The sequence below is a fragment of the Prosthecobacter sp. genome (assembly GCF_049294395.1).
Taxonomy (GTDB): Bacteria; Verrucomicrobiota; Verrucomicrobiia; order Verrucomicrobiales; family Verrucomicrobiaceae; genus Prosthecobacter.
Map to the genome: position 1 here is coordinate 1 of NZ_JBAQCR010000211.1, position 51141 is coordinate 51141.

At 59.1% G+C, this 51141-nt stretch carries 53 protein-coding genes and 2 pseudogenes; 28 read left to right on the forward strand and 27 right to left on the reverse strand.

From position 1 onward, the window contains the following. A pseudogene (locus tag WAW39_RS13885) lies at positions 1–203 on the forward strand (hypothetical protein); the annotation flags it as partial. 55 nt (positions 204–258) lie between these two features. Here the strand turns inward: WAW39_RS13885 and WAW39_RS13890 are convergent. The 5 genes from WAW39_RS13890 to WAW39_RS13910 form a co-directional block, all read right to left on the reverse strand. Then, the gene (locus WAW39_RS13890) at positions 259–606 is read right to left on the reverse strand and encodes a hypothetical protein (RefSeq protein ID WP_422319799.1); all 348 of its coding nucleotides are present in this window, start codon (positions 604–606) and stop codon (positions 259–261) included. An 89-nt stretch (positions 607–695) separates the two neighbouring features. Next, positions 696–1283 (reverse strand): RES family NAD+ phosphorylase, encoded by a 588-nt coding sequence (locus tag WAW39_RS13895; RefSeq protein WP_422319800.1) that lies wholly within the window; start codon positions 1281–1283, stop codon positions 696–698. Between the two features lie 370 nt (positions 1284–1653). Next, on the reverse strand, positions 1654–2988 hold the full coding sequence (locus WAW39_RS13900; protein ID WP_422319801.1) for a DUF1501 domain-containing protein: 1335 nt from the start codon (positions 2986–2988) through the stop codon (positions 1654–1656). A gap of 105 nt (positions 2989–3093) precedes the next feature. Then, positions 3094–4311, reverse strand: coding sequence for a hypothetical protein (locus tag WAW39_RS13905; protein WP_422319802.1), 1218 nt, complete (start codon positions 4309–4311; stop codon positions 3094–3096). Between the two features lie 69 nt (positions 4312–4380). After that, positions 4381–5337, reverse strand: coding sequence for a D-alanyl-D-alanine carboxypeptidase family protein (locus tag WAW39_RS13910; protein ID WP_422319803.1), 957 nt, complete (start codon positions 5335–5337; stop codon positions 4381–4383). Positions 5338–5470: 133 nt separating this feature from the next. On the opposite strand from WAW39_RS13910, the gene WAW39_RS13915 reads away from it, so the two are divergent. After that, positions 5471–6358, forward strand: coding sequence for a peptidylprolyl isomerase (locus WAW39_RS13915; RefSeq protein WP_422319804.1), 888 nt, complete (start codon positions 5471–5473; stop codon positions 6356–6358). A gap of 33 nt (positions 6359–6391) precedes the next feature. Here WAW39_RS13915 and WAW39_RS13920 read toward each other — a convergent pair whose 3' ends face one another. Then, positions 6392–6940, reverse strand: a complete 549-nt coding sequence (locus WAW39_RS13920) for a hypothetical protein (RefSeq protein ID WP_422319805.1) — start codon at positions 6938–6940, stop codon at positions 6392–6394. Positions 6941–6991: 51 nt separating this feature from the next. Here WAW39_RS13920 and WAW39_RS13925 point away from each other — a divergent pair, with 51 nt between their 5' ends. Next, positions 6992–8125: a PQQ-binding-like beta-propeller repeat protein gene (locus tag WAW39_RS13925; protein WP_422319806.1), complete on the forward strand. Its 1134-nt coding sequence runs from the start codon at positions 6992–6994 to the stop codon at positions 8123–8125. Between the two features lie 298 nt (positions 8126–8423). Here the strand turns inward: WAW39_RS13925 and WAW39_RS13930 are convergent. The 3 genes and pseudogenes from WAW39_RS13930 to WAW39_RS13940 form a co-directional block, all read right to left on the reverse strand. Then, a pseudogene (locus tag WAW39_RS13930) lies at positions 8424–8759 on the reverse strand (HEPN domain-containing protein); the annotation flags it as partial. 25 nt (positions 8760–8784) lie between these two features. Next, positions 8785–9105 carry a nucleotidyltransferase domain-containing protein gene (locus WAW39_RS13935; protein ID WP_422319807.1) on the reverse strand — a complete coding sequence of 107 codons (321 nt, stop codon included), beginning with the start codon at positions 9103–9105 and terminating at the stop codon, positions 8785–8787. 192 nt (positions 9106–9297) lie between these two features. Continuing rightward, on the reverse strand, positions 9298–9861 hold the full coding sequence (locus tag WAW39_RS13940; protein WP_422319808.1) for a cupin domain-containing protein: 564 nt from the start codon (positions 9859–9861) through the stop codon (positions 9298–9300). A gap of 230 nt (positions 9862–10091) precedes the next feature. Here WAW39_RS13940 and rsmD point away from each other — a divergent pair, with 230 nt between their 5' ends. Further along, on the forward strand, positions 10092–10673 hold the full coding sequence (rsmD, locus tag WAW39_RS13945; protein WP_422319809.1) for a 16S rRNA (guanine(966)-N(2))-methyltransferase RsmD: 582 nt from the start codon (positions 10092–10094) through the stop codon (positions 10671–10673). Further along, entirely contained in the window at positions 10654–11979 is a 1326-nt protein-coding gene (locus WAW39_RS13950) for a 3-deoxy-D-manno-octulosonic acid transferase (RefSeq protein ID WP_422319810.1), read from the forward strand. The genes rsmD and WAW39_RS13950 overlap by 20 nt, the downstream gene beginning before the upstream one ends. Before the next feature lie 9 nt (positions 11980–11988). Here the strand turns inward: WAW39_RS13950 and WAW39_RS13955 are convergent, their stop codons facing one another. Next, positions 11989–12900, reverse strand: a complete 912-nt coding sequence (locus WAW39_RS13955) for a nucleotidyltransferase family protein (RefSeq protein ID WP_422319811.1) — start codon at positions 12898–12900, stop codon at positions 11989–11991. Positions 12901–13082: 182 nt separating this feature from the next. Here WAW39_RS13955 and WAW39_RS13960 point away from each other — a divergent pair, with 182 nt between their 5' ends. From WAW39_RS13960 to WAW39_RS13975, 4 genes are all read left to right on the forward strand, one after another. Further along, positions 13083–13787, forward strand: a complete 705-nt coding sequence (locus tag WAW39_RS13960) for a zinc ribbon domain-containing protein (RefSeq protein ID WP_422319812.1) — start codon at positions 13083–13085, stop codon at positions 13785–13787. Positions 13788–13975: 188 nt separating this feature from the next. After that, a complete protein-coding gene (locus tag WAW39_RS13965; protein ID WP_422319813.1) occupies positions 13976–15421 on the forward strand; it encodes a hypothetical protein in 1446 nt (481 codons plus the stop codon). A 4-nt stretch (positions 15422–15425) separates the two neighbouring features. Beyond that, positions 15426–15734: an AbrB/MazE/SpoVT family DNA-binding domain-containing protein gene (locus tag WAW39_RS13970; protein WP_422319814.1), complete on the forward strand. Its 309-nt coding sequence runs from the start codon at positions 15426–15428 to the stop codon at positions 15732–15734. After that, entirely contained in the window at positions 15731–16123 is a 393-nt protein-coding gene (locus WAW39_RS13975; protein ID WP_422319815.1) for a PIN domain-containing protein, read from the forward strand. Before WAW39_RS13970 ends, WAW39_RS13975 begins: the two co-directional genes overlap by 4 nt. Positions 16124–16176: 53 nt before the next feature. On the opposite strand, the gene WAW39_RS13980 is transcribed toward WAW39_RS13975, so the two are convergent. From WAW39_RS13980 to WAW39_RS14005, 6 genes are all read right to left on the reverse strand, one after another. Then, complete coding sequence (locus tag WAW39_RS13980) at positions 16177–16695, reverse strand: hypothetical protein (RefSeq protein WP_422319816.1); 519 nt, start codon at positions 16693–16695, stop codon at positions 16177–16179. A gap of 97 nt (positions 16696–16792) precedes the next feature. Beyond that, positions 16793–17653 (reverse strand): peptide chain release factor N(5)-glutamine methyltransferase, encoded by an 861-nt coding sequence (prmC, locus tag WAW39_RS13985; protein ID WP_422319817.1) that lies wholly within the window; start codon positions 17651–17653, stop codon positions 16793–16795. Between the two features lie 60 nt (positions 17654–17713). Further along, complete coding sequence (locus WAW39_RS13990; RefSeq protein WP_422319818.1) at positions 17714–18292, reverse strand: 5-formyltetrahydrofolate cyclo-ligase; 579 nt, start codon at positions 18290–18292, stop codon at positions 17714–17716. An 80-nt stretch (positions 18293–18372) separates the two neighbouring features. Next, positions 18373–19611, reverse strand: a complete 1239-nt coding sequence (locus WAW39_RS13995) for a dihydrolipoamide acetyltransferase family protein (protein WP_422319819.1) — start codon at positions 19609–19611, stop codon at positions 18373–18375. 29 nt (positions 19612–19640) lie between these two features. Beyond that, on the reverse strand, positions 19641–20606 hold the full coding sequence (locus tag WAW39_RS14000; RefSeq protein WP_422319820.1) for an alpha-ketoacid dehydrogenase subunit beta: 966 nt from the start codon (positions 20604–20606) through the stop codon (positions 19641–19643). Next, complete coding sequence (locus WAW39_RS14005; RefSeq protein WP_422319821.1) at positions 20603–21649, reverse strand: thiamine pyrophosphate-dependent dehydrogenase E1 component subunit alpha; 1047 nt, start codon at positions 21647–21649, stop codon at positions 20603–20605. The genes WAW39_RS14000 and WAW39_RS14005 overlap by 4 nt, the downstream gene beginning before the upstream one ends. A 225-nt stretch (positions 21650–21874) precedes the next feature. Here WAW39_RS14005 and WAW39_RS14010 point away from each other — a divergent pair, with 225 nt between their 5' ends. Both WAW39_RS14010 and rfaD read left to right on the forward strand, forming a co-directional pair. Then, positions 21875–22438 (forward strand): hypothetical protein, encoded by a 564-nt coding sequence (locus WAW39_RS14010; RefSeq protein ID WP_422319822.1) that lies wholly within the window; start codon positions 21875–21877, stop codon positions 22436–22438. A gap of 91 nt (positions 22439–22529) precedes the next feature. Continuing rightward, entirely contained in the window at positions 22530–23540 is a 1011-nt protein-coding gene (gene rfaD, locus WAW39_RS14015; RefSeq protein WP_422319823.1) for an ADP-glyceromanno-heptose 6-epimerase, read from the forward strand. A gap of 80 nt (positions 23541–23620) precedes the next feature. Here the strand turns inward: rfaD and WAW39_RS14020 are convergent, their stop codons facing one another. Further along, the gene (locus WAW39_RS14020; protein ID WP_422319824.1) at positions 23621–24121 is read right to left on the reverse strand and encodes a DUF3592 domain-containing protein; all 501 of its coding nucleotides are present in this window, start codon (positions 24119–24121) and stop codon (positions 23621–23623) included. 190 nt (positions 24122–24311) lie between these two features. On the opposite strand from WAW39_RS14020, the gene WAW39_RS14025 reads away from it, so the two are divergent. Beyond that, complete coding sequence (locus WAW39_RS14025; protein ID WP_422319825.1) at positions 24312–24689, forward strand: hypothetical protein; 378 nt, start codon at positions 24312–24314, stop codon at positions 24687–24689. Between the two features lie 43 nt (positions 24690–24732). Here WAW39_RS14025 and WAW39_RS14030 read toward each other — a convergent pair whose 3' ends face one another. Both WAW39_RS14030 and WAW39_RS14035 read right to left on the reverse strand, forming a co-directional pair. Next, entirely contained in the window at positions 24733–25548 is an 816-nt protein-coding gene (locus WAW39_RS14030) for a hypothetical protein (protein WP_422319826.1), read from the reverse strand. A 33-nt stretch (positions 25549–25581) separates the two neighbouring features. Then, positions 25582–26787 (reverse strand): S1C family serine protease, encoded by a 1206-nt coding sequence (locus WAW39_RS14035; protein WP_422319827.1) that lies wholly within the window; start codon positions 26785–26787, stop codon positions 25582–25584. 222 nt (positions 26788–27009) lie between these two features. Between WAW39_RS14035 and trpA the strand changes: the two genes are divergently transcribed. The 10 genes from trpA (at position 27010) to cimA (ending at position 35733) form a co-directional block, all read left to right on the forward strand. Beyond that, the gene (gene trpA / locus WAW39_RS14040; RefSeq protein ID WP_422319828.1) at positions 27010–27822 is read left to right on the forward strand and encodes a tryptophan synthase subunit alpha; all 813 of its coding nucleotides are present in this window, start codon (positions 27010–27012) and stop codon (positions 27820–27822) included. 10 nt (positions 27823–27832) lie between these two features. Continuing rightward, on the forward strand, positions 27833–28645 hold the full coding sequence (dapF, locus tag WAW39_RS14045) for a diaminopimelate epimerase (protein ID WP_422319829.1): 813 nt from the start codon (positions 27833–27835) through the stop codon (positions 28643–28645). A 138-nt stretch (positions 28646–28783) separates the two neighbouring features. Beyond that, the gene (dapA, locus tag WAW39_RS14050; protein WP_422319830.1) at positions 28784–29662 is read left to right on the forward strand and encodes a 4-hydroxy-tetrahydrodipicolinate synthase; all 879 of its coding nucleotides are present in this window, start codon (positions 28784–28786) and stop codon (positions 29660–29662) included. 11 nt (positions 29663–29673) lie between these two features. Further along, a complete protein-coding gene (locus WAW39_RS14055) occupies positions 29674–30087 on the forward strand; it encodes a hypothetical protein (RefSeq protein ID WP_422319831.1) in 414 nt (137 codons plus the stop codon). Positions 30088–30152: 65 nt separating this feature from the next. Then, on the forward strand, positions 30153–30758 hold the full coding sequence (locus WAW39_RS14060; RefSeq protein WP_422319832.1) for a hypothetical protein: 606 nt from the start codon (positions 30153–30155) through the stop codon (positions 30756–30758). Then, entirely contained in the window at positions 30755–31942 is a 1188-nt protein-coding gene (gene glp, locus WAW39_RS14065; protein WP_422319833.1) for a gephyrin-like molybdotransferase Glp, read from the forward strand. Before WAW39_RS14060 ends, glp begins: the two co-directional genes overlap by 4 nt. A gap of 44 nt (positions 31943–31986) precedes the next feature. Further along, positions 31987–32589, forward strand: a complete 603-nt coding sequence (locus tag WAW39_RS14070) for a hypothetical protein (RefSeq protein WP_422319834.1) — start codon at positions 31987–31989, stop codon at positions 32587–32589. A gap of 64 nt (positions 32590–32653) precedes the next feature. After that, positions 32654–33298 carry a sigma-70 family RNA polymerase sigma factor gene (locus tag WAW39_RS14075; protein WP_422319835.1) on the forward strand — a complete coding sequence of 215 codons (645 nt, stop codon included), beginning with the start codon at positions 32654–32656 and terminating at the stop codon, positions 33296–33298. 45 nt (positions 33299–33343) lie between these two features. Then, a complete protein-coding gene (locus WAW39_RS14080; protein ID WP_422319836.1) occupies positions 33344–33862 on the forward strand; it encodes a hypothetical protein in 519 nt (172 codons plus the stop codon). A gap of 308 nt (positions 33863–34170) precedes the next feature. Beyond that, positions 34171–35733 (forward strand): citramalate synthase, encoded by a 1563-nt coding sequence (gene cimA, locus WAW39_RS14085; protein WP_422319837.1) that lies wholly within the window; start codon positions 34171–34173, stop codon positions 35731–35733. On the opposite strand, the gene WAW39_RS14090 is transcribed toward cimA, so the two are convergent. Both WAW39_RS14090 and rfbD read right to left on the reverse strand, forming a co-directional pair. After that, a complete protein-coding gene (locus WAW39_RS14090; RefSeq protein ID WP_422319838.1) occupies positions 35730–36470 on the reverse strand; it encodes an RluA family pseudouridine synthase in 741 nt (246 codons plus the stop codon). The two genes, cimA and WAW39_RS14090, sit on opposite strands and share 4 nt — an antisense overlap. Continuing rightward, positions 36467–37351: a dTDP-4-dehydrorhamnose reductase gene (rfbD, locus tag WAW39_RS14095; protein WP_422319839.1), complete on the reverse strand. Its 885-nt coding sequence runs from the start codon at positions 37349–37351 to the stop codon at positions 36467–36469. The genes WAW39_RS14090 and rfbD overlap by 4 nt, the downstream gene beginning before the upstream one ends. A 79-nt stretch (positions 37352–37430) precedes the next feature. Between rfbD and WAW39_RS14100 the strand changes: the two genes are divergently transcribed. Continuing rightward, a complete protein-coding gene (locus WAW39_RS14100; protein WP_422319840.1) occupies positions 37431–38702 on the forward strand; it encodes a protoporphyrinogen/coproporphyrinogen oxidase in 1272 nt (423 codons plus the stop codon). Here WAW39_RS14100 and WAW39_RS14105 read toward each other — a convergent pair. Genes WAW39_RS14105 through WAW39_RS14115 form a run of 3 tightly spaced genes read right to left on the reverse strand, consistent with a single transcriptional unit; the run spans position 38641 to position 40830 of the window. Further along, a complete protein-coding gene (locus WAW39_RS14105; protein ID WP_422319841.1) occupies positions 38641–39114 on the reverse strand; it encodes a hypothetical protein in 474 nt (157 codons plus the stop codon). The two genes, WAW39_RS14100 and WAW39_RS14105, sit on opposite strands and share 62 nt — an antisense overlap. Then, positions 39111–40325 (reverse strand): acyltransferase family protein, encoded by a 1215-nt coding sequence (locus tag WAW39_RS14110; RefSeq protein ID WP_422319842.1) that lies wholly within the window; start codon positions 40323–40325, stop codon positions 39111–39113. Before WAW39_RS14110 ends, WAW39_RS14105 begins: the two co-directional genes overlap by 4 nt. Before the next feature lie 58 nt (positions 40326–40383). After that, entirely contained in the window at positions 40384–40830 is a 447-nt protein-coding gene (locus WAW39_RS14115; protein ID WP_422319843.1) for a hypothetical protein, read from the reverse strand. A 120-nt stretch (positions 40831–40950) separates the two neighbouring features. On the opposite strand from WAW39_RS14115, the gene WAW39_RS14120 reads away from it, so the two are divergent. The 4 genes from WAW39_RS14120 (at position 40951) to WAW39_RS14135 (ending at position 44277) form a co-directional block, all read left to right on the forward strand. Continuing rightward, positions 40951–41448: an FHA domain-containing protein gene (locus WAW39_RS14120; RefSeq protein ID WP_422319844.1), complete on the forward strand. Its 498-nt coding sequence runs from the start codon at positions 40951–40953 to the stop codon at positions 41446–41448. A 145-nt stretch (positions 41449–41593) separates the two neighbouring features. Next, positions 41594–42865, forward strand: coding sequence for an adenylosuccinate synthase (locus tag WAW39_RS14125; RefSeq protein ID WP_422319845.1), 1272 nt, complete (start codon positions 41594–41596; stop codon positions 42863–42865). A gap of 75 nt (positions 42866–42940) precedes the next feature. Next, positions 42941–43177, forward strand: coding sequence for a 30S ribosomal protein S21 (rpsU, locus tag WAW39_RS14130; RefSeq protein WP_422319846.1), 237 nt, complete (start codon positions 42941–42943; stop codon positions 43175–43177). Positions 43178–43392: 215 nt separating this feature from the next. After that, positions 43393–44277: a polyphosphate kinase 2 family protein gene (locus WAW39_RS14135; protein ID WP_422319847.1), complete on the forward strand. Its 885-nt coding sequence runs from the start codon at positions 43393–43395 to the stop codon at positions 44275–44277. Positions 44278–44282: 5 nt separating this feature from the next. Here WAW39_RS14135 and WAW39_RS14140 read toward each other — a convergent pair whose 3' ends face one another. The 3 genes from WAW39_RS14140 to WAW39_RS14150 all read right to left on the reverse strand — a co-directional run bounded on the left by WAW39_RS14140 (position 44283) and on the right by WAW39_RS14150 (position 50099). Beyond that, positions 44283–47126, reverse strand: coding sequence for a PVC-type heme-binding CxxCH protein (locus tag WAW39_RS14140; protein WP_422319848.1), 2844 nt, complete (start codon positions 47124–47126; stop codon positions 44283–44285). A gap of 69 nt (positions 47127–47195) precedes the next feature. Beyond that, positions 47196–48650 carry a hypothetical protein gene (locus tag WAW39_RS14145; RefSeq protein WP_422319849.1) on the reverse strand — a complete coding sequence of 485 codons (1455 nt, stop codon included), beginning with the start codon at positions 48648–48650 and terminating at the stop codon, positions 47196–47198. Positions 48651–48674: 24 nt separating this feature from the next. Further along, a complete protein-coding gene (locus WAW39_RS14150) occupies positions 48675–50099 on the reverse strand; it encodes a Gfo/Idh/MocA family protein (RefSeq protein WP_422319850.1) in 1425 nt (474 codons plus the stop codon). Between the two features lie 103 nt (positions 50100–50202). Here WAW39_RS14150 and WAW39_RS14155 point away from each other — a divergent pair. After that, positions 50203–51141 (forward strand): ABC transporter substrate-binding protein (locus WAW39_RS14155; RefSeq protein ID WP_422319851.1); only part of this gene is annotated, 939 nt, incomplete at its 3' end.

Below are 51141 nucleotides of genomic sequence, written 5' to 3' on the forward strand. Positions count from 1 at the left end.
TGCCCGACCTGCTCTCCACCGCCGTGGCCCTGCATGCTCTGGATGCCGTGCAGGCGGATTACTCCCGCCTCAAGGAACCCTGCCTCGACTTTGTCGATTCACTCTGGAATGCCACCGGCGGCTTCCACGGCAACTGGACCGATGACATGCTGGACTGCGAGTACACCTACTACGGCATGCTGGCGCTGGGGCATCTGGCGTGAATACTCATCTGCTCCAGCTACCGCCTTTTTCCGCTGAAGTTCTTCAGAGACGGGTTCACGCAAAGGCTCCGTGGCGGGTCTGATGGATCATCTCCCATATCACATCTCTTTCACCGTTCTCGATCAGCGTCCACGGGCTGCGGTCTTTGAAGCCTGGATTGGGTTTTTGCAACCATGCAGACAGATCCTCCGCCGGGATCAATTCCAGCAATGCCTTCACAAGGCGCACGGCTTCTGTGACCTGCGCCTGCACTGGAGCGGAAAGCTTTTTTTGCTTTTCATAGGTGGCAAGGGTCCGCTCCGAAAAATTGGATAGCCGCGCAAAGACACACCGATTTAAACCGATGTTTCTGCGCCATACGAACAACGCGGTCCCGCTCTCCCTGGCCTGCTGCCAAGTCACGGGCTTCTGGGTCGCAGCGCTTCTCATGAGACAACCATGCCTCTGACGCCCGGGACGCGCAACAACAATCCTGCAAAATTGCAGGATTGTTAAGGCGATATCACTTCTTGATCCACTTCAAACTGGCTGCCCGGTAGCAAATTTTCAGGGAAAACGAGTGCGTTCGCGCCAGAGGAATCTGCGGCGCTCGGGACGATGACCGCTTCGAAACCGGCGTCAGCGAAGGCTTTCCCCCAAGCCTGTGTGATGGACTCCTGGCCCGACTGGTTCTCTACCCGCCAGTCCAGATGGCGAATGGTGTCTTCGGAGAGTTGCAGTATCCGGCGCACCTTTCCGTCCCGCAGATCAAGCACGCACCTGGCTTTGAACTTGAGGGCCACCAGTGTGCGAGGAAGAGCCTTGCTGGGCGGCAGCGCGTAATAACGCACATGAGCCTGCGCTTCTGCCAGTGCGGTCTCCGGCGTAAGCGCGGTATAGCTCAATCTGGCAGCTCCCTTGGTGTGCCATCTGCCCGAGGAGTGCAGGGCACCGGCACCGCTCGTAATGTCAGCGGCTTTTGAGTAGGTGGGATTGACGAAGCGGTACAGCATCTCATTGCAGCTCACATCACAAGTGTTGCCGATGGTTTTCAGCCGATGCTCCAGTTTTGAGCTGTCTGGGTGAACGGTAGTCTTCACGGGTGGGTACTGTCGTCTGACTGGCGTTCTTTTATAAGATAGCTATGCCCACGCTGAACAAATTAAGCGCAAAATGCGCTGGCAGACTTCGGGCAGAAGTCATCCCAGGCTGTCGGCGCGTGCCTGAAACTCCCTCTTCTCGAAGAAAGATAAGGGCATGATCCCTCGTCATGGACGGAGAGAGGGAAAACCGCTAGGGGTACGCTGGATAGATCGAACTCCGCATTGCCTGAAACAATCTGAGATCAAGGACGAGTTCGAGCAGGAGGACTAGGACGATTACAGAGGAGAGGAGGCCTGGCGCGGTACCCAGGCACAAAAAACCCGGACATCGCTGTCCGGGTTCTCTGAATCAGTTGGCGACCTCGAATTACGCGAGGGCTTCCGTGAGGATGCGACCACCGTTGACGATGTCGATCGGGCGACCGCCGTCAGCCATGATGCGCTTCTCGCTGTTGATGCCGAGGAGGCGATACATGGTCTTGGCAAGATCTTCAGGACCCACGGCATCGCGGTCGGGCTCACCACCGAGGGCGTCAGACGCACCGTGGATGTAGCCTTCCTTCATGCCGCCACCAGCCATGGCGACGGAGAACACGCGTGGCCAGTGGTCACGGCCGTTGGTGCCATTGACCTTGGGTGTGCGGCCGAATTCGGAGCTGACCATGACGAGCGTGCGCTTGAGCATGCCGCGATCTGCGAGGTCGGTGATGAGGCGGGCGAAGGCCTGATCGAAGTTCGGAGCCTGACCGGTGAAGGCGTCCTTGATGTTGGAGTGGTGATCCCAGCCACCGTAGTTGACGGAGACCATGCGGACACCGGCTTCAACCAGACGGCGGGCCAGCAGGAAGCGCTGACCGGCGGTGTTGCGGCCGTATTCGTCACGCAGCTTGTCGGATTCCTTGGTGAGGTCAAAGGCTTCACGGGCCTGCTTGCTGCTGATCAGGCCATAGGCGGCCTGGTAGAAGCTGTCCATGGCGCTGATGGAGTCGGCTTTTTCCACGGCTTTGAAGTGCTCGTCCACGGTGCCCAGAAGATTGCGGCGGCGGTCAAAGCGCTTCTCATCCACGTCTTTCGGGGTGAGGAGATCACGCACGGTGAAGCCTTTGTCAGCAGGATCGCTGCCGAGGGCGAAGGGACCGAAGGCGCTGCTCATGTAGCCGGTGCCCTGATCAGGAGCGACCATGTTTGGCACCACCACATAAGGAGGCAGATTGTTGCGGCTGCCCTGCTCGTGGGAAATGACGGAGCCAAAGCTTGGGAACTTGATCGCCGGGCTTGGACGGTAGCCGGTGAACATGTTGTGCGTGCCACGCTCATGGGCGGCTTCACCGTGGGTCATCGAACGGATGACGGTGAGCTTGTTCATGATCTTGGCGATGTTCGCGAACTTCTCACCGACGTATTCGCCGGGGATGGAAGTCTTGATCGGGGTGAACGGACCACGATAGTCAGGCGAGGCAAAGGGCTTCGGATCCCAGGACTCATGCTGTGCCATGCCACCTGGAAGGTAGATGTGAATGATGGAATCAGCGACGGGCTTGAAGGTTTCCACTTCAGGCATGACCTGCGCGGCCTGCAGGCGGAGCATCTCAGGCAATGTCAGGCCGAGGCCGCCGAGCATGCCGACGTAGAGGAAGTCACGACGGCTGGCACCGGAGCGCAAATCAAGGTGATTGCCTTGGCAGAGTGAGTGCATTTTCATAAAGTGAAGGAGGGGTGTTGTTGCTGGATTCGAGAGGAAATACGGGTCCCCCCTGAGGTTCTTGCATATCTTGCGAAAAATGATGCCAATCTTGGTTGCCAGCTCTCAGGGGGTCACCCAGCCAGCCTGCACCAGATCACTGATCCAGACCTGAAAATCCACCGGGGAATCCGGGGGAAATTTGAGCCGCAGAATCATCGGCACGGTGGCGTCCTCACTCAGTTGCAGCTGGTAGTCCAGCGCCTTGGCGATCGGGCCGCCCTTCTCAGCATAGCCATAGACCACCTTGGCCCCGGGTTCGGAAATGTTGCGCAGGCTGTAGCACTGGAGCTTGGAGGGACTCCCAAACTGATTTTCGAAGTGCCCCGCAGGAGAAACGAACACCCGAAAGAGCGTGGGGGCGGCCTGCTTCAATTCAAGGAAATCCGACCAGCCCATCTCACCTGCACCCACGAAGGACTCCCAGTCCACACGCGGCCCCGCCGCAGAGTGCTCCACCGTGGCAACGCGCCGGCCACCGCCTTCGAAAACCACCACATGCTGGCTGAACTTGGGGGAGAGTTCCTTCGCTTCAACGATGGAATCAAACGCCTGCGGGCCATCCGCATTCTTCGAATAGTAGAAGCTCATCAGCGGCGCCACGCGCAGGCGGTCACGCACCAGCATGACACGCTCTTTCCAAGTGGGAGTTTCCAGAAACTTGCCGATCACTTCCTCCGCAGCAGCCAGCTTCGCCAGGTCTCCGCCCGTTACTTGGGGCAGGGCGCTGGCGGTTTTGAGGCTCTCACTGCCGGGTGGGCGAAACACCAGATTGCCAGAATTCACCTGGGGCATCGGCTCTTCAGGCTGCATCAGCGCCACATCAGGCGGCAGTACCATCTTTCCACCGTTTTCATTCTGCGCTTTCGCCCCCCCCGCTTTGGCCAGTTTGGATGCAAGCGATTCAGTTTTCTTGGCCGGTGAAGGCATCAAGCTCCAGACCACAAGCAGAATCACGATGACGCCCACCACACCCGCGCCGATCATCAACTTACGCCGAAACTGCCGGATCTCAGGATCCATGCGCATGCGGTCAAAGGCATCCCCGGGCAGCGGCTGAGGTTCTTGAAAAGCAGCCGGACCTGGACTCGGAGCTGGTGGTGCGTTTGTCGGCTCATTCTGCGTCATCAGCAGCGCACGGCGCTTCGTCTTGGTGGTCTTCTCCGCCATCTGCAGCATCACCATCTGCCCGCACTCAGGACAGGGGCGCGAGCGCGTCACTGAAGAAACCTGGATTTCGACAGTTTTTTCGCAGTGAGGACAAACGAGGGTGGTGGCCGGCATTCTTGGCTGGACGTTGATGAAGGGTGGGCACTCTGGCGGCAGGAAGGAACCGCCGCAACTTGTGGTTGGTCAATTTCCCGTCCACACATCCGCTGTGAAGGCGCCACCGGAGCGCAGCCGCTGCAATCCCCATCTCATCATGATGCGGGCGTCCTCCCAGATGTACTTCGTCTTGGTGCCGAGCTGCACCAGGATCACCTCCCGCCCGCCGCTGGCGGCACTGGAGATCAGACAACGCCCGCTGGCCACGGTGTAGCCAGTTTTCATGCCGTTGCACTCAGGCATGGCGCCCAGCAGTTCATTGGTATTCGTGAGCGCGACCACACGCCCGTCCGCACGCCGGAAGCTAAAGTGCTTCCGCCGCACCACATCACGGATCACCGCATTGCGATACGCCGCCATCGCCACCCGGGCCATGTCACGTGCGGTGGAGTACTGCCCGCCCACCGTGAGGCCGTGGGGGTTTTTGAAATTGGAGTTCGCGCAGCCCAGCGCGCGCGCCTTGGCATTCATTTTGGCCGTGAAGGCGCTGATGCTGCCTGCGTTGTCACGCGCCAGAACATTCGCCACATCATTCGCGCTCTTCACCAGAAAGGCATAGAGCAGTTCACGGCGCGAGTAGACCTCACCCGGTCGGATGCCCAGCCGCGTCGGCTCCACGGCCACGTCGGAGGATTGCACGCGCACCATCTTGTCCAGATTTCCCGCATCCAGCACCACCAGGGCGGTCACCAGCTTTTGCGTGCTGGCCACCCCACGTGCGGTTTCAAAACTACGCCCTGCCAGATGCTGCCCGGTGCGTGCATCCAGCAGCAGGTAGGAGGCGGCACGGATCGCGGGGCCGGAGGTGGCCACGAGCATGGTCCGCTCTGGCAGCATCACCGGCATGATCTGCGCACTGTCGCCCTCGGCATACATATGCTGGGAATTAGGTGCGACCGGGATGGCACGCACCACTCCCTGCGCTGCACAGCTTGCCAGCAGCCCTGCGGCCGCCCCTGTCATCAAAAGGTGGATCAATCTCATCATCGTGAAGGAACGCCAGACCAGCCCGCAGTTTTCATGCCGGGCCAAGCAACCATGGCGCGCTGCATCTAGGCCACCCCGGGTTTGTTGTCAAACCTTGCGCCCTCCGCGCCGCGCTCCATGTTCGGCCCATATGGCACTAATCATCAACGGCGAACACATCGACGACGAAATCATTGAAGCGGAATTCCGCCACATCAAAAGTCACTACGAGCGCACCCTCCAGGTGGCCTGCTGTGAGCGTGACCCAGAATTCCGCGGCATCGCCAAGGACAACCTCACCTCCCGCGCCCTCCTGGGTCAGGAAAGCCGCCGCCGTCACCCTGAGGTTTCTGAGGAAGACATCACGGCACGCCTGACCAAGCTCATGGACGAAGCCGGTGGCGAAACGCAGTTCTACATGAACATCGGCATGCAGGTCAAAGACGAGGCGCTCGTCCGCGAGAACGTGGCAGGCGGTGTCCGGCTGGACAAAACGCTGCAGGAAATCTACGCCCCTGAGCCGGAGCCGACCGAGGCCGAGCTGAGAGCCTGCTATGAGGCCAATCTCAAGCACTACATGACCGAGGAAGAGATCCAGGCCTCCCACATCACCAAAGGTCTCTCAGGTGCGACCAGCCGTCAGGAGATTTATCAAGCCATGCGCGATGTCCGCTCCGAGCTTCTTGCCGGAGCTGACTTCGCCAAGCTCGCGGAAGAGCATCGCTCCGGCGAGCAGCAGCAGATTGACCTTGGCTGGTTCAAGCGTGGCGAGTTCATGGAGGAGTTTGAAACCATCGCCTTCTCCATGGGCGAGGGAGAGATAAGCCCAGTCTTCAATACCCAGCTCGGCTTCCATGTCTGCACCGTCACCGGCCGCCGCCCGTCCGTGGCGCGTCCGTTCGATGAAGTGAAGGCCGATGTGAGAAACCGCTTCCTCGAAGAATACCGCGACAAAAAGTTCAACGCCCTGCTCGAAGAACTCAAAGCCACCGCCAAGGTCGAGGACACCAATCCAGAAGGAGAGAGCTGCGGGCATTGAGCGCGGACTGGATGAACTCCAGTTCCGTCCCGATCACGCCTTGGAGATCACCGACACCGGTGGGCGATAAACCGCCACCGGTTCCGGCAGCGAGTCCATGGGCGGCGGCCCGGGGAAATTGTCATCCACAAAGCGCCGCCAGGTGTCGCGTGTTTTCACCGAGATGAAGCCCTGCACGGTGTCGCCGCACTTGCCACAGATCATCACGCTGTGCAGCAGGGAGATTCCTTCGCACACGCCGGTGATCACAAAATCCTCCATGCCCGGTGCATCGCGCCGCGCACTGCACACCGCGCACGATTCCAAGCCGCGCTCCATCGTCACCTGCTCATCCTGAAACTGCGCCAGCCGCTTCTTCGACTCCTGGGAAAACTCCTCCATCATCTGCGAGCGGCAGTGATCGCACAGCGCATACTCCATCACGCATTCACCGCGCTTGTAGGCCTTGGAGATTTGAAAGCCACCGGGGAAGTCCGGCAGGGATTCGCCGCAGCGCGTGCAATTCTGAAACGGACGCTCCTCATACTCACACCGCAAGTCAGGTGGGATCGGCGGCGGCTGTTGGAGATCGTGATCAGACATCGGCTTGTTTGCAACAAAGCGCACACCATGGCAGTTTCACAGTCCAAACTCATGCGTGCCTCGCTTTTCCTCAGCCTCCTCCTCCCCGCCCTTCTGCATGCCCAAACGGCAGACTGGCCGGACTCCCGTGGCAACGCGGCCATGACGGGCACCTCCCCCGTCGAACTCAAGTTCCCGCTGGAGCTCGCCTGGCAGTTCAAGCTCATGGACAAGCCGAAGGGGCAGGCCGAAATGCTCGTCTCCAGCGCCGTCGTGCGCAACGGCAAGGTCTATCTGGGCAGCAAGGACGGCAAATTCTTCTGCCTCGACCTCGTCACCGGCAAAGAGATTTGGAAGGCCGAGGCCAAGGGGGCCTTTGACGGAGCCGCCGCCTTTGCGGGCGAACTCGTCGTCGTCGGCTGTCAGGATGGCTTCGTCTATGCCAGGAACGCCGACACCGGCAAGGAAGTCTGGAAGTTTGAAACGCAGGCCGAGATCCACGCTGCCGCCAATGCCTGGACGAATCCCGAAACCAAGGCGCAGAAAATCATCATCGGCAGCTACGACTATTCCATCTACTGCCTCGATGCCAAAACGGGCGTGAAGGAGTGGGCCGCTGAAACCGGTTACTACATCAACGGCGGCTCCGCTGTCGGAGACGGCAAAGTCGTCTTCGGCGGCTGCGACAGCGTGCTGCACGTGCATGACGTGAAGACCGGCAAGGAAGAGCGGCAGATTGAAGTGGGGGCCTACATCGGCAACAACGTCGCCATCGCCGACGGCGTCATCTACGTCAGCCATTACGGCAACCGCGTGGGAGCCTACCGCATCGCCGACGGCACCAAGGTCTGGGAATACGGCGAGCGCGACTTCGAGTACTACGCCGCACCCGCCATCTGGGAAAAGGGAGTCTTTGTCGGCGGCAGAGACAAACGCTTCCATGCCATCGACCGCGTCACCGGCGCACAGCTCTGGGAATTCCGCGCTCGTGACCGCATCGACAGCAGCGCCGTCATCTGCGCGGGCAAGGTAGCCCTCTTCGGCTGCGACGACGGCTACATCTACGCCCTCGACCTCAAGACCGGCAAAGAAGTCTGGCACAACGAAATCGGTGCCCCAGTGAAGACGTCAGCGGCAGTGGCCGGAAACTACGTGCTGTTTGGAGCGGATGACGGGGTGCTGTATGTGTTTAAGAATGGGAAGTGAGGGCGCGAAATCATTCAAATATTCATTTGCCTTTATCATGGATGTCGAGCCTATCGTTCTGATGAAGCGACCTCGCATCTCCGCAAAGAAAACGGAACTTCGCCCTTGGACACCTGAGCAGCACCGGCGCTACATCGAAACGCTGGGACCACACCTGCCAGCAATTCTCCGTTCACTGACTCGCCCACTTCTCGCAATAGGATGTGCCATTCACGGTCCAGATGCACTAATCTGGGTAACAAAACTCCTCCCTCTATGGCGATAGTTTCTCGCCTTTCGTCCCCATCTCGCTGCGCCATTACAGCCCCAACGCAAGCCGTGCTTCTTGTCGGATTGCTTTGGCATCCTTCTGGGCTGTTTTCATTTCCTGGGCGGTAGCTTCATATCCCGGATACCGAAACCTCACTGCATAACGCGTGAGCTGCTGCGCAGAGGAAACAAGGGAGGTCCACAGCGGTTCGACAGGGCTCAACAACTGGATCAGCATCTCCAAATCATGCGTCTTGGGAACATTCGCTCCCGCCTCCTCCAGCCTTGCTTTGAGGTATTTTTCAGACGCCTGCTGAAAGAGGAAGCAGGCTTGATCCCTTACGGGCGGCTTGCGCCGACGCATCAGTGACACGGCCAGTTGATAGTCCGACTCGGCCTATTTTATCCATTCACTCGTGGCTGCCTTCATACATGATCTTGCCTCGTTGAGTAACATCCAAAATGAAACTTTCCCGGTCAGCGACACGGCGCGCCAGTTTGTCATCCGGCTCCACCAGCACATCGACGGGAAAGCCCGCATGCACCTTGCGACGCACACGGGTGTCAAGGTCACGGCGGTAGCGCTGCTTTGGCATCACCACCATCACGTCCACATCCGACTCCTCTGTGGGTTTGCCATAGGCATAGGAACCGAAGAGGATGATGCGCTGCGGTTTGAATGCAGCAGCAATGCCGTCGCAGTAGCGCTGGATGTCGCCCATCGGAATCATGTGGGGAGAATAGACGGTTTGGCAGCCGGGTCAAATCGCTGTGTCCACCCGGCGGAAACCGCACACGGAGTGTGCGGACCGCTTCTCGCTGGAGACATCCATTCATTGCCCTGACAACGAAAGCCCTCACAGCCAAGGGATGCCGAAGGATCGGATGCGGCAGGAGAGGTTCTCCGCGCGCGCTCTCCGAAATCACGCCATGCTCAGTGTCTCCACGGCAGTCTCAAAATGGACCATGGCCCCGTAGCAGCCCAGTCCAGCTTTCGTCACGAGGCCTAAAAGATGACGCATTTTGCGCTTGAGGCGCCAGACGAAGGAACGGGGAATGGTGCGGTGAATGGCGAACTTCTTCACGTATTTGGGCACCGTCCACAGGGTGGTCATTCCATCCTGAAAAAGGGCGGTGTCACCGGCACGCAGGGTGTGGACCTTGCGGCCCGGGTTTTGTTCTTCGATCACCACCTCGCCTTCCAGAATCTGCACAATCTCATCCAGGCCAAACACCCACTTAAATTTGCCCGCCTGGCACTCCCAGACCGCACAGGAAAGTGTATTGTCCGCCGCGATCGCCAGGGTGGTGGCCCGTGCAATCGGGTTGCCTTCCAGAATCCAGTCGGGATTGATGGGTGCCAGCTGGAGGTCTTGCTGATGGATGGATCCCGTCTGAATCAGGGGGAAGGTGCTGGGCTTTCGGTTAGCGGGGTGAGCAGCGGTGCTGTCGTTGAACCCGAATGGTGAATGAAGAGCTTTTTCCATATTTTCCATCTTTAAAGATAATAGCCAAAATGCCTATTGTCGAGAAAACTCGTGTAGCGGAAGCCTGACACGGCTGACCAGCCATTCCTTTACTTAGGCTAAAGACGAGCCTGCAAGCAGCCAGACACACGACGATTCGACTGGCCGTGCCCTCAGGTGTTTTTCCATTGTCCATTCCTCCCGCTGCAGCCCTTTCTTGCATCCCTTCAGCCCACCGCTAAAGGAACTGGGTGCGTATCATTTCTGGCAGTGCAGGAGGGCTTGCTCTCGAAGTCCCCAAAACCGTCACCCGGCCCACGCAGGATCGGGTGCGACAGGCTGTGTTCTCGATGCTCGGGGAACTCGTCCCGGGGGCGCATGTGCTGGATCTGTTTGCCGGCACAGGAGCCATCGGCCTGGAGTGCCTGAGCCGGGGCGCGGCTTCCGCGATGTTTGTGGATGAGAACAAAGGAGCCTGCGAGGTGATCCGCCGGAACATCGCCAAGACCCGCCTCACGGGGGCCACGGTGCGCCACGGGGATGTGTTCACCATGTTGCCGCTGCTGCAACGCGACGGCAAACAGTTCGATCTCATCTTTGCCGATCCGCCGTACACGCACTGCGATGCGGACACGGATTTCGTCGCGCAACTGCTCGCTGAAGAATCTCTGCCTGCGCTGCTGCACGCGGAGAGCCACCTCATTCTGGAAAGTCACCACTTCAACCGCGAAACGAAAAGCTGGCCCGGCTGGGAGGTGCTGACTGATCGCAATTACGGCTCCACCCGCATCGTCTGGCTGCGCAAACTTCCGCATGGCATCGAAAGCGCTTAGCCTCACTCTCTACAATCTGGCGCTGCCTTTGGGGCTCGTGCTGATGCTGCCGGGAGCCATCCGCAAGATGCGCCGCCGCAATGGCCGCTGGCAGGATCTCGCCCAGCGCTTCGGCTTCTTTCCCCGTGAGACGCAGGCCGCCATCAATGCCCTGCCACAACGCGAACGCTTCTGGGTGCATGCCGTGAGCGTGGGTGAAGTGGGAGTGGCTAAAAAACTCATCAGCCGACTGCTCAAAACGAACGCCGATCTTGGCATCGTGCTCAGCACGACGACGCCCACGGGTCATGCGCTCGCTGAGGAACTGGCGGCGCAGCATGCAGGCCGCGTTGTTGCGATCTACAGTCCCATTGATCTGCCGGGTGTGGGCCGTCTCATGCTGGAGCGCATTCAGCCCACGCAGTTGGTGCTCGTCGAGGCGGAAGTGTGGCCCAACCTCACGGCCTCCGCCTCACGCCTCGGTATTCCCATTTCACTGGTCAATGCACGGCTCTCTCCGCGCAGCGAGCGCCGCTACCGCAAGTTCAGCTGGTTCATCGGGCCGATCTTTCGCATGCTGAAGCAGGTGCTGGTGCAGGAACCCGACGACGTCGCGCGCTGGCAAGGCTTTGGAGTCGATGCGGAGCGCATCCACCTCACCGGCAGCATCAAGTACGACCCTGAAGGCGCAGTGGTGCCTGCCATCAAGATCGAGGAACTGCATGCGGTGCGCGCTCTCGCCGGCATTGCCGAGGCGCAGCCCACGCTGCTGGCGGCCAGCACGCATGCGGGCGAAGAGATCGAACTCGCGCGCGTCTTCCTGCGTCTGCGAGAACAGGTGAGCAATCTCGCGCTGCTCATTGTGCCGCGCCATGTGGAGCGCCGTGCGGAAATCAGCGCTGAGTTGCAAAGCATCGGCATCTCCCCTGCCCTGCGCAGCGTGCCCAACTCAAGGGTGAATGCCAGTGCGCCCGTCTTGCTGATCGACACCACGGGCGAACTCGCCGCGTGGCAGCATCTCGCCACGCTGGTGGTGGTCGGGAAGAGCTTCCTCGCTGAAGGCGGCCAAAACCCCGCCGAGGCTGCGCTGGCGCAAAAGCCGGTGCTCTTTGGCCCGCACATGGAAAACTTCACGCCGCTGGTGGATCTGCTGCTGAAGCACCGAGGCGCGCAACAGGTCGCGGATTTTGCAGAGCTGGAATCCGCCTGCCGCACGCTGCTGCAGGATCAGGCCAAAGCAAAGCGCATGGCGCAGGCAGGCCATGATGCGCTCAAGATTCACGAAGGAGCGACGATGCGGAGCGTGGAGCGGTTGCTGCCAAACTAGGCGAGAGCTTCAGCCCCAGAGCGACTGCGGGTACTCACCCGCATCAATCAGCGCGCGGATGCTCGCGACGACTTCCGCCTTGTCTTCAGGATAGGTGACGCCGAACCACTTGCCGGTGGTTTCGAGGACACGCACATCGGCTTTGCCGGCGGCAATGAGGGCATCGACCTGAGCGGGTACGTAGCACTCGGATTTGAGCTCGGTGCCTCGCTCGGCAAGGAAGGCGGCGAAGGCGGCGCGCAGGTGCGCGAAGATGTCGGGGGTGAAGCCGAAGAAGTTCATGGACACAACTTCATTGCCGGTGAGCGGGACGTAAGCACCCTCCACCTCGCGGTTTTCCGCGCCGGTGTCGCATTTGAAAATCTTGGTCATTTCCAAGACGGTGCTCAGCATTCCATTGGCATCGCAGGTGCAGACGCCACGGGACACGCTGCCGTGATCGGAGAGGGTGTTCTTCAGGTAGAAGCCCACCATGGACCAGTGGCTTTTGCCATCCTGCGGACGAGGCTGGATGAGATCTGCGGCGATCTTTTTGAAGGCGTCCTGGCCGTAGAAGTCATCGGCATTGATCATGAGGAAGGGCTCATTCACCACCTTCTCGGCAGCGAGCAGCGCGTGCGCGGTGCCCCATGGCTTGGTGCGGCCTTCCGGCACGGTGAACCCGGCAGGAAGATCGTGCAGATCCTGAAACGCGTAATCCACGGCGATGCGGCCTGCATACTTGGAGCCGATCTGGGTGCGGAAGAGCTCCTCAAAGTCACGGCGGATGACGAAGACCACCTTGCCGAAGCCGGCGCGGATCGCATCAAAGACGGAGTAATCCAGCACCACCTCGCCCGCAGGTCCCATCGCATCGAGTTGTTTGAGGCCGCCGTAACGGCTGCCCATGCCGGCAGCGAGGATGAGGAGAGTGGGTTTCACGAGGGAATGGATTGAGGGAGTGAAGGAAATGGAAGGGGTGTACCTTTTCGCCGGGTAAGGGTCTGGTCAAGCAGTTCGAAGTTCGAGGTGGCCCTCTTCGCGGGGCAAGCGGCCAAAACCCGCACCGAACCCGACAATAGAGAGCTTGTGCTCCTTCGCCGTTTCGGCTTACATCCATGCACATGCTTCAAGACATCACGAAACTCATTCAGCTTCAGGAACGTGACCAGCGCATTCGTGCCCTGCAGAAAGACCTCAAGGACATCCCCACGATGCAAACCCGGGCCAAAATGCAGCTCGCGGGAGATCAGGCCGCCGTGGATGCCGCGAATCTGGCCATGAAGGAAGTCGAGGTGAAGATCAAAAACATTCAGCTCGATGTCCAGACGCGCCAGACCTCCATCAAGCGCCTGCAGGACCAGCAGTTCGAGACGCGCAAGAACGACGAATTCGCCGCCCTCGGTCATGAAATCAAACGCTACGAGGCCGATGTGACCAAGCTGGAAGACGGCGAACTGGAGCAAATGGAGGCCCTCGAAGCCGCCAAGGAGAAGCTGAAGGAGGCGCAAGCCAAGCTGGCTGCCACCCAGGTCCGCGTGAACGAGGAACTGAAAAATCTGGAAGAGCGGGGTGTGGGCGTGAAAAAGCGCCTCGACGATCTCAACGCCGAACGCGCCAAACTGGCCGAACCGATCGATCCTGATGCCCTGGATCTTTACACCCGCATCTTCACCAAAAAAGGCGATGCCGCCATCGTGCCGATGGAAAACGCCATGTGCGGCGGCTGCCACATGAAGGTGGTCGTCGGGGTCATCCAGTCCCTGAAGCAGTCGGAAAAGCTCACGCAGTGTGAAGCTTGTGGACGTATTTTGTATCTGGTGGAGTAAGCCGGAACGAGCAGTCTTTTTCACTCTCGCGGCGCTGGCCCTCAGCGCCGGATTCACTGCGCAACGGTGTCAGTCGATGGTAGCGGAGCGGCATGATCGCGGACAAACAGGAATGCGAAAACGATTCATCGATTTCGCCACCTCTTGACTCCTTGACCGCATGACCATTGAAAGGTCTTTTCCTTTCCATGACCTTCACCCTCGAGTCCTTCCACTTCCACGTGCTGCCCATGCACACGCGGTTCCCGTTCAAGTACGGCATCGCCAGCATGAACGCGCTGCCGCACCTCTTCGTGACGGCGAATCTGGTCGTGGATGGCAAAGCCGTGAGCGGACTCGCCAGCGAAGGCCTGCCGCCGAAGTGGTTCACCAAGAATCCGGACACGCCCTTCGAGCTCGATCTCGCGGAGATGATCGCCGTCATTCAGAATGCCTCACGCATCGCCCGGCTCGCCGCAGAAAAACCCACGGGCTTCTTCGCCTGGTGGCAGAACCTCTACGCCGAACAAAGCAACTGGGCCAAGGTCAAAGAGGTGCCCTCCCTGCTCGCCAATCTGGGCGTGAGCCTGATCGAACGCGCCGTGCTCGACAGCCTGTGCAAAGCCCTGGGCCAGCCCCTGCACGCCGTGCTGCGCTCCGATGTGCTCGGCATTGATCTCGGTGCCGTGCGCGAAGAACTGCGCGGCATGCGCGTGGAGGATGTCATCGCACCTGCACCTCTGACGCATCTGAATGCACGCCACACCGTCGGCCTCGGCGATCCTCTCAGCGCCGCCGATGGCACACTCGACGACGGCCTGCCTTACACGCTGGAGGAAAACATCCGCGCCTACGGCCTGCGCTATTTCAAAATCAAAGTCTGCGGCAAACCCGAGACCGACCTGCCACGCCTGCGCGAGATCACCCGCATCATCACCGCGAACTGCAGCTCCGGCTTCCACGCCACTCTCGATGGCAACGAGCAGTTCTACGACCTCGCCGCCTTCCGCGAATTCTACGCGACGCTCAGCGCCGATGCCGCACTGGCGCCGCTGTTCCAAAACTTGCTCCTCATCGAGCAGCCGCTGCATCGTTCACAAGCTCTGAACGATGATGTGGCTGCGACCCTGCAATCATGGACCGAAGGCCCCGGCATGATCATTGACGAAAGCGACGGCTCCCTCGCCGATCTCCCGCGCGCCCTTGATCTCGGCTATCGCGGCACCAGCCACAAGAACTGCAAAGGCATCGTCAAAGGTCTCGCCAATGCCGCGCTGCTCAAGAAGCGCACCCCGCACATTCTCGGCGGCCCCATCCTCAGCGGCGAAGACCTCGCCAACGTCGGCCCCGTGGCCCTGCTGCAGGACCTCAGCGTCATGGCCCTGCTGGGTGTCACCCATGTGGAGCGCAACGGCCACCACTACTTCCGCGGCCTCAGCATGCACTCCGCCGCCACGCAGGACGCCGCGCTCACCACCCATGCCGGATTGTACCACCGCCACGCCCAGGGCTTCGCGACTTTGATCATCGAAAATGGCAGGCTGGATCTTCAGAGCGTGAACACTGCTCCCTTCGGCTGCGGCATCACTCTCGACGTCTCCCAGTTCGAACCGCTCAACGCCTGGATCAAGCGTGGCGGGATGGGGGAGCTGTGAGGGAATGCAAATTGACGAAATCACGGAAATCAGCGAGATTCCTTGCATGACTTATTCTTCCACTCTGACTTCCAAAAATCAGACGACGCTGCCCAAGGCTATCGCAACTCTGCTGGGAGCCAAGCCCTCGTCGATTCTAGCTTATGAAGTCCTGGAGGACGGCAAGGTTCTCCTCACGACAAAGTCGGCAACCTTCAAAGATATCGCCGATACTTTTCCGAAGAAAAAACCGACCAATCCTGTCAGCATATCGGACATGAAAAATGCGGTGCTCCAAGGTGCGGCCAAAAGCTTCAAGAAATCGTCAAAATGACAGGGTTAGACACCAATGTGCTGGTGCGCTATCTCGCACAAGATGACGAAGCACAATTGCGGGCTGTGCTGACCCTGCTGCTGAAAAAGGGTGCGACCTTCTTCGTTCCAGATCTGGTGCTAATTGAGACCGACTGGGTGCTCAGCACAATCTACCAATGGAGCGCGCAAGAGATCGCCGAGGCATTTGGCCGGTTGCTAACTGTTCACAATTTGATCTTTGAGGATGAAAGCAGAATTCGTGGTGCCTTGCGTGCAATTCGCCAAGGCGCGGATTTGTCAGACGAACTCATCGTTGATCGTTGTCGCGAGATGGGGTGTAAAACCGTGGCAACTTTTGACAAAGGCATCACCAAACGACATCCGGGCTTTGCCGTGACTCCCAAGTAAGCGCCTCGGTAAATTTCTATGAAGAAGTTCCACGGTCATTGCAGCGTGGAAGCTTATCCTCCAAATTCGCACATTTCCCGTCCGGCTTCATTCGCCACAGGAAAATGATCCTTCAATTGGCGGCGGTCTGCCTCCATGAAAGCACTGCCTCCAATCATCTGTACCAAGCGCAGACGCACGGACTGCCACAAGGACATCGACCCAGGAAGAATGGGGAGACCCGTATTCCTGACAACGCACACGGCGCGGTCATCCCACAAGGCGAGCATTTTGTGATCTTTGCGATTGGTGATTTCCAGCTTCGACAGCCCGTGACGAGTACACCATTGATGAATTCGCTCCTCATCCTGAACGTTACCGGCACGAGCGGTGAAGATTTTGACGGTGCGGCCCGTTTCGATCCAATGCTTCACCCGCTTAAGCATGTGCGGCACGGGAACGCCAATGCAATGCGGCTCAGCGTCGGGGTCAGCCATGGCCAAGGTGCCATCGAGATCCACTCCGATCCAACCCCTCTTGTGATATTTTGGATGTTCGAGCAGCTCTTGGTCAATCCTTTGAATTTTCAGCATGGCTCGTACGATAACTTTCAAGTCACATCATGATGATGAAGCTTGCTTCATTTGGGCCTAGCCAAATTCAAAGGCACCTCAGTTACGCCTCCACCCATCAAGGCACAGCATCTGCAAGATGACTTGGAGGAGCCACCGCAAACACAAACCTGTGAATCCCCGCCAGATCTGCCGCTGTGCTGGCATTCAGATAGCCGAGCTCGGTGCAACGCGTCGCTACCGGCGCCCCCTGATCATGCCCCACTTCGAGCGCGATGAGCGCCCCTGAGTTGAGATGCGGCAGTGCATCATTCAGAAAGCGCTCCACGATTCGCAGGCCGTCAGGTCCGCCATCAAGAGCAAGGACGGGATCACGCTTCACCTCGATGCTGAGAGTGGGAATCTCGGCGCTGGGGATGTAGGGAAGATTGGCAACGATGACGTCGAAGCTGCCGGTGATCTTTTCGAAGAGGTCGCTGCGCAGAAGTTTGACGTTGGCACTGAGGCGCGAGGCATTGAGACGGGCGAGGTCGAGGGCGTCTTCGCTGATGTCTGCCAGGATGACTTCGCTGAGCGGCCAGGCTTTGGACAAGCTGAGCCCGATGCAGCCGGAACCGGTGGCCATGTCGAGCACGCGTGCAGGTGCGGTGGCGCATTTTTTGAGCACAAGTTCCACGAGCGTTTCCGTTTCCGGGCGCGGGATGAGGGCGCGGTGATCGCTCACAAATTCATGGCCGCAGAATTCGACGGTGCCGAGCAGATGCTGCAGCGGCTCCCCTTCCCCACGGCGGCGCAGCAACTCGCGCAGCGTCACGAGATCCTCCTCCGGCACGGGCTCGCTGAAGCGCAGGTAGAGATCCAGCCGACGACACCCCAGGACATGGGCCAGCAGATGCTCCATGTTCAGCCGGGCTTCGTCGATCTTGCGTTTCTCCAGATAGGCGGTGCCGGAGCTGACGATTTCGAGAATGAGCTTCATGAGAGGAGAAATGACGAATGCCGAATGGCTGGAATCAATGCCATCAACCACGGATGCTCACTAATCAGACGCAGCAGGCTGGATCAAGCCGGAATCAGTGATGATTTGATGGATGTGCTGATCGTGAAACTCGACGGTGATGTGATCCACAATCTGGACATCGAAGGCCACGGCGATGCGTTCGGCGCGGCATTGGGGATGAGCCAGCAGGCGGTCGTAATAGCCACCACCGCGCCCAAGTCGTTTCCCACCATGGGTGAAGGCGAGACCGGGAACGAGGATGATATCGAGCTCAGCGATGTCGATGTGCGGACATTGCGGATTCGGCTCCCAGACGTTCATCTGGCCGCGATGCAGGTCCTCCATGGAGCGCACCTGCCGTGGCTGAAGCGCCTGATGTTCGATTTGGAAGAAGCAGGTGCGGACTCCTTGTGCGTGCAAGGCAGGCAGCAGATGCGTCACGAGATCAGGCTCATTTTTCAAACCACCAAAGAGGGCAACGGTAACACCGGCAGGCCAGGTGGAGGCCAGGTGCTTGAGGTGGGCAGCGATGTGCACACTCGCCTCACTGCGCGTGGCCTCATCCATGGCACGCAGTCGTTCCCGCATGACCTGGCGCAGCGTGGGTTTGTCGTGCATGGCGTTCGCGGTTGGGATGAATGGAACGCTTGGCAGCTGGCGGGGGGCGCTGGCCGACAGACAGGAGTGTCTGTCGTACCTCAGAGCAGTTCGGGTTTCTGCAGCAGTTCGGCCACACGTTTGAGCAGGCGGCCGGCGCCCCCACCATCAAGCACGCGGTGGTCAAAGCTCAACGTCAGCTCGGCTTCGGTGACGGGGATGAACATGTTCACTTCCTCACTCCAGTGCGGCACTTTGCTGCCGGCCCCAAGGCCAAGGACGAGATTCTGCTCGGGCAGCGGGATGGGAGTGGCCCACACAATGCCGAAGGTGCCAAAATTGGTCACGGTGGCGATGCCGGGACGCTTCACATCATTTGGCAGGCGGCGTGCACGGGCCTGCTCGACGAGCTTGTTGTACGTGGGCACCAGTTTCACGAGCGGGGTCTTTTCCACTTCACGCAGGGTGGGCACCATGACGCCGTCATCCACTTCCACGGCGAAGCCGATGTCGATGGCGAGCGGATGTACGATGCGATTGCCCACCAAGCGTCCTGCGAACGCGGTGTTTTCAGCCAGCGCCAAAGCGAGGGCACGAATGACGTAGAGCGCGGGGCCGGGCTTGGGATCGGTCTTTTTGCGATGCGCGAGCATGGCATCCAGCATGATGGGGCTTCCCACAGTGGCGAGCGGGCGCGTCCAGCTGCGGCGCATGGAATCCGCCACGGCGATGCGCATGGGCGAGGCCGGCGTCATGCGGTGCTGCTCCAGCGCACGCAGGAAGGCTTCAAAATCTTCGACGGTCACACGGCCGCCTGCACCCGTGCCGGGCACGCCGGCGAGGTCGGAGGCGTTCAGACCCAGCTCCAGCATGCGGGCACGCATGCGTGGGGAAATGTAGCTCGCACCCGTGGCGCCGGCAGGAACCGGCAGGCCTCCCACAACAGGCTCGACGGTAGGCTGGCGCGTGGAGATGACGTCGTTGTCGCTGATCTTGAAGTGGAGGTTCTCCACTTCTTCTGAGCCAGCGCGGGAAGAGCTCTGCGTTGAGGCCGCAGGCTTGGGCTCATCCGTCAGACCCAGCGACTGGGCATTTTCCAAGGTGATCTCAAAAGCGGCGAGCGTGGAGCCGACGGCGTAGCTGGTCTGCGCAGTGGCCACGATCTGGCCAATGGTGCCGGCGCATGGCGCGGTGACGGCCATGGTGGCCTTGTTCGTCTCGACTTCAAAGAGATCACAGCCCGCCTCAACCACACGACCGGGCTCGACCAAAATACGAATGATGGTGGCTTCGGCGATGGACTCGCCAAGCTGAGGCATCAAGATGGGAATGGTGCGCATGACGGAATGCTGAAAAAACGGGAGGCTGATTAATTGCGCAGCAAACGCCGAAGAGCGGCCGCGATGGTGGAGGTGGTGGGACGATGCGACTTCCAGAGATTCGGATGATACGGGATCGGCGTGTCCTTGGAGTTCAGACGCATGGGTGGTGCATCCAGCAGATGGAAGCCATCTGTGGTGACGCGGGCGATGATTTCCGCCGTGACGCCGCCCCAAGGGAAGGCCTCGCCGAGGGCGAGCAGACGCCCGGTACGGGCGACGGAGGCCAGGATAGTGTCCGTGTCCATGGGCTTCACGGAGCGGAGATCGACGACTTCGATTTGATAACCATCGAGCTGCAGTTCCTCTGCGGCACGCAGGGCTTCATGCACCATGGCGCTGTACGTCACGATGGTAGCGTGGCGGCCCGGACGTGCGATGCGCGCCTTGCCGATGGGCAGCTCGCGGTCGCCGATCTGGTCGGCCTTGAGATGGTAGTAGAGGAACTTGTGCTCGCAGAAGATGACGGGGTCGTTCAGCTTCACGCTGTCCAGCAGCATCCAGTAAGCATCCTCCACCGTGGCAGGCGTGACGATCACGAGGCCGGGATAGTGCGCGTAAAGGGCCTCCATGGACTGGCTGTGAAACGGGCCGCTGCCAGCCGTGCCGCCGGAAGGCAGACGGATGGTGATGGGGCACGGCACGTTTGTGCGCCAGTAGAGCGTGGCCGCCTGATTGACGATCTGATTGAAGCCGATGGAGGAGAAATCGGCGAACTGCATCTCAATGATGGGCCGGGCACCCTCCACCGCCGCGCCTATGGCCATGCCGACCATCGCGTCTTCGCTGATGGGTGCATCAAAAACGCGGTTCGGAAATTCCTTGCTGAGGTTCTTCGTGGCTTTGAACGCGCCGCCGAAGGTGGCGATGTCCTGCCCATAGAGAAACACCGATGGATCGTCGCGCAGGGCCTCATACTGGGCCTCTCGAATGGCTTCGAGGTAAGTGATGCTCATGCTTCGTGCTGTCCCTCCACAAGCTCAGCGCAGGACAGGGCCTGCCAGTTTTCTTTGAAGGGATCAGGAGCTGGTTCTTTGGAAACTTTGGAAACGGTTTGGTCGACGTTGCGGCGCACCTCTTCATTGAGCTCGCGCAGATCGGCAGAGGACATCCAGCCGCGATCACGGGCGAAATCTTCGGCCACCTGCAGGCAGTCTCGCGCGGAGGGGCCCTGCCGCTTGGTATCAGGAATGTAGGAGGCGTCATCGTGCTCGCCATGCCCGGCCAGGCGTAGCAACGTGCCCACGATCATCTGCGGGCCGCCACCCGCGCGTGCCCTGTCGACCGCAGCCCGGAAGGCTTTCAAACAGGAGGCGAGATCCGTAGCGTCCACCGTCACGCCTTCGATGCCGTAACCCGCCGCACGATCCACCAGATTCTCACAGGCATACTGACGTGTGTTAGGCGTGGAATAGGCGTACTGATTGTTCGCAATGCTCACAATGATGGGCAGCTTTTCCACCGCCGCCATGTTCAGACCTTCATGGAAGGCACCGGTGGATGTGCCGCCATCGCCAATACTGGTCGCCCCAATACTGTCGGCCAAAGTTCCGGCCATACGCCGGGCGAAGAGCCCGCCCGCCACGACTGAAAGCAGGCTGCCCAGATGGCTGATCATGGCCAGGTGCCCTTCTTTCGGGCGTCCACGGTGAATGTTGCCATCCCGGCCGCGCATGGGGCCGGTGACCGCCCCCAGATAGGTGCGGACGCAGTCGATGATTGGCTCCCCAAAGGCAATGCGACCGGCTTGGTCACGGATCAGAGGGCCGTAGATGTCCCTGCCCTTCCGCAGTTGCACGCCCAATGCGGCACTGAAAGCTTCCTGGCCTTTGCCCAGATAGACCCCGCCGACGATACGACCGCCCGCCCGATAGAGCGAACCAAGCTTTTCTTCCAACACCCGGGACAGCAACATGTGCTGGTAGGTGAGGAGAAATTGATCGCGAAAATCGGCTGTCAGGTCGGTTTCGACGCAGTTAATCGGTGAAGCTAGTGCCACGAGGTATATTTGGTATCAAGCGCAGCAGTTTCGTCAATAGCGTCGCGGTAAGGAATCCGCTACTTTGGCAGAAATTTTAACGCATGTGGCATCCGTCCAGCTTCGCTTGTGACAGTTAGTTTTTAAGATTTTGAGTGACAAAAGTAAGGCATTTGAATAAAATACATTGAAATTTCAATAACTGAGTGCATTTTTAATAAACTAATCCTAATTTTTTAGAATTCCATGGAATCGCTCATCGCCACTGCTGCTGCTGATCCCGCATTCTCAGGCTTCCAGCTTCAAAGCTATGGAAGCCTGCTATTGCCGGATCATCCCATCCGCTTTGGATTTCAGGTGGATATCGTCCCTGACAACTGCCCCACGAGCATTCTGTTCGGCCTCGTCAGCCGGGATCCCGTCAATGGTGGCCATGCCGCCAAGACTACAGGTTTTGCCGTGCGTGTGGATCTGGAAATGCGCGAAGTTTGGGATGCTCTGAATAACAGTGGTCTCGTCGGCTGGGTGGAGCACCCCAAGGGACTCGCCGGTTTCACGGACGAAGAGCCCCTTCTTCTAGGATGGGAAATCGAATATCATGGCAATGCCTTGATTCCCAAGCTCGTGGTGGCGGATCAGCAGTGGCTGTACCCTGCCATCCAGTGCCCGCATCCCATGGTCATGGAAACTGTGATCGGCTGGGAAGGCGAATGGGAGCGTGACCCGCGGGCCACTTTCCTGCATCCGGCCCTCTGGCGCGAGCAGCTCCCCATGCACTCCGCTCAGCAGCCCGAGGCCATGGCGGCTTAGGCCGTTCATTTTCAAAGGGAACTTTCGGAGAACCAGGCAAACTCAAGCTCCGGCTTGAATCTCGGCGTTTTTCCCGTTACCAGACGGGCTCATGAAAAATACGGAAAGTCGCATCCTCATCACCGGCGGAGCCGGATTCATCGGCAGCGCCCTGGTCTGGGAGCTCAACCGCCGGGGCTGCGAAAACATCGTCGTCTGCGACCGCTTGAGCACCGACGAGAAGTGGAAGAACCTCGTCCCGCTCAAATTTGCCGACTACATCGACGGCAACGACCTCCTGCAGGCCGTGCTGCACAGCCCCGGCAAGCTCGGCCACTTTGACCACGTCCTCCACCTCGGCGCCTGCTCCGCCACCACGGAACGCGACGCCGACTACCTGATGAGGAACAATTACGAGTTCACCAAGCAGCTCTGCCAGTGGTCGCTCGCCAATCAGACGCGCTTTGTCTATGCCTCCTCCGCCGCCACCTACGGGGACGGCGCCCATGGCATGGACGACCAGATGCCCGACATCCACGCCCTGCGCCCGCTGAACATGTACGGCTACTCGAAGCACCTCTTCGACCTCCACGCCCGGCGCGAAGGCTGGCTGCCGAACATCGTCGGCCTCAAGTACTTCAACGTCTATGGCCCCAACGAAGACCACAAGGCCGACATGCGCAGCCTCGTGCACAAGGCCTGCGGCCAGATCCTCGCCACCGGCAAAGTCCAGCTCTTCAAATCCCACCGCCCCGACTACAAGGACGGCGAGCAGATGCGTGACTTCCTCTACGTGAAGGACGCCATCCGCATGACCCTCCACCTCGCCGAAACCCCAAGCGCCGGCGGCCTCTTCAACCTCGGCTCCGGCAAAGCCCACACCTGGGTCGAACTCGCCACCGCCATCTTCACCGCCCTGGGCAAAGAGCCGAACATCGAGTTCATCGACATGCCCGAGCACCTGCAGTCGAAGTACCAATACTACACCTGCGCCGACATCACCAAACTGCGCGGCTCAGGGTTCAGCACCGAGATCACCCCGCTGGCCGAGGCGGTGCGGGATTACGTGCAGGGCTACCTCGTGCCTGACAAGCGGTTGGGGGATGAGGTGGTGGTTGGGTGAGGTGTGTCTAAGGAGCCCAAGCTCAGCGACTCGACTCGCCGGACGAACGGAGTGCAACAGTAGCCCAATGGCTGGGGTCGCTACAGCGCATGGTTAAATGTTTCTTGCGTTCGCATTAGGTGTCGAAGAATGAGAAAGCCGGTGGTTGTGAATATCAGCGAGAATGGGACAGCCACAATGAATGGCCACCACGCAAAGTCGCGGTCAATGACGGCAAAGTATGGATGCTGTGGGTCGATGAACACGCGGATGGGCGCGCCGGAACGAAAAGAGGAGGACAACCGTTCGTAGAAATCGCGAGTCTTCTTGAAAATAGCGATTCGCGATCCTGTGAACGATTCCCCTCCGACTTGATAATCGTAACGCACGATGGTCGAAGTTGTACCTCCACTCAATGTCCGGGACTCAACTGAGCGCAAGTGCGCAACCGCTGTAACCTCGGCGCGTGTGCGCCAATATCCGTAAAGATCATCAGTTATGATGTCAACGAACAACAAGAGGCCAAATGCAAAACAAGCACCGCCGAATAACCAAACCACGATGCGTTGTCCTCGGGATAAGTTCTGCGAGTGGTCTTTCATGATATGCGAGTGACAACCAACACCCGGATTAGACGACGGCGAGCGGGAAGCGTCAATGTCCCGACATATCCCATACGATCCCTAGCCTGCATCCGTTTTGTTCGGCCTTGGATGGGTTGGCATTCGTGGGCCGGCATCTGGGGTGTACGCCCCATTGTTATGCCCGCCATTCGCCCGTCATTGAGATCCTATGTCAGACAAAATCAAAAAGCGCTTCGGAATTTGGATGGACACTCATCACGCGACCATGATCGGCTACGACCCCGCCGCCGCCGTGTTCACCGTCCTTGGTCATGCCAAGAATCCAGGTCCGGGCTCCAACTCGAGCGAGAATGCGGCAAACCATCTCGAAATCACCCTGATTCACAAGTTCTTCAAAGAGATCGACCACCATCTGGTGAACGCGGACGAGATCCACATCACCGGCAGCGGCACGATCCAGGAGCAATTTGTTCATCACCTCGCCGAAACACCCCAGTTTAAAAAGACTGTCGTTACCCAAAGCACCTCCAATCCGATGAGCGATGAGAAGCTGGTGGAGTTCATCACCAGCCATTTCAAGAACTAGGTTCCTCTGAGCGATTGGAGTGCTGGACAGCAAACGCGTCACATCAGCCCGGAGGGTCGAGTGGCGCTATTTGCTTGGCGGCACTCATCTTGGTCCAGAGCCCATGGAAGGCTCGAAGTCGTAGGCGCACTCCGGACAGTGCCGGATGCCGTACATCAAGCGCAGGGGCAGAACCTTTCCAAAGATGAGGTAAGCAAGCCAGGTCAATGCTCCGATCAAAAGAGCCACCAGCCACAATCACCTCCCAAATCGCACGGCCCAGACCTCCCACATTCCAGGTCATGAGGCTGATGGGAAAGTTCGCCGCCCAGTGTGCCGCCATGGCTCCGCCAAGCCCCAACAACCAGCCCCGGCGCAGACGCGAGAGCGTGATGGCCACAAAGGCGCTGTGAAACACACACGTCATCAGCCGCTCGCTTACGTATCCGCCAAACTGATAAAACGGCAGCTTCGCCAAAGCTGGCTGGTGGGAGATACGCTCCGCGATGAACCACATCTCCCCCAGCGCAAAGGCGAGCCCGATGCCGAGGGCATAGCGGGTGAAGTTCTCAGGCCGTATGTCACGCAAGATCGCTGGAATCAGCAGCACCAGCAGCTTCGCAGACTCCTCCGTCAGCGGCGCATACAGTGACGCCATGAACTGATAGGCAAAAGATGTCCTCGCCAGATGTCCGGCAATCCAATGATCCAACGGCAGGCGCACCCAGTAAAAGGCCAGCGGCTTCAGCGGCAGGCAGATCATGATCGCCCCCAGCAGCAGCCAGCCATTGGCAGGTTTGGGCAGCTTGTAGATGAGCGCGCCAAAACCCGCGATGGCAACAAGACTGGTCAGGAGAGCGGCGATGTAGATTCCGGGCATTCGAGAATGACACGGATCAATGCCCCATTATCCTCACTCTGATTCCAGCTTGCATACGACCAAATATGCCGACCGTTCAAGACATTGACCGATAGAAAGATCAGAAGCATATGTCTCTTTGGCCACCTGCTCGGTTAAGCCTTCGACACTTCGAAGCAGAGGCATGAGATAATCAACCTTGATGGCATAATTGACATTTTGTGGCAGGGAACCAGTGGCGAGCGCCACAGAAGTGTCATTGAGACGGGCATTGACCACCCCCACCACAGACTGGCTCATGCTTAACAGCGGACCGCCTGAATTACCCGGTTGAATGGCCGCATCGATTTGATAATGCCGAATATCATCCTGCATGCCTTTCATCCCGCTGATCACCCCACGTGTCAGCTTGATGCTCGTCCCCTGAATTTCAGGATTCGGGAAGCCCCCGACAGCGATATCGTCCCCCAGTTTTACAGAATCACCCGCACCGATTTTGATCGGAATCGTTGCTGCATCCACCTTGAGAACAGCGAGGTCATTTTGGTGATCGATGGCAACAAGCTTGGCAGCAACAAACACATCCCCCACGCGCACAGAGATTTTTTGAGCCCCGTCAACAACGTGAGCATTGGTCACAACGTGCCCGTTGCTCGTAACGGCAAATGCAGTGCCGCTCGATGAAAGACTCTCCTTGGTGAGCTTTGGCGTGCGTCTTTTCCCCGAGTTTTCGTCAGAAGGAGACAACCGGTATTCCCAAATGGCGACTGCCTCGTCTAAAGTGGGTGCAAAACTGCGTATCGTTCGCTCATATCCTTTTCCATCCTTGTAAGTGTATGATCCAGCCCAGTAAATGTCTCCATTGTATGTTTCATTGTCAGCGATGTCATTTTTGAAATCCCCCCAGATCATCATGAATTCGTTTGTGTAATAGGGGTTTTGAGCTGGCTGCTCATTGACAAGCATGCCGTAATCCAAAACTTGAAGCACCTTGAACGGGATGTTCGGATACGAGTTGCTTAGAACTCGATTCGCAAGGTAACAATACCGTTTGTCCTGCTTGCTGAGCAGCCTTTCATTAAACTTCATGCGAGTTCCATCTTTCAAACTCACCGTGACATCCGGCGGGCTGTATGAAATGAGCTGCCCGTGAAAAGTCTTTGTTCCATCGGCACTTTTCCACTCGCGAGCATTCAGGCTGTTAACAACTACCGTGAGAAAAAGTGTGACTAAAATCCAACGCTTGGCTGCTGTAATCATATTTCTCTAGTCTCTGAAGATTCAAGACCTGAAGTTCATAGTCAGCGCATTCATCGCGCACAGGGAATAATGAAATTTCTTAACCACTATTCAAGTAACAGCACATTTTTTACATGTCAATTTTTCCAACTCCGGGCACTGCCACCTATCCAGCTCTCAACTCGGACCGACTGCATTCCGACATTCGACAACACCGGAATTGCATGCTAAACACCACGCCCCATGTCAGCCCCCACCAACCGTCTCGACGCCCGTTTTGCCCAGCTTCGCACTCAGAAGAAGAAGGCATTCGTTGCCTATGTCTGCGCCGGGGATCCCACGCTGGATGCCACGATTGACATCGTTTTGGCCCTGGAGCGTGCGGGCGCGGATGTCGTTGAACTTGGCGTACCCTTCTCCGACCCGCTGGCGGATGGCGTGGTGAACCAGATGGCGGCGGACCGTGCGCTGAAGGCTGGAGCGTCCACGCCCAAGGTGCTGGAGATGATCAAAAAGTTGCGCACGCAGTCCCAGGTGCCGCTGGTGCTCTTCACTTACCTCAATCCCGTCTACACCTACGGCTATGAGCGATTCCACATCGACGCGGCTGCCGCCGGAGCCGACGGCGTGCTGGTGCTGGACCTGCCGCCGGATGAGGTCGCGCAGAATGCGGAGCTCAAGCCCACGCCGGAACTGCGCCACATCCAGCTCATCGCCCCGACATCCTCGACCGAACGCATCACCAGCATTGCGAAAAGCGCAGAAGGCTTCGTCTATTATGTAAGCCGCCTCGGCGTCACGGGCGCGCAGGTGGAGATCGCCTCGGGCATCGCCGAGCAGGTGGCCATCATCCAAGCGGCCACGGACGTGCCGGTCTGCGTGGGCTTCGGCGTGTCTAATCCCGCCCAAGCCGCCGAGATCGCCAGTAAAGCCGATGGCGTCGTGGTCGGCAGCGCCATCGTAAAGTTGATTGAACAAAACGGTTCGTCCCCGGATTGCGCCGCGAAGGTGGAAGCCTTCGTGAAGCCCCTCGTGGACGCCGTCAAAGCCCTCTGATTTTCCTCCTATGACTCTCTCATTCACCAAAATGAACGGCGCCGGCAATGACTTCGTCATGCTGGACAATCGCGACCTTTCCATCGCGCTGACCAAAGAGCAGATCGAAAAGCTCTGCGACCGCCATCGCGGCATCGGGGCCGATGGCCTCCTCTGCGTGGAGCCCGCCACGGCGGACGGCGACTTCAAGATGCGCTACTACAACGCCGACGGCGGCGAGGCCGAGATGTGCGGCAATGGTGCGCGCTGCTTTGGCCGCTTCGTGAATCATCTTCACGGCGATACGCTCACCAAGATCCGCTTTGAGACGCTGGCCGGCATCATCTCTGCCGAGTTCGAAGGCGGTCACGTGCGCATCAACATGAGCGCCCCGCACAACCTCAAGCTGTCCAACCACCTCGAAGTGTCTGGTGCCGGGCTGACCGTGCACAGCGTGAACACCGGCGTGCCGCACGCCGTGGTGATGGTGGACGATCTGGAAGCCGTGCCCGTTCGCGAGTGGGGGGCATCCCTGCGCTACCACGAAGCCTTCAAGCCCAAAGGCACCAATGCGAACTTCGCCAAGGTCGTCGCCCCCGGCAGCATCGCCATCCGCACCTATGAGCGCGGCGTGGAAGACGAAACCCTCGCCTGCGGCACCGGCATGGTCGCCTGCGCCCTGATTTATCACGAACTCACCGGCGAGCCCAGCCCCATCAGCGTCCTCGTCAAAGGCGGCGACACCCTCAAAGTCGGCTTCGAAGAACCCGACAAGAGCGAGTACACCAATGTGACTCTGTTTGGCCCGGCGGACTTTGTTTTCACGGGGAGCGTCACCATCTGACCAGACAAACACCCGGAGCCCCAGGGATTGAGAGCTGAAAGCGCCTCCGCTCAGGTCGCCGCCGTCCCCTAAATTTCCAATTTTCAGTTTTCAATTCTCAGTTTTCAGTCCGAAACACTGTATTCTTCCCATCCCCTTATGTTCGCAGGAACCCACACCGCTATCGTCACCCCCTTTCGCAACGGCCAAGTCGATGAAGCCGCCCTCAAATCGATCATCGACTTCCAGTTCGACAACGGTGTGACAGGCGTTGTGCCTTGCGGCACCACCGGGGAGTCCCCCACGCTGGATCACGAAGAGCACACCCGCGTGGTGAAGCTGACCGTCGAGTTTTCCAAGGGACGTGGCGTGGTGATGGCAGGCACAGGATCTAATTCCACCCGTGAGGCCATCGAGCTCACGCAGGAAGCCGAAGCAGCAGGTGCCACCGCATCCCTGCAGGTCGCGCCTTATTATAACAAGCCGACCCCGGAAGGCCTGTACCAGCATTTCAAAGCCATCGCCGACAATACCAAGCTCCCGCTCATGCTTTACAGCATCCCCGGACGCTGCGGCATTGAGATCGGCCTGGATGTGCTCGTCCGTCTCGCGGAAAACTGCCCGAACATCCGGTCCATCAAGGAAGCCGGCGGCAATCCCGAGCGCGTCAGCCAGATGAAGCAGATCCTTCCGGCGGACTTTGAGATCATGTCCGGCGACGACGGCCTCACCCTGCCCTTCATGTCCGTGGGCGGCGTGGGCATTGTCAGCGTGGCGGGGAACATCATTCCAAAGCAGATCAGCGAGATGGTACAGCTGGCCCTCAAGGGCGACTACGTCTCCGCTCTGAAGATCCACACGAAGTACTACCCTCTCTTCGCCGCCTTCCTGAAGCTCTCCACCAACCCCATCCCGATCAAGACGGCGATGGCGCTGGCCGGTTACTGCACCGATGAGCTGCGGCTGCCGATGACCGGCATGGAGCCCGAGAAGGTCGCGGAGCTGAGCGCCACGCTGACGAAGCTGGGCATCATCTAAAAACCAGCGCCATGAACGCAGCCTGCCCTCCGCCATTCTTTGCGCGGGGGCTGTGTTTGCTGGTGTGCTCACTGCTTGCCACTTCGTGCGCCACCCGCTCGAAGCCGGATGCTGCTTGGAACAGCCTCAAGATATGGCACCAAGTCGCCAGCAATCCGCCGACCTATGTCCCGGCTGGCTATGGCGCCACACAACCGCGAACCGACCATGATGGAACCTGGTTTACGGACAAACGAGATGGCAAACGCGTCTTTGTTCCCAAACAACCTGTGCGCCATTGGGAACACGGCGTCCTCCTTGGCGAGGCGAAAAAAGTGACTGGTTTTGACGACAAGCCCCGCTTGTCTCCAGGTCAGAAAATTTGCTGGGGTATCCTCGCATTCTTTGCTGCCATGGGTGACACGAAGCTTCCGCTTCCCGACTGAGGTCGAAACCGGGCATGTTTGGGTAGCCGCTGGACAGCCAGCCGCCGATGCGGCATCAATAGGGCATGAAGTTTCTGCGCCACCTATGCCTTCTTTTGCTGCTGGGGCTGTCCAGTTGCAGCTATCTTGCCAAAAAGTTTGGATCCTCGAAGAAATCGCCCGAGGACAAGCGAGTTGGCGAGGCCAAGGTGATTGGCGTGATCGAGCTGGTGAACCCGGAGCAGAACTACGTGCTCATCAATTGCGAGCACCGGGTGGACATTCCGGCGGGTACCGAGATCATCTCCCAGGGCATCAACGGCACGGATGCGAAGCTCAAGGTGACACCGGAACGCAAAGGCAACTACATCACGGCGGACATCACGCAGGGCACCCCGCAGCTGCGCGATCTAGTGATCTATCAGATCAAGCGCGATGCACCGCCACCGCCCACCACGACCACCGCATCGGGTGCCATCGTGCCTTTGGCTCCGGTGATGAAGGCCGATGTGATCCCTCCGCTGGATGCTCCATTTCAGCCGATGGCACCAGTCCAGCCAACCTTCGTTCCATCTCCGGCTCCAGCACAGGCTGCGCCGCCGCCCCTGCGGCAGGCTCCGTTGGCCCCTGCCCCACCGCCCGAAAAAGAGCCTGAGGCGGATCTGAGCAAACTACCGCCTGTGATCCGATGATCTCCGAAAGCGAGGCACTCGCACGTGTGCTGGCGGCGGTGACGCCCCTGCCGGCCGAACAAGCGACATTAATGAATGCGCTGGATCGGTATGCCGCACAGGATATGACGGCCACAGTACCGATTCCGGCCTTTGATCAATCCGCGATGGATGGCTATGCCATTATCGCCGCCGAGAGCACGAGCGCCCAGCCACTGCGTGTGACGGGCGAACAGGCAGCCGGACTGGATGACGGACTACGACTCCAAAGCGGTTGCGCCATTCGCATTTTCACCGGTGCGCCAGTTCCCGCCGGAGCCGATGCCGTGATCATGCAGGAAGATGTGCGGCGTGAAGGAGATGCCATCATTTGCACCGATCCCGTCACCGCTGGAGAAAACATCCGGCGCGCTGGAGCAGATCTTTGCCAGGGCCAGTTCGTGCTGCGCGCGGGAGAGCAGATCACCCCCGGACGCATGGCATTGCTGGCCTCGCAGGGGCTCGATCAAATCTCCGTGCATGCGCTGCCGCGTGTGGCGGTGCTGAGCACGGGGGATGAACTGGTGACGCCCGGCGCCGGCCCGCTGCAGGCCGGGCAGATTTACAACACCAACGGCCTCATGCTGCGTGGTATGCTGGCTCAGCTGGGCATTCGCACCAGCACCCAGGCCCACTGCCGGGATGATCTGAAAAGCACCACCGAGACCCTGCGTGAACTGATACAGGCCCATGATGTCGTATTGATCAGCGGCGGTGTTTCCGTCGGTGATCATGATCAGATCAAGCCCGCTCTCAAAGCGCTCGGCATCGAGCCCGGCCTCTGGCGCGTGAAGGTGAAGCCGGGCAAGCCGTTTCTCTTTGCCCAAGACGCACAAACCTATGTCTTCGGCCTGCCGGGAAATCCGGTGTCTTCCTTCGTGACCTACCTGCTGTTTGTACGTCCGGCTCTGCTAAAAATGATGGGCGCGGCGCAATCCCATCTCAAGCCACGCCTGATCCCCGCCACCACCGGGACTGCGCTCTCGAATCCGGGTGACCGGCCCCACTATCTGCGTGGCACGCTCACCCAAGGTCAGTTCATGCCCTTCGGCCTGCAGCAGAGCCATGCCCTGCTGTCCCTGAGCCGTTCGAATGCACTGCTGCGGCTGGAAGCCGGGCAAAATATGCAGGCGGGGGATGCCGCCGATGTGTGGTTGCTGGATTGATTGGTTGCGCACCCCGCACCGCCATCCATTCTGCCGGTCTTCACATGGAACACGTTCTCGTCATCACCCGTCAGCTCTTCGATCAACTCGGCAGTTTTCAAGGCTTTCAAGCCGATGCCACGCGCTACTTGCACGCGATGCTGGCCCCGGGAGCCAATCACTTCATGGAGCGCCCTGCGGCTGAAAAAGACCCCTCCCACAAGCAGCTCATCCCCTATGCCATCTTTCATCACGAAGGCCGCTATCTGAGCTACACACGCGGCGGCAGTTCGGGAGAGAAGCGCCTCGTGGCGAAGCGCTCCATTGGCATCGGCGGACACATCAATCCGGTGGACACGGCACAGGATGGCCTCGGAGAAACGATGTACTACAACGGCGTCGAACGTGAGATGGCCGAGGAGCTGGTGATCGGCGGCACGCACACGCAGAAGGTCATCGGCCTGATCAACGACGACGCGACGGAAGTCGGCAGCGTGCACCTCGGAGTGGTGCATTTCTTTGACCTCAGCAGCGACGATGTGAAGTCCAATGAAGACGCCATCCAGGACCTGCGCTTTCACACTCTGGCGGAGCTGCATGCCATGCGCGACCAGCTTGAAACGTGGTCGCAGATTTGTGTCGATCACCTGTGGAGCGTTCAAAAATAATTGATATTTATGCGTCCATAAGAAATGCTTGTCTCTTGAGTCAACGAGTGTTTCTCTTACTTTAATGGAAGAATCATCACTCAGCGCCGCAGCGACCCCCATCGCTTCGCTGAACCCGCCCGCGCCCAACAGCAGTTCTGCTGAGGATCGCATCCTGGTGGACAAAGCTCAGGCGGGTGACACGCGTGCCTTTGATGACCTCGTCCGGAAGTACACACCCAAGCTCTATGGTTTGATTTATAACATGACCTCGAACCGCGAGGACACCGCCGACTTGCTGCAGGATGTGTTTGCCAAAGCTTACCGCTCCATCAAGCGCTTCATGGGCAAGTCTTCATTTTACACATGGATCTATTCCATCGCGGTGAACATGACTTTGAACTTTCTTAAGAAGCGCGGAAGGCATCATAAAGTCAGTCTTGACGATGTAGATACGGGCATCGAGAACGATCCCGAATTCATTCGCGTCACCACGGCCAACTCGGGCACGCTGCGCGAAGTAAACATCCATGAACTGCAAAAAAGGTTGAACGCAGCCATGATGAAGCTGTCGGAAGACCATCGTACGGTGGTGACTTTGTACGATGTCCAAGGTCTCCAGCATGCCGAAATCAGCAAGATACTTGGAGTCTCGGAAGGGACTGTCAGATCACGTTTGTTTTATGCACATCGCCTGCTGCAAACTTATCTTGAAGACTTCGTTAAGTGATAACGCCTCTCATCAACGAAAAGAAACAACAATCCACAGCACGCCATGAGTGAGTTTGAAGACATCCAGCGGTTGATTCGATTGAAGCGGTTCGAACAACCTGAGGAAGGGTTCACCGAAAAGTTTCTTCAGCAGTTTCATCAGAGGCAGCGCGCTGAAATGCTGCAGCAGTCGTCCTTGGAATTGTTCTGGGAGCGGGCCACCACCTGGTGGAGCAATCTTTTGGTGCCCAAATGGGGCATGGTGGCGGCAGCGGCTTCCGTTTGCGCCATGAGCCTCTGGCTGCTTTCGCATCCTGCTGGCAAGACCGGCGTAGAAGTCACTGCGGCCCCCGTCGTTCCTGAGAAGCCTTTTATTCCCAAACTGGACCTGAGTGACATCCCTCTGGCACGCATGGCTGAACATGACGATGCCACCATGGCCGACATGCTGATCCGCAGACATCTTGAGGTGCGCCCTGCCCTCGAAGGCAAGGTATTGCCCGCAAATGGCTGGGAGCAGCCCTCACTGCGCAACGCCAAGCCTGCCATCCAGTCAGGTCTTGAGGGCATGCTGGGCAAATAAGCCCCACTCCCGCACATGCAGGCTTCAGGCGGGCCAATGGCCCCTGGCAGGTGAAAACTTCCCTTTGCCAGCAGGGTTCCCCCGGCGTAAAACTCGCGCTGCTCATGGGAAACCGCCCTGAAATTCGCCCAACCACCCGAATTAGTTTCGGACTCATCCGCGCCTGACGCCGCCGGGAGAGTCCGTTTTCATGCATGCCTGCGCTTAAAGCGCCCCCGGCATTCGGCGTTCCGGACCTCATGGCAACCGCCACCCCGGCCAGTTTTCTCGTTGCACCCACCTTCCATCTCTTCATTTCCCCTCCCCACATGTCTCCAGTTACCATCTATGACACCACCTTGCGTGACGGCACGCAGGGCACCGGCATCTCCTTCAGCACGCTCGACAAGATCCGCGTCGCGGAAAAGCTCGACGAATTCGGCGTGCACTACATCGAAGGCGGCTGGCCCGGCTCCAACCCCAAAGACGCCGCCTTTTTCGAAGAGGCCTCCAAGCGCCACTGGAAGACCGCGAAGATCACCGCCTTTGGCATGACCCGCCGTGGCAAAATGAAGGTCGAGGACGATCCACAGGTCAAAATGCTGCTCGATGCCAAAACACCTGCCGTGACAATCGTCGGCAAGACTTGGGCGCTGCACGTCACTGAAGTTTTCCAAGTCAGCCTGGAAGAGAACCTTGCCATGATCTCTGACACGGTGGCCTACTTGAAAAAGCATGGCCGCGAAGTGCTCTATGATGCGGAGCATTTCTTCGACAGCTTCAAGGAGGACCCGGAATACTCGCTCAAAACCATCAAGGCCGCCCAGGATGCCGGAGCAGATCTCATCGTGCTCTGCGAAACCAACGGCGGCGCGCTGCCTGAGTTCGTTGAGGACACGACCCGCAAAGTCATCGCTCATCTGGGGCGCCCTGTGGGCATCCACACACACAACGACGGCGGTGTCGGTGTGGCCAACGCCCTCGCAGCCGTGCGCGCCGGTGCCTGCCAGGTGCAGGGCACCATCAATGGCTATGGTGAGCGCGTGGGGAATTGCAACCTCACCACCATCATGCCCAATCTGCAGATCAAGATGGGCATCCCGCTCGGCATCGACCTCACCCGTTTGCGCGAGCTCGCCAACTTCGTGGATGAACTCGCCAATGTGCCGCATGACATCCGCGCCCCCTATGTGGGCGTGGCTGCGTTCACACACAAAGGCGGCCTTCATGTACACGCGGTGCAGAAACTGGCCCGCACCTACGAGCACGTGGATCCCACACTCGTCGGCAACCAGCGCATCATCACCATCTCAGACATGTCCGGCCAGTCCAACGTGCTGGTGAAAGCCGAAGGCATGGGCTTCAAGTTCGCCAAGGGCGACACCCGGGTGCAGACCATCCTCACTGAAGTGAAGCGCCTCGAAAGCGAAGGCTACGAATTCGAAGCTGCAGAGGCTTCCTTCGAGATGCTCATCCGCAAGCAACTCGGCCAGCATCAGCCGGTGTTCAACCTGATCGAGTATCACTCCACGCACCGCTTTCACGGCGGCGAGCATGGTTTTGAAACCTGCGAAGCCACCATCAAACTCGAAGTGGGTGAGAGCCGTGTTTACACCGTGGATGAAGGCGACGGCCCGGTGAATGCGCTGGACAATGCCCTGCGCAAGGCTCTTCTGCCCTTCTTCCCGGCGCTCAAGGACATGCGCCTGGCAGACTACAAGGTGCGCATTATCGACGGCGGCACCGGCACGGCGGCGAAGACGCGTGTGCTCATCACCAGCACGGATGGCAACGCCACCTGGGGCACCGTCGGAGTGAGCTGCAACATCATCGACGCGAGCTGGAAGGCACTCGTCGATGGCATCGAGTACTTCCTGCTCAAGCGCGCCTAAACCGCCTTCATGCCCGCTGCCTCCAGAACCGCCAGCAGATCTGGCGGCAGCGGTGCTTTGACGGTGAGCTGCTGCCCCGATGCGGGATGCTTCAGGCTCAGTTCATGAGCATGCAGGAAGAGCCGTTTGGCCAGAATGGTTTTGCGCAGTTTGCGGTTCAGATCAAAGGAGCCGTACACATCATCCCCCACCAGCGGAAGCTGCCGTGAAGCCGCCTGCACGCGGATCTGATGTGTCTTGCCGGTGATCAGCTCGACTTCGAGCAGGACCACGCGATTGAGCGCATTCGCCTCCAGCACCCGGTATTTCGCCTCCGCATTCGGACGCGCCCCATGGCGCACCGTCGTGCGCACCTGATGTTTGGCGTGAGCTGTGATGAGATGATCCAGCCACACGCCCTCAGGCTTGGCAGCACTGCCGCTGCATAGGGCGAGGTATTTTTTTCGCACCAGCTCCGCTTCAAAAGCCGCACGACATGCAGCGGCTGTTTTTTCATCCTTGGCCCCCAGCAAGACACCCGAGGTGTCCTGATCAAGACGATGCAGCAGCCACACCATTCCAGCCGCTGTTTTGAAGCAGCGCCGGTCATGATCATAGCTGCCTTCAAACGCCGCCATCTGCGGTTTGCCCGCCTTCGGGTTCGGGTGCGAGAGCACGCCATGTGGCTTGTTCACCACAATGAGGAAACGATCCTCATGAAGGATGTCGCAGCGGGTCATGGCGGAGGCGGGAGTCATTGGGGCTGATACTTCTGCACCAAATACTCTTCCAGCGCATCGAACCAGTTGCGAATCTCACCGCCCTGCAGGCTTTGCAATTTCGCATTGCTCATCACGGTCATGAGGGGGCGTGGTGCCTTGAGCTGCGTCAGGCTGGCCAGTTCGATGGGCTTCACGATTGTCGTTTTGACCGGCACCTCCAGCCGGGCGGCAATGGTGAGCGCGGCCTCAGCCCAGGAATGCCATGAAGCGACGCCGCTGTTGCACAGATGCAGCACGCCGCTGGTTGTCGGATGCCGGACTATCAATTGTTCGATCCAGCCACAGATGTCAGCGTTGCTCGTCGGCACCGAAATTTTATCTGCCACGGCACTCAGGTCGTCAGTCTGCAGCGCACGCTGAATGATGCTGTCAGGATGGCTGGGTTTGTGCGGACCAAACAGCCACGAAACACGTGCCACGAGAGCGCCGGGAGATGCCTTCAGCACCGCCTGCTCTCCGGCAAGCTTGGTGCGGCCGTAAATGTTTGCCGGGACCGTCTCATCTGCCTCAAACCACAAGTCACGCTCCTTCCCGCTGAACACATAGTCGGTGCTGAAATGGATCATGCGTGCTCCACGCAGCTCACAGCATTCAGCAAGAATCTGCGGTGCCACCGCATTGGCCAGGAATGCGCGCTCCGGTTCGCCTTCACAAACATCCGGGCTGGTCATGCCAGCGGCATTGAGCAGCACATCGAATTTCTGTGATGCGAGAGCAGCAGTGATGGTGTCTGGCCGCTCAAAATTCAGCTCAGCACGTCCCAATGACAGAGTTTCAAAACGGGCGGCAAAGTGGCGGTGCAAGGCGCGGCCCAAGCCACCGGTGGAGCCGAGAATGAGGATGCGGGGGGCTGGCATGCCCCATGCTTGCCATGCCTCCCGTGCTTGCAAAGCCAAAAGGTATGTCCAAGGTGAGAGCAGGACTGATTAAGGATGAATGAGTGAAGCACAGCCCAAAATAGTAATCATCGGCGCCGGCCTTGCGGGGCTGGCATGTGCCCGTGTGCTGGCGGCGGCAGGTCGCCCCTTCACCATTTTGGAGGCCTCCAACGCCGTTGGCGGCCGGGTGCGCACGGATGTGGTGGATGGCTTCCAGCTCGACCGCGGCTTCCAGATCTTCCTGCCGGCCTATCCTGAGGCCAGGCGAGTGCTGGACTATGAGGCTCTCGACCTGCGACCGATCTACCGTGGGGCGGATGTCTTCGTCAAGAATCGTTTCCACCGCCTGGCGGACCCTCTGGCTCATCCGCTCACAGCTCTGAAAAACTTCAACGAATCCATTGTCTCCCTGCGTGACAAATGGACCACGCTGCTGCTGCGCAAAGAGGTTTTCGGCCTGCGCGCCCCCCCGGCCGAGCTCCCAGAAATGGAAACAGAGGATTACCTGCGCGACTTTGGATTCTCTGAAAACATGATCGACCGCTTCTTCCGCCCGTTTTTTGGCGGGGTCTTTCTGGAAAAGGATCTGCGCACCAGCGCACGCATGATGCTGTTTTTATTTGCCATGTTTGACCGGGCGGGCAGCGCGGTGCCAGCACGTGGTATGCAGGCGATCCCGAATCAGCTTGCCCTGGCTCTGCCACCGGGAAGCCTGCGCCTGAATGCTCCGGTGGCCGCCGTGCGGGCTGGTGAGGTCACCTTGGACACCGGAGAAGTGCTGCATGCAGACCATGTGATTGTCGCGGTCAGTGAAGAGGTGGCTCATCGGCTGTTGCCTCCTGTGGAAAACACCACCCTCCTTCCCAGCCGCTCCACCACCTGCATGTATTTTGCCACGGATGACCTGCCGCCAGGGGATGCCATCCTGCATCTGGATGGGGATGGCCGCGGTCCGGTCAACAGTGTTCTCGCACTCTCGCGCGTCTCTCCACACTATGCGCCGCCGGGACAGCATCTCATCTCCGCTTCCATCATTGGCGCTCCATCCAGCACCGAATTGGAGCAGGTCGTGCGCGAACAAATGCGCAGATGGTTCGGAGAGGCCGTCGTCTCCAAATGGCGGCACCTGCGCACCTACCAGATTCGTCATGCGCAGCCGGAGAGCAGGCAGCTGCGTCTCGGTGAAGGCCCTCTTGCCAGTGTGATCCAGCCGGGCCTCTACCGCTGCGGCGACTGGTGTGAGCAGGTCTCCATCAACGGCGCGCTTCTCAGCGGCCGTCGATGCGGAACGGCGGTAATGAAAGCGTTGGGAGAACCGAGCTCGGATTAGGCGTGGCCGGAGCGGACTCCGTGGGCAGCGTAAACGGGTTGATCGTGGCCGGGGCGCTGTTGAGCCTCACCTCCACCTTCGTCACGCCAAACTTCTCGGGCTTCTTCTCTGCAATGGCACGCAATTCCTGCGCCACACTCTCGATATCCGCCCGGTTATTGAGATCTCGAATGGTCACGGTGGTGAAGCCCGGGCCCGCCTGCACTTCGATCTTGCTCGCGGGCACCCCCATGTCCACGTGAATGAGCTTCTCCCAGGCACTGGCGTGCTGCAGGTCTGGCAGCGTGATAAGTCCGACCTTGTGATAACGCGCCTGCTCCGCTGAGTTCGATTCAGGTGTAGCAGCGGCCTGCTTGTGCTGGCAGGCGACGAGACAGGTGAAGACGGAGAGGAGGAGAAATCGGAGGATCACAGTTTGATAAAGGCCTTCTGTTTATACAGCCACCAGCAGATCAGCCAAAGCACAAAAAGCACTCCGCAACGCTCAATGACCGGTGTCCAGTACGCCGGGAAAGCCGTCTCCGGCAGGTGCTTGTGCAGATTCTCGTTGATCCACCCCGCACACAGGCTGTGCAGCAGATAAATCACAATGCTGTTCATGCCCACGACCACCAGCGGGAAAACCAGCCGCCTCATGCCGAGGATCTCCACCAGCCAATAAAAGATCGAAAGCAGGATGAGCACCCAGCCACCGCTCAGTATAGCCCAGGAGGGTGTCCAGATGCGCTTCACCACTGGCAGCAGCGTGTATTGATCGAGCTGCGCACCCACCACGGGCAGGATTTTGAAATCAAGCGCCGTGCCTGCCACCACCAGCAGAATGCCTGTGATCAGCAGTGTGGCGCACCTGCCTTTGTCCGTTTTCCGGCTGTTCATCAGGAAGCCACCCGTGAGAGCGCCACCGAGCATCGTGGCAAGCGCAGGGATGAAGTTGAGCGTTTGATAGCCCCCATTGGTATACTGATAAGGCTGAGCCTGCGGCAGGAGATTGAGCCACCAGCGGTCAAAGGCGGCAGCGGCATTGGTGTGGATGTTCCAATGCCCGGCAAAACCTGGCAGGATCCCATGCGCCGAGTCCTTCATGCCCGCGATGGCGGCGAGTTCCTGCGGCGTCGGCAGTGGATGATTGACGAAGAACCAGGTATACCCCGCCAGAATCAGAATGATGCCGGACAAGATGTATTCCCACCCCATGCGTGACAGGAGAAACAGCACGAAATAGCCGAGGCCGATCTGCGCCAGCACATTGGTAAAGAGAAACACCGTATGCTTGTCTCCCGACCGCGTGGCCAGCATCACCCCCAGCGCCACCAGCAGGATGGAGCGTGAGAGCGCATGCCAGGCCATGCCAAAAAACGACTGCCCGTGCTCACGCCTCTTCGCATACGAAAACGGTACCGCCATGCCCACCATGAACATGAAGCTCGGCTGGATCAGATCCCACAAGGAGCAGCCCTGCCAGTCCTGATGCGCGAACTGCGGTTTGATGAACTCCCAGACAGAGCCTGGATGCGCCGCCGCCATCTGCGCTATGCCCAAGCCCCCGGAGGCCATCAGCAGCATGATGAACCCTCGAAAAGCATCGAGGGACAGAAGCCGTGGGTTGGAAGTGGTTGGGTTCATGGAGCAACCACAAACGCCACTCATGCAGGCCTGCTATCGAAAGCGGTGAAGGTTATGCTCAGGCAGCCTTGAGAACCTCGTGCGTATGGATGGCAGGGTTGACAATGTCACGCACGAACTGAGCCGGCTCCGCACCTTCTCCAAAGACATAAATGCGGGTCCGCAGGGTGAGCTTCTTGATCTCAAAACCCGGATTCTGGATGCTGCGGTAATAGTTGAGGATCATCTCTTTTTCCAGATCCAGCGCCGCGCCTTTCATTCCGTATTCGAGCACAAAGGCGGCTTTTTCAAATGCCGGCTGGCCGCCGATGCGGGCCTCCTGGCTGATGGAATCGATCAAAACCTTGTCCACAAAAGCCTTCAGCGCCGCCTCATCCCCTTCGAACTCGATCTTGTACACCCGACCTTCGCGATATTTCAGCGGCAGCGGGTGGGGAGCGTAGAGCAGCTTGTGGCAGTCGCTTTCAGTGTCGAATTTACCGAGGATTTCAAAAATTTGGGTCACGAGGGTGGCGGGGATGGTTGCCAGCCTTCCTAGCAAGAACGCCCGCCCGCGCAAGCTCGCAGCGACCCGCCGTGAATCCCTCTTGCCACCCCAGCCCCGGCCTGCTAGAACTGCACTGTTATGCCACGTATTCAATTCACCACTCCTGACGGTGCCTCTGGCGCCCTCGAACTCGACGCCGAACGCATGTCCGTGGGACGTGCTGATGACAACCAGCTCATCATCGCTGACGATTCTGTGTCCAGTCATCATGGTGAGTTCACCTTCGACGGCAGCAGCTGGACGCTCACCGACCTTGGTTCCACCAATGGCACCAAAATCGGCGGTTCCCGCGTCGAAACCGTCAATCTCACCTCAGGAGGTGCGTTTCAGCTTGGCAATGTGAACTGCGTTTTCCTGGGCGATGGTGAAGAAGAAGCCTATTCCGCCCCGACCGCCACAGTTTCCACTCCCTCCAGCGGGTATGGCAGCCTCCCCTACAATGGTCGTCTGCGCACCGGCTTTGGCCCGAAGGTGAAGCAAAAAAATCCCGGCGGAGCTCTGGTGACCCTGCTCGGAGTAGCTGGCATACTGGCCTGCGGTGCCGCCATTTATTTCGCCAATCAAATGGGAGCCTGAGACTGCCAAAATAGCACGCGCTTGCGAACCTGGCTCCCGTACGGAGCACTCCAGCGGTCCTTCCGGCTGCCATGGTACGGTCTGCGCGTCATGAAAAACAACCCCTTTGCGGCTTCCCCATGCCGCCATCCCAAGAAAAGAATCCATGTCTAATACAATCATTGTCGGTGCCCAGTGGGGCGACGAAGGAAAAGGTAAAATCGTTGATTACCTCACTGAGAACACGGACGTCGTCGTCCGCGCCGCCGGTGGCAACAACGCCGGCCACACCGTCATCAGCAACGGCACCAAGTACATTCTGCACCTGATCCCTTCCGGCATTCTCTGGAAAGATAAGATCTGCGTCATCGGCAACGGCGTCGTCATGGACCCCACCGGTCTGCTCGCCGAAATGGCCAAACTGCGCGGCCAGGGTGTCACCATCACCCCGGAAAATCTCCTCATCAGCGAAACCGCCCACCTGGTGATGCCCTACCACCGCGGCCTCGACAAGGCACGTGAAGCCAAGCGTGGCGACAAAAAGATCGGCACCACCGGTCGCGGCATCGGCCCTGCCTATGCTGACAAAGTCGAGCGCGACGGCCTGCGCACCATCTTGATGACGCAGCCGGAGATCTTCGAAGAGGAACTCCGCGACCGCCTTGCCCGTCACAATGCCACCTTCGCGGAACTCGGAGTCGAACTCGTCCCCGTCGAAGAAACCGTGAAGGAAATGCTCGAAGCCGCCAAAACGCTGGCTCCGCACATCACCAACACCACGGTGTATCTCCACGAGGCGATCAAAGCAGGCAAGAATCTGCTCTTTGAAGGAGCCCAGGGCACCTACCTCGACATCGACCACGGCACCTATCCCTTCGTCACTTCGTCCAACACCACCTCCGGCGGTGCCTGCACCGGTTCCGGCGTTCCTCCACGCATGATCGACAAGGTCGTGGCCGTGGGCAAAGCCTACACCACCCGCGTCGGCAGCGGCCCCTTCGTCACTGAAAATGACGCCATCGGCGACATGCTGCATAACATGGGCCGTGAATTCGGCGCCACCACCGGCCGCGCCCGCCGCTGCGGCTGGCTGGACTCCGTCCTCGTGCGCTACGCCGTCATGATCAACGGTGCGGATGAACTCGCCATCACCAACCTCGACGGCCTGGATGGTCTGGACACCATCCAGATCTGCACCGCCTACACCCTGCGCGGCAAGACCATTCACTACCCGCCGAGCACCGCCGCCGATCTGGCCGCCTGCGTTCCTGTCTATGAAACCCACCAGGGCTGGAAGCAGGACCTCAGCGGCATCCGGAACTTCGCCGACCTCCCTCCGCTGGCCAAAGCCTACCTCAAACGCCTCGAAGAACTGACCGGCGCTCGCGTCAGCCTCGTCGGCATCGGCCCGGACCGCGAGCAGACTCTCGTCGCTTGAGGTCACATTCCATTTGACGCCCGCCATCATTCCCCTACTTTCCCTGCCCTTTTCCCAAACCACCCAGACCCGTTTATGACCGAAATTCAGATCCGTAAAGGCGAGCCCGTTGACCGCGCTCTCAAACGTCTCAAGACCCGCCTCGAAATGGACGGCATCCTCGAAGAAGTCCGCCGCCTGCGTGCGCATGAGACTCCCAAAGAACGCACCAAGCGCAAAGCCCGTGCTTCTGCCAAGCGTGGCAAGATCCGTTATCGCTTCACCCTGCCAAAGGCCCCCGGCGCTCCCGAGGCTCCTGTCACCGCCGCGTAATTCGGCTCAGGGAAAAGACCAATTTAAAAGGGCGGGTTCATCCCCGCCCTTTTTTTGTGCCCGCATTGCTCGGACATCCTGAAGAGGGCACGGCGGCTGCGGTCAAACCGGAGGCAATATCGCAAAGACGGCATGCTCATTGCCCCAACCGCTCAGTTCCTTCTGTTCATCGGGTGGCATTGCTGTTAATTCCTGCCATCTACTTTTCTGACCTCATGAAACTCAAACTCGACCTCGATGATTTCCGCGTGCCCGATGGCAAACCGTTTCGCATCAAGAAGGCGAAGACGAAGGTGAAGGATCTGTACAAGGACGATGCGCACTATGAGTCTCTCATCGCCGAGTTCCGCACGGAGATCGACGACCTGCAGCAGAAGATGTATGCACAGGACCGGCAGGCGCTGCTGCTCGTGTTTCAGGCGATGGACGCCGCCGGCAAGGACAGCACGATCAAGCACGTGATGAGCGGTGTGAACACGCAGGGCGTGGAGGTGCATGCCTTTAAGCGCCCCACATCGGCCGAACTGGACCATGACTTCATGTGGCGCACCACCCGTGTGATGCCGCCACGCGGACGTATCGGCATTTTCAACCGCAGCTACTATGAGGAGGTTCTCGTCTGCCGGGTGCATCCCGAGATCGTGACCAAGGTGCAGCGCCTGCCCGCGCAAACGACGAAGAACATTGACAAGCTTTTCGCGGACCGGCTCAAAGACATCCGCAACTACGAGGCCTACTGCCACCGCAACGGCATCTTGATCCTCAAATTCTTCCTCAACGTGTCCAAGGACGAGCAGAAGAAGCGCTTTCTCGACCGCATCAACACTCCCAGCAAGAACTGGAAATTTGAAGAAGGCGATGTGGGCGAGCGCGGCCACTGGAAGGAATACATGGAGGCCTATGAAGATGCCATCCGCGTCACCGCCACTGAAGACTGCCCCTGGTATGTCATCCCTGCGGATGACAAGAAGAACATGCGTCTCATCGTCAGCGCCGCGATCCTGGCCGAGATGAAGAGCATGAAACTGAAGTATCCCGAACTGCCGCCGGAACAAAAGAAGCACCTGCAGGCAGCGAAGCAGATGCTGCTGGCGGAGTAGTGTGATTACTTCAGGCTTCGCAGCCAGGCGACGAGGTCGAGGAGATCGACTTCGGGCATGGTTTGATCGAGGCCCTGCGGCATGAGGCTGGTGATCAGGGTGGTGTCTCCCGCGATGGTCTGGTGCGCGATGGTCTTTTCCTGGCCGGCAATGTCGATGACGAGCAGGCCTTCGGCGGTGTGGGATTTGATCACGCCTAAAGTCTGCTGACCATCGCTCGTCTCAATGACGTGCGCTTCGTAATCGCGGGCGAGCGTGTTGCTGGGAAAGAGAATGCTTTCGAGCAGATCACGCTCGGTGCGGATGGCGCCGATGTGGGAGAGATCAGGACCGATGGGGCGACCGGCCGAGCCGATCTTGTGGCAGGCGATGCAAGTCCCCTTCCCCATCTCGAAGTTCTTTTTTCCATTCGCGGCATTGCCGCTGGCGATGACCTTCTCTGCCAACGGGCCGAGCTGGCGCTTCTTGGCTTCGGAGGCGGCTACGGCGGCGTTGCACGCTGGCAGGATGACGGTTTCAAAAATCTCCGGCGGCAGATCGCTAAACGCGGTGCGGTAAGCGCTTTCCTGCTGGCTGGCGATGACAGGATTTTTCGCAATTTCACGTGCGAAAGTGCTGCCGACTTCGGAGTCTTTCGTTTTGCGGACGATGCCGAGCAGCGATTTGAGCTCGACGGGGCCCAAGGTGGCAAAGAGCGGTGCGAGCTCGATAAGCTGTGGTTTTGCCAGAGGCGCGCTGGCGATCATGCTTGCGGCCTGAATCTTGGCGGCGGAAGAAGAGGCGGCATCCGCGAGCACACCCTTGACCATCGTGAACGTTTCGCCAGTGAGCTTGACGGACTTGGCGGAGTCGAGGGCCTTGAGACGAATGGCAAGCGGACGCTTGGTGTCGTTGGCGATGGTTTGGAGCGCGGCGTCGAAGTGCGGGGTCTTCAGTCTCTTGATGGCGTCGAAAACGAGTGGTGTGGGAGATTCGGCAAGGAGCTTGTCGAGAGGGGGAAGCCAGGCCTCGTTGGTAATGCCCGAGGTTTGGGCGGCGAGGATGCTCAAAGCCGCCATGCGGACATCCACCAAGCCATGTCCGAGCATGGCTGTCATGAGCGACTGCGCGGATGGCTTCGCGAGGTGTCCGGAAATGACCTGTTTGATGAATGCCACTCTTCCTTGTGTGATGTCGGATGCTTTGAGCCATTCCGTGAAAGCCGCAGCTGCTATTTGGTCGCCATCTGGCATCACTTCGAGCGATCTCCGGATTGCATCAGCCAGAGGGGGGGACATTTCAGGAACAAGACGAGAAAGCGAGTTTTCGACAATGCTGGCAAAGCTCTTTTCGGAACCGTGACGGGCTAATTCAACCAACAGCCAACGGCTCATATATCGGTCCGAGGCAGGACCACTGTGAAAGGGGGGCTTCATTTGACGAAGCGCGTAAATTAAAAGGTGCTCTGATGCTGGATCGAGCTCCTGATCCAGCAACTGTCCCAGCACGCTCATGACCTCACCTTCCTGCGGCAGATTTTTCGCTGTCCATTCCAAGGCCTGACGCCGTGCGTGCTCATCATTCGACTTCAACGCTACGATTTGCGATTGGAGATCACTTTTGTGGAAGGACTCATTCGTGCTCTGAATGGCGAGCTGCGGCTTCTTCGGCTTGATCCGATACACAGCCCCCAGCAGATCTGACTTGGCCATGAGGCTGGCGGGGCAGCCGATGCGGAACCAGCCGCCTGTGTCAAAGAGAAGGAGGGATCCGTCGCGCGGGTCTTCCATGACATCGGTGAGGTGGATGTCGGGATTGTGGAGGCGAAGGAACTCGTTTTCGACGGCCTTGTACGTGCTGCCGCTGGGGGTGAGCTCCATGCGGACGAGGCGCTGGGTGTTGAAGTGGGTGACCATGAACTGCTGAGCGCTTTGGTTACTGGCCTGATAGTTTTTCCAGAAGCAGCAACCGCTGACGGCGACGTGGCCAAAGTTGTACATGACGGGCATGGTTTCGAGGGTGCGCGGCAGATGGGCGATGGCTTTGAGCTGATCGCTGCGTTCATAGATGCCGCCGTAGAGCCAGTGGATGATGGTGTCGCCACGGGGCTGGCTGTAGTAGAGGTTCTGCACGCCAATGATGTCGCCATCACGAGTGAAATCGACTTCAACGGGATTGTCACCGCAGCCGAGGGAATGCCAGGCGACGTCACTGCCGTCGGGTTTGCAGCTCCAGATGCCGCAGGCGAGTGATTCATCCACCATCGTGCCGTCCTTCTGCGCGACCTTGTGACCTTTGCGACCATGGCACCAGTAGAGGCGGCCATTGGGATGAAGGAAAGGGCCATGGATGTCGGCGGCGTTGCCGGTGTAGTCGAAACCACCGACGATCATTTCACGCTGGTCGGCGACGCCATCATTGTCAGTGTCGGTCAGCTTCCAGATGCCTGGTGGTGAGCCGACGTAAAGGCTGCCGTTCAACCAGCAGGCGCCTTGCGGAAAGGTCATCTTGTCGGCAAAGACGGTGCTCTTGTCGAAGGTGCCGTCCTTGTCGGTGTCTTCGAGCAGGAGGACGCGGTTTGGCGGATTCGCTTCGAGCTGCGCCTTGTTCCAGTTCACACCAACAGCATCGCCCACAAAGAGACGTCCCTTGTCATCGAGGCAGCCCATGATGGGATGGGTGACGAGCGGGGAGGCGGCGGCGACTTCGAGGGTGTAGCCGTCAGGAAGATCGTGCTTCGGCAAAGGGAGGGACGCCTTGCCAGTGATGACGCCGGGGCGTTTGCCACTTTCGGGGATGATACTGCCTTTATCCGGAGGGAGATCTGCGGCGAAAACGGGGATGGCAAGGAGGAGAAGCAACTGGCGCATGATGGGAGTCATACGTTACCAATGAGGCGTCTCATTGCAGACAGACTGGCATAAAACGAAATTACCCGCCTACAGCCGCCGAACTTCCTGAACTTCGAGGCCGGTGAGCTTCCATTCATCCTTCACCGGGATGATGGTGATGCGTGCGTTGTAAATATTGACGCGTGGATGGCTGTGGCCCCAGTGGCCGACGATGCCACGGGCCATCCAGTTGCAATCCGCAATGAAGCCTGCGCCCTTGGGATTGGCTTCCACTTTGTCCACCGTGGCGGAGAATTCGGCAATGGTGACACGGGTGCCTTCACGACCGTCCAATGTAAGGGCCTGGATGGTTTCGAGATAAAGTTTGCGCAGAAGCTCGCCATCCACACTGCGGGCCAAAACGTCATAAACGTCTGACTCGGCGTGATGATCGAAAGCACGATAGACATTCCGCAGCAGCGGAGAGACGATCTTCTGCGCCTGAGCAACCTGGGTAATGGCCTGAGCGGCAGGTCCGGTATAAATGGGCAGCACGAGCAGCTGGCTCATGAGCACCCCACCCAGCAGCCAGACGAAAAAGTACGGCAGACTGCCCCCCGGAAGCTTGTGATCTTTGACCTTGAGGTAGATGTAAAAGGCGAGGCCGGCAACGAGCCAGAGGATGCCGCCCAGTGGCAGGCGAAATGGCTGCGGTAATGGAATCTGTGGCACAGCCACAAGCGGGGCCGGGCGCGGCATGCGGCCCTGATTGCGCCAGCGGAATGTTTTGATCGTTGAGTGTATTTCCCCGGTCTCGCTCAAGGGGCCAAAGAAGACACGCACCGGCAGCTTGGTGGTGCCTTTGATCCAGCCTTTCCAAGTGACATTCATTTCATCCGGCCCCGGAGGTGTGGCAAACTCCCACATGAATCCGACGAGCGCCTGATTCAGGGCCACTTCTTCCCCCTCTTTCAAGGGCAGAGTATTCCCGGGCAAGCCCTTGATCACCGCCACCAAGGGCATCGGCACTTGCAGCGCCTGATCGCCGACGCTTAACGAGCACCAGTCCGAGGCACGCGATGCCATGGTGTCGACAATTTGCTTCTGCTGGTCGGCCGGGAGCGCCGCCGGCAGTGCAGCCTCAGGTGCCAGCCAGGCCAGCACGGTGGCCGCATCAAAGAGCACTTCAAAGCGCGTCTGGTAGGGCTCGATGTAGAGATACGCCTGGGCAATCGGCGCTGTGATGGTGACTGTGCTGCTGGTGGGCAATGGCGGCGGCGCGGCGGCAGACGGGACTGCAGGCGGTGTAATCTCGGGTGAAGTGGCTGCCGGAGCTGCTGCCGGAACTCCTGCCTGAGGGGCAGGCTGGGGCAGCGGGCCTTTCATCTGCGGCGCGACCGGAGCTGCCGGCCCCAGAGAGGGCAGTGTCTGCAAGGGCTGGAGCGGGCCGATCTTGATCGTATCCTGCGCCCGCATTCCAATGGGAGCGACGCTCCCAAGTACCACGAAGATCGTCAGGAGGAGGACGCTGCACCAGTGCGATGTCAGGGAATGTTTTGGCATGCGATGGTGTTAGAAGACGCTGAATCAAAGCACCCACGGCTTGCGCCATTCCTTGGACAGCAGACTGGAAGCAGCGGCATTGTCTGCAATGGTCTCCGTTTTCGGATCCCACTTCAAGCCGGTGCTGCCGCTGCGCAGGGCAATGTTTGCGAGGTGCGCGATGGTGATGCTGCGGTGCGAGACTTCGATGGGAGTCGCCGTCGGTTTGCCATCGTAGATGCAGGAGAGGAAGTTGTCTGTGTGGTCCTTGCTCTCGTAGAGATGAATTTCCTCAGGTCGGGTCTTCTCGCGCAGAATGTCAGGGCTGCTGGCGGTGATCTTGCCGCGGTTGACGTAGATCCATTTGCCATCATCGCCTTCAAACAGAACCCCCACATGGTCGAAGGGCTTTTTCGCATTCGGCGTGGCCAGCGCGGCCTCCACTTCAGGCATGATCTTATGCGTCGGACTGGCCACCTGCATGACCAGGCCGTTTTCATACACGCACTCAAAGGCAAACTCGGAGGCCGTGTTGTAGAGCGCCGCCTTGTCCATCGTGCCGGAGACATTGCGCAACTCGACGGGGCCGCTGAGCTGAGTGCCCATGCCCCACTGGGCGATGTCGATGTGATGTGCGCCGAAGTCTGTGATCATGCCTCCGGAGAAATTGAAGTTGTGACGCCAGTTGAGCGGCAGCAAGGCTGGGCGGTAGTCCATGTGTTCGGCAGGGCCGAGCCACATCTCGTAATCGAAGTCGGGCGGCAGCGGTGCTGGATTGATCTGGTCTGCCATGCCATTCCAGTTGGAGTGGCCTCCGGGCAGGCCGACGCGCACGCGCTTGAGTTTGCCGATGCGGCCATTCTGCGTCATCTCGCAGGCAAGACGGAAGTATTGATCACTGCGCTGCTGGCTGCCCGTCTGCCAGGTGACGCCAGCCTTGGCGACTTCATCGCTCATGCGGCGGCCTTCGGCGATGTTGAGCGCCAGGGGCTTCTGGCCGTAGATATGTTTGCCTTTGCGCGCGGCATAGATGGCCAGGTAGGCATGCCAGTGGTCTGGAGTGGAAACCTGCACGGCATCGAGGTCTTCCTTCTCCATCATTTCGCGAAAGTCCGAATAGGCGGCACAGGCCTTGACCGGTTTGTTTGCCGACTGGGAGTAATGCGCGTCGATGATCTTTTTGCCGGCTTCACGCCCACCGGTCCTTTTGCCATCGTAGCCGTAGTGGCCGTACTCCTTCATGGGATCAGCCACGGCGATGACCTGGCACTTGGCGTTGTTGAGGAAGGAGGGCGTCCAGTCACCTGCAATCGTCCCCCAGCCAATGGCACCGACGGTGATGCGCTCCGAAGGCGCAGGACGGCCACCTTTGCCGAGAGCCGTGGCGGGAATGATGGTGGGAAAACCAAGCGCGGCGGCGCTGGCAGTCAGAAAATGACGACGCGAGACGATTGGAATATCTTTAGCCATACATTCAGCTTAGCGGAGGCTCTCGCCGTGGCCAGAAAAGAAATGAAAACTCTGGTGCAAGCAAAAGTGGACATGATGCGTCTGGTTGTTGCATTCTGACAGGATGAAAGAACTCATGGCATTGCTGCAACGCTTCCTGCCCCTTCTGCTGGCCATTCTGCTGCTTGCGGCCGCATTTCGCCCGCATCACGAGAAAAAAAGCCGCCTTCGGATCGTCCCTGGCGTGTGGCCGGCTGCCGAGCCACTGCTGGTGGCGGGCGACCTGCAAATCCTGCCACCGAACCGCTTTCAAATCATTGAAATCACCTGGTCATCCGCCGTGGTCCGGGCATTTGGCAGTGGTGCCGCAGATGTGGCGGTGGTGACCTTGGACAGCGCACTGCGAATGCGGGAGGCGGGGCAAAAGCTGAAGGTGCTCAAGGTGCTGAGCCAGTCTGCAGGAGCGGATGCGGTTCTGGCGCGCCCTCAGATCCAACGGCTGCAGGACCTCAAGGGCAAGCGAGTAGGAGTAGAGCGCAGCGCCGGCTCCTACCTTCTGGCGAATGCGCTGGAAAGCGTGGGCATGACGATGACAGAAGTCGAAATGGTGCCCATGTTTCAGTCGGAGATGGAACCAGCCATGCAGGCCGGGCAGGTGGAGGCTGTGGTAGTCACGGATCCGTGGCTGACCAAGCTGACTCACAACGGCACTCACAGCCTTTATGACTCAACCCAGCTCAAGGTGCCTATCATATATCTGCTGGTGGCGTCTGAGCGGGCCTGCAGCTCCTCCCGTGAAGAGCTGGTGTCTTTGCTTCAAGTTCAGGAAAAAATGGCGGAGACGATATGGGCAGGCAAACCCTTCCTGGGAATGGATGCCGTCCTGCGACGTGAGAATCTGGACGCTGCCGAGCTTTCATCATGCCTCGGGCGTCTGCGACGGCTGAACAAAACTGAAAACGTGGAAAAGCTGAAACAACTCCCGCAACTGGCGCTGCAAATGGAGGAGCAGATGATCCGCGCCGGCATCATCTTGTCCAAGCCGGCGGGCGGTGCATGGATC

Excerpts from the sequence above, each read along its gene's own strand:
- WAW39_RS13900 (WP_422319801.1), bottom strand. The coding sequence starts at position 2,988 with ATGAAAATGCACTCACTCTGCCAAGGCAATCACCTTGATTTGCGCTCC.
- WAW39_RS13905 (WP_422319802.1), bottom strand. The coding sequence starts at position 4,311 with ATGCCGGCCACCACCCTCGTTTGTCCTCACTGCGAAAAAACTGTCGAA.
- WAW39_RS13910 (WP_422319803.1), bottom strand. The coding sequence starts at position 5,337 with ATGAGATTGATCCACCTTTTGATGACAGGGGCGGCCGCAGGGCTGCTG.
- WAW39_RS13915 (WP_422319804.1), top strand. The coding sequence starts at position 5,471 with ATGGCACTAATCATCAACGGCGAACACATCGACGACGAAATCATTGAA.
- WAW39_RS13920 (WP_422319805.1), bottom strand. The coding sequence starts at position 6,940 with ATGTCTGATCACGATCTCCAACAGCCGCCGCCGATCCCACCTGACTTG.
- WAW39_RS13925 (WP_422319806.1), top strand. The coding sequence starts at position 6,992 with ATGCGTGCCTCGCTTTTCCTCAGCCTCCTCCTCCCCGCCCTTCTGCAT.
- WAW39_RS13935 (WP_422319807.1), bottom strand. The coding sequence starts at position 9,105 with ATGATTCCGATGGGCGACATCCAGCGCTACTGCGACGGCATTGCTGCT.
- WAW39_RS13940 (WP_422319808.1), bottom strand. The coding sequence starts at position 9,861 with ATGGAAAAAGCTCTTCATTCACCATTCGGGTTCAACGACAGCACCGCT.
- WAW39_RS13950 (WP_422319810.1), top strand. The coding sequence starts at position 10,654 with ATGGCATCGAAAGCGCTTAGCCTCACTCTCTACAATCTGGCGCTGCCT.
- WAW39_RS13960 (WP_422319812.1), top strand. The coding sequence starts at position 13,083 with ATGCTTCAAGACATCACGAAACTCATTCAGCTTCAGGAACGTGACCAG.
- WAW39_RS13965 (WP_422319813.1), top strand. The coding sequence starts at position 13,976 with ATGACCTTCACCCTCGAGTCCTTCCACTTCCACGTGCTGCCCATGCAC.
- WAW39_RS13970 (WP_422319814.1), top strand. The coding sequence starts at position 15,426 with ATGCAAATTGACGAAATCACGGAAATCAGCGAGATTCCTTGCATGACT.
- WAW39_RS13975 (WP_422319815.1), top strand. The coding sequence starts at position 15,731 with ATGACAGGGTTAGACACCAATGTGCTGGTGCGCTATCTCGCACAAGAT.
- WAW39_RS13980 (WP_422319816.1), bottom strand. The coding sequence starts at position 16,695 with ATGCTGAAAATTCAAAGGATTGACCAAGAGCTGCTCGAACATCCAAAA.
- prmC (WP_422319817.1), bottom strand. The coding sequence starts at position 17,653 with ATGAAGCTCATTCTCGAAATCGTCAGCTCCGGCACCGCCTATCTGGAG.
- WAW39_RS13990 (WP_422319818.1), bottom strand. The coding sequence starts at position 18,292 with ATGCACGACAAACCCACGCTGCGCCAGGTCATGCGGGAACGACTGCGT.
- WAW39_RS13995 (WP_422319819.1), bottom strand. The coding sequence starts at position 19,611 with ATGCGCACCATTCCCATCTTGATGCCTCAGCTTGGCGAGTCCATCGCC.
- WAW39_RS14000 (WP_422319820.1), bottom strand. The coding sequence starts at position 20,606 with ATGAGCATCACTTACCTCGAAGCCATTCGAGAGGCCCAGTATGAGGCC.
- WAW39_RS14010 (WP_422319822.1), top strand. The coding sequence starts at position 21,875 with ATGGAATCGCTCATCGCCACTGCTGCTGCTGATCCCGCATTCTCAGGC.
- rfaD (WP_422319823.1), top strand. The coding sequence starts at position 22,530 with ATGAAAAATACGGAAAGTCGCATCCTCATCACCGGCGGAGCCGGATTC.
- WAW39_RS14020 (WP_422319824.1), bottom strand. The coding sequence starts at position 24,121 with ATGAAAGACCACTCGCAGAACTTATCCCGAGGACAACGCATCGTGGTT.
- WAW39_RS14025 (WP_422319825.1), top strand. The coding sequence starts at position 24,312 with ATGTCAGACAAAATCAAAAAGCGCTTCGGAATTTGGATGGACACTCAT.
- WAW39_RS14030 (WP_422319826.1), bottom strand. The coding sequence starts at position 25,548 with ATGCCCGGAATCTACATCGCCGCTCTCCTGACCAGTCTTGTTGCCATC.
- WAW39_RS14035 (WP_422319827.1), bottom strand. The coding sequence starts at position 26,787 with ATGATTACAGCAGCCAAGCGTTGGATTTTAGTCACACTTTTTCTCACG.
- trpA (WP_422319828.1), top strand. The coding sequence starts at position 27,010 with ATGTCAGCCCCCACCAACCGTCTCGACGCCCGTTTTGCCCAGCTTCGC.
- dapF (WP_422319829.1), top strand. The coding sequence starts at position 27,833 with ATGACTCTCTCATTCACCAAAATGAACGGCGCCGGCAATGACTTCGTC.
- dapA (WP_422319830.1), top strand. The coding sequence starts at position 28,784 with ATGTTCGCAGGAACCCACACCGCTATCGTCACCCCCTTTCGCAACGGC.
- WAW39_RS14055 (WP_422319831.1), top strand. The coding sequence starts at position 29,674 with ATGAACGCAGCCTGCCCTCCGCCATTCTTTGCGCGGGGGCTGTGTTTG.
- WAW39_RS14060 (WP_422319832.1), top strand. The coding sequence starts at position 30,153 with ATGAAGTTTCTGCGCCACCTATGCCTTCTTTTGCTGCTGGGGCTGTCC.
- glp (WP_422319833.1), top strand. The coding sequence starts at position 30,755 with ATGATCTCCGAAAGCGAGGCACTCGCACGTGTGCTGGCGGCGGTGACG.
- WAW39_RS14070 (WP_422319834.1), top strand. The coding sequence starts at position 31,987 with ATGGAACACGTTCTCGTCATCACCCGTCAGCTCTTCGATCAACTCGGC.
- WAW39_RS14075 (WP_422319835.1), top strand. The coding sequence starts at position 32,654 with ATGGAAGAATCATCACTCAGCGCCGCAGCGACCCCCATCGCTTCGCTG.
- WAW39_RS14080 (WP_422319836.1), top strand. The coding sequence starts at position 33,344 with ATGAGTGAGTTTGAAGACATCCAGCGGTTGATTCGATTGAAGCGGTTC.
- cimA (WP_422319837.1), top strand. The coding sequence starts at position 34,171 with ATGTCTCCAGTTACCATCTATGACACCACCTTGCGTGACGGCACGCAG.
- WAW39_RS14090 (WP_422319838.1), bottom strand. The coding sequence starts at position 36,470 with ATGACTCCCGCCTCCGCCATGACCCGCTGCGACATCCTTCATGAGGAT.
- rfbD (WP_422319839.1), bottom strand. The coding sequence starts at position 37,351 with ATGCCAGCCCCCCGCATCCTCATTCTCGGCTCCACCGGTGGCTTGGGC.
- WAW39_RS14100 (WP_422319840.1), top strand. The coding sequence starts at position 37,431 with ATGAGTGAAGCACAGCCCAAAATAGTAATCATCGGCGCCGGCCTTGCG.
- WAW39_RS14110 (WP_422319842.1), bottom strand. The coding sequence starts at position 40,325 with ATGAACCCAACCACTTCCAACCCACGGCTTCTGTCCCTCGATGCTTTT.
- WAW39_RS14120 (WP_422319844.1), top strand. The coding sequence starts at position 40,951 with ATGCCACGTATTCAATTCACCACTCCTGACGGTGCCTCTGGCGCCCTC.
- WAW39_RS14125 (WP_422319845.1), top strand. The coding sequence starts at position 41,594 with ATGTCTAATACAATCATTGTCGGTGCCCAGTGGGGCGACGAAGGAAAA.
- rpsU (WP_422319846.1), top strand. The coding sequence starts at position 42,941 with ATGACCGAAATTCAGATCCGTAAAGGCGAGCCCGTTGACCGCGCTCTC.
- WAW39_RS14135 (WP_422319847.1), top strand. The coding sequence starts at position 43,393 with ATGAAACTCAAACTCGACCTCGATGATTTCCGCGTGCCCGATGGCAAA.
- WAW39_RS14140 (WP_422319848.1), bottom strand. The coding sequence starts at position 47,126 with ATGCGCCAGTTGCTTCTCCTCCTTGCCATCCCCGTTTTCGCCGCAGAT.
- WAW39_RS14145 (WP_422319849.1), bottom strand. The coding sequence starts at position 48,650 with ATGCCAAAACATTCCCTGACATCGCACTGGTGCAGCGTCCTCCTCCTG.
- WAW39_RS14150 (WP_422319850.1), bottom strand. The coding sequence starts at position 50,099 with ATGGCTAAAGATATTCCAATCGTCTCGCGTCGTCATTTTCTGACTGCC.